The sequence below is a fragment of the Bradyrhizobium sp. Ce-3 genome (assembly GCF_022835695.1).
Classification (GTDB): Bacteria; Pseudomonadota; Alphaproteobacteria; order Rhizobiales; family Xanthobacteraceae; genus Bradyrhizobium.
In genome coordinates, this window is sequence record NZ_BQUV01000002.1 from 665971 (window position 1) to 721598 (window position 55628).

55 protein-coding genes and 1 tRNA gene (2 of these 56 only partly in view) are annotated in these 55628 nt (G+C 65.6%); 25 read left to right on the forward strand and 31 right to left on the reverse strand.

The genetic code is table 11. The features are described 5' to 3' along the window. A protein-coding gene (locus BRSPCE3_RS09540) for a UbiH/UbiF family hydroxylase (protein WP_244065534.1) crosses the window boundary here: on the forward strand, positions 1-135 show its 3' end. 1050 nt of this gene lie to the left of the window's left edge; the window shows 135 of its 1185 coding nt (coding positions 1051-1185); its start codon lies off the left edge, out of view; the stop codon is at positions 133-135. A 66-nt stretch (positions 136-201) separates the two neighbouring features. On the opposite strand, the gene BRSPCE3_RS09545 is transcribed toward BRSPCE3_RS09540, so the two are convergent. After that, positions 202-1155, reverse strand: a complete 954-nt coding sequence (locus BRSPCE3_RS09545) for an AEC family transporter (RefSeq protein ID WP_244065535.1) — start codon at positions 1153-1155, stop codon at positions 202-204. Between the two features lie 121 nt (positions 1156-1276). On the opposite strand from BRSPCE3_RS09545, the gene hspQ reads away from it, so the two are divergent. After that, a complete protein-coding gene (gene hspQ, locus BRSPCE3_RS09550; protein ID WP_021081543.1) occupies positions 1277-1609 on the forward strand; it encodes a heat shock protein HspQ in 333 nt (110 codons plus the stop codon). A 55-nt stretch (positions 1610-1664) separates the two neighbouring features. Here hspQ and BRSPCE3_RS09555 read toward each other — a convergent pair whose 3' ends face one another. Continuing rightward, on the reverse strand, positions 1665-2945 hold the full coding sequence (locus tag BRSPCE3_RS09555; protein WP_244065536.1) for an MFS transporter: 1281 nt from the start codon (positions 2943-2945) through the stop codon (positions 1665-1667). 354 nt (positions 2946-3299) lie between these two features. Next, on the reverse strand, positions 3300-4136 hold the full coding sequence (locus BRSPCE3_RS09560; RefSeq protein ID WP_244065537.1) for an invasion associated locus B family protein: 837 nt from the start codon (positions 4134-4136) through the stop codon (positions 3300-3302). 384 nt (positions 4137-4520) lie between these two features. Between BRSPCE3_RS09560 and BRSPCE3_RS09565 the strand changes: the two genes are divergently transcribed. From BRSPCE3_RS09565 to BRSPCE3_RS09575, 3 genes are all read left to right on the forward strand, one after another. Next, positions 4521-6257, forward strand: a complete 1737-nt coding sequence (locus BRSPCE3_RS09565) for an extracellular solute-binding protein (RefSeq protein WP_244065538.1) — start codon at positions 4521-4523, stop codon at positions 6255-6257. Between the two features lie 82 nt (positions 6258-6339). Next, the gene (locus BRSPCE3_RS09570) at positions 6340-7851 is read left to right on the forward strand and encodes a class I adenylate-forming enzyme family protein (RefSeq protein WP_244065539.1); all 1512 of its coding nucleotides are present in this window, start codon (positions 6340-6342) and stop codon (positions 7849-7851) included. 107 nt (positions 7852-7958) lie between these two features. Next, positions 7959-9182: a GGDEF domain-containing protein gene (locus BRSPCE3_RS09575; RefSeq protein ID WP_244065540.1), complete on the forward strand. Its 1224-nt coding sequence runs from the start codon at positions 7959-7961 to the stop codon at positions 9180-9182. Between the two features lie 19 nt (positions 9183-9201). Here the strand turns inward: BRSPCE3_RS09575 and BRSPCE3_RS09580 are convergent, their stop codons facing one another. The 3 genes from BRSPCE3_RS09580 to BRSPCE3_RS09590 all read right to left on the reverse strand — a co-directional run bounded on the left by BRSPCE3_RS09580 (position 9202) and on the right by BRSPCE3_RS09590 (position 14957). Continuing rightward, the gene (locus BRSPCE3_RS09580) at positions 9202-10836 is read right to left on the reverse strand and encodes a caspase family protein (protein WP_244065541.1); all 1635 of its coding nucleotides are present in this window, start codon (positions 10834-10836) and stop codon (positions 9202-9204) included. Between the two features lie 315 nt (positions 10837-11151). Continuing rightward, entirely contained in the window at positions 11152-14670 is a 3519-nt protein-coding gene (gene mfd, locus BRSPCE3_RS09585) for a transcription-repair coupling factor (RefSeq protein ID WP_244065542.1), read from the reverse strand. After that, complete coding sequence (locus tag BRSPCE3_RS09590; RefSeq protein WP_244065543.1) at positions 14667-14957, reverse strand: succinate dehydrogenase assembly factor 2; 291 nt, start codon at positions 14955-14957, stop codon at positions 14667-14669. The genes mfd and BRSPCE3_RS09590 overlap by 4 nt, the downstream gene beginning before the upstream one ends. Before the next feature lie 142 nt (positions 14958-15099). Here BRSPCE3_RS09590 and recG point away from each other — a divergent pair, with 142 nt between their 5' ends. Then, complete coding sequence (recG, locus tag BRSPCE3_RS09595) at positions 15100-17208, forward strand: ATP-dependent DNA helicase RecG (protein WP_244065544.1); 2109 nt, start codon at positions 15100-15102, stop codon at positions 17206-17208. Between the two features lie 114 nt (positions 17209-17322). On the opposite strand, the gene BRSPCE3_RS09600 is transcribed toward recG, so the two are convergent. Further along, entirely contained in the window at positions 17323-18042 is a 720-nt protein-coding gene (locus tag BRSPCE3_RS09600) for a DUF502 domain-containing protein (RefSeq protein ID WP_375709882.1), read from the reverse strand. Positions 18043-18212: 170 nt separating this feature from the next. Continuing rightward, positions 18213-20039: a glutamine--fructose-6-phosphate transaminase (isomerizing) gene (gene glmS / locus BRSPCE3_RS09605; protein ID WP_244065546.1), complete on the reverse strand. Its 1827-nt coding sequence runs from the start codon at positions 20037-20039 to the stop codon at positions 18213-18215. 416 nt (positions 20040-20455) lie between these two features. Here glmS and BRSPCE3_RS09610 point away from each other — a divergent pair, with 416 nt between their 5' ends. Next, on the forward strand, positions 20456-21673 hold the full coding sequence (locus BRSPCE3_RS09610; RefSeq protein WP_244065547.1) for a sensor domain-containing diguanylate cyclase: 1218 nt from the start codon (positions 20456-20458) through the stop codon (positions 21671-21673). A 183-nt stretch (positions 21674-21856) separates the two neighbouring features. Here the strand turns inward: BRSPCE3_RS09610 and BRSPCE3_RS09615 are convergent, their stop codons facing one another. Both BRSPCE3_RS09615 and BRSPCE3_RS09620 read right to left on the reverse strand, forming a co-directional pair. Next, positions 21857-22651: an adenylate/guanylate cyclase domain-containing protein gene (locus tag BRSPCE3_RS09615; RefSeq protein ID WP_244065548.1), complete on the reverse strand. Its 795-nt coding sequence runs from the start codon at positions 22649-22651 to the stop codon at positions 21857-21859. Between the two features lie 101 nt (positions 22652-22752). After that, positions 22753-23793 carry a carbon-nitrogen hydrolase family protein gene (locus BRSPCE3_RS09620; RefSeq protein WP_244065549.1) on the reverse strand — a complete coding sequence of 347 codons (1041 nt, stop codon included), beginning with the start codon at positions 23791-23793 and terminating at the stop codon, positions 22753-22755. Positions 23794-24054: 261 nt separating this feature from the next. On the opposite strand from BRSPCE3_RS09620, the gene BRSPCE3_RS09625 reads away from it, so the two are divergent. The 3 genes from BRSPCE3_RS09625 (at position 24055) to BRSPCE3_RS09635 (ending at position 26989) form a co-directional block, all read left to right on the forward strand. Continuing rightward, a complete protein-coding gene (locus tag BRSPCE3_RS09625; RefSeq protein WP_244065550.1) occupies positions 24055-25005 on the forward strand; it encodes a LysR family transcriptional regulator in 951 nt (316 codons plus the stop codon). Between the two features lie 77 nt (positions 25006-25082). Next, a complete protein-coding gene (locus BRSPCE3_RS09630) occupies positions 25083-25391 on the forward strand; it encodes a DUF485 domain-containing protein (protein WP_244065551.1) in 309 nt (102 codons plus the stop codon). A gap of 14 nt (positions 25392-25405) precedes the next feature. Continuing rightward, positions 25406-26989 carry a cation acetate symporter gene (locus BRSPCE3_RS09635; RefSeq protein WP_244065552.1) on the forward strand — a complete coding sequence of 528 codons (1584 nt, stop codon included), beginning with the start codon at positions 25406-25408 and terminating at the stop codon, positions 26987-26989. Positions 26990-27190: 201 nt separating this feature from the next. Here BRSPCE3_RS09635 and glmU read toward each other — a convergent pair whose 3' ends face one another. Next, a complete protein-coding gene (glmU, locus tag BRSPCE3_RS09640; protein ID WP_244065553.1) occupies positions 27191-28549 on the reverse strand; it encodes a bifunctional UDP-N-acetylglucosamine diphosphorylase/glucosamine-1-phosphate N-acetyltransferase GlmU in 1359 nt (452 codons plus the stop codon). Between the two features lie 183 nt (positions 28550-28732). On the opposite strand from glmU, the gene BRSPCE3_RS09645 reads away from it, so the two are divergent. After that, the gene (locus BRSPCE3_RS09645; protein WP_244065554.1) at positions 28733-30115 is read left to right on the forward strand and encodes a hypothetical protein; all 1383 of its coding nucleotides are present in this window, start codon (positions 28733-28735) and stop codon (positions 30113-30115) included. A gap of 95 nt (positions 30116-30210) precedes the next feature. Further along, entirely contained in the window at positions 30211-30591 is a 381-nt protein-coding gene (locus BRSPCE3_RS09650; protein ID WP_244065555.1) for a hypothetical protein, read from the forward strand. Here BRSPCE3_RS09650 and BRSPCE3_RS09655 read toward each other — a convergent pair. Then, positions 30551-32179, reverse strand: a complete 1629-nt coding sequence (locus tag BRSPCE3_RS09655; RefSeq protein ID WP_244065556.1) for a beta-(1-6) glucans synthase — start codon at positions 32177-32179, stop codon at positions 30551-30553. The genes BRSPCE3_RS09650 and BRSPCE3_RS09655 overlap by 41 nt on opposite strands. A gap of 244 nt (positions 32180-32423) precedes the next feature. Here BRSPCE3_RS09655 and BRSPCE3_RS09660 point away from each other — a divergent pair, with 244 nt between their 5' ends. The 4 genes from BRSPCE3_RS09660 to BRSPCE3_RS09675 all read left to right on the forward strand — a co-directional run bounded on the left by BRSPCE3_RS09660 (position 32424) and on the right by BRSPCE3_RS09675 (position 38257). Then, positions 32424-33032, forward strand: coding sequence for a beta-1-3, beta-1-6-glucan biosynthesis protein (locus BRSPCE3_RS09660; protein WP_244065837.1), 609 nt, complete (start codon positions 32424-32426; stop codon positions 33030-33032). Between the two features lie 193 nt (positions 33033-33225). Further along, entirely contained in the window at positions 33226-36099 is a 2874-nt protein-coding gene (locus tag BRSPCE3_RS09665) for a glycosyltransferase (RefSeq protein WP_244065557.1), read from the forward strand. A gap of 233 nt (positions 36100-36332) precedes the next feature. Beyond that, positions 36333-36408: transfer RNA gene (locus tag BRSPCE3_RS09670), tRNA-Lys, on the forward strand. Positions 36409-38023: 1615 nt separating this feature from the next. Then, positions 38024-38257: a hypothetical protein gene (locus BRSPCE3_RS09675; protein ID WP_244065558.1), complete on the forward strand. Its 234-nt coding sequence runs from the start codon at positions 38024-38026 to the stop codon at positions 38255-38257. A gap of 270 nt (positions 38258-38527) precedes the next feature. Here the strand turns inward: BRSPCE3_RS09675 and BRSPCE3_RS09680 are convergent, their stop codons facing one another. Next, entirely contained in the window at positions 38528-38710 is a 183-nt protein-coding gene (locus BRSPCE3_RS09680) for a hypothetical protein (protein WP_244065559.1), read from the reverse strand. Between the two features lie 181 nt (positions 38711-38891). Between BRSPCE3_RS09680 and BRSPCE3_RS09685 the strand changes: the two genes are divergently transcribed. Continuing rightward, positions 38892-39365 (forward strand): hypothetical protein, encoded by a 474-nt coding sequence (locus BRSPCE3_RS09685; RefSeq protein WP_244065560.1) that lies wholly within the window; start codon positions 38892-38894, stop codon positions 39363-39365. 166 nt (positions 39366-39531) lie between these two features. Here BRSPCE3_RS09685 and BRSPCE3_RS09690 read toward each other — a convergent pair whose 3' ends face one another. From BRSPCE3_RS09690 to BRSPCE3_RS09730, 9 genes are all read right to left on the reverse strand, one after another. After that, the gene (locus BRSPCE3_RS09690; RefSeq protein WP_244065561.1) at positions 39532-39777 is read right to left on the reverse strand and encodes a hypothetical protein; all 246 of its coding nucleotides are present in this window, start codon (positions 39775-39777) and stop codon (positions 39532-39534) included. Between the two features lie 204 nt (positions 39778-39981). After that, on the reverse strand, positions 39982-41067 hold the full coding sequence (locus BRSPCE3_RS09695) for a YihY/virulence factor BrkB family protein (protein WP_244065562.1): 1086 nt from the start codon (positions 41065-41067) through the stop codon (positions 39982-39984). A gap of 2 nt (positions 41068-41069) precedes the next feature. Beyond that, complete coding sequence (locus BRSPCE3_RS09700) at positions 41070-41573, reverse strand: hypothetical protein (RefSeq protein WP_244065563.1); 504 nt, start codon at positions 41571-41573, stop codon at positions 41070-41072. A gap of 97 nt (positions 41574-41670) precedes the next feature. Next, complete coding sequence (locus BRSPCE3_RS09705; protein ID WP_375709883.1) at positions 41671-42114, reverse strand: hypothetical protein; 444 nt, start codon at positions 42112-42114, stop codon at positions 41671-41673. A gap of 4 nt (positions 42115-42118) precedes the next feature. Continuing rightward, positions 42119-42340 carry a hypothetical protein gene (locus BRSPCE3_RS09710; RefSeq protein ID WP_244065564.1) on the reverse strand — a complete coding sequence of 74 codons (222 nt, stop codon included), beginning with the start codon at positions 42338-42340 and terminating at the stop codon, positions 42119-42121. 33 nt (positions 42341-42373) lie between these two features. After that, positions 42374-43222 (reverse strand): hypothetical protein, encoded by an 849-nt coding sequence (locus BRSPCE3_RS09715; RefSeq protein ID WP_244065565.1) that lies wholly within the window; start codon positions 43220-43222, stop codon positions 42374-42376. Between the two features lie 232 nt (positions 43223-43454). Next, the gene (locus BRSPCE3_RS09720) at positions 43455-43703 is read right to left on the reverse strand and encodes a hypothetical protein (protein ID WP_244065566.1); all 249 of its coding nucleotides are present in this window, start codon (positions 43701-43703) and stop codon (positions 43455-43457) included. Between the two features lie 179 nt (positions 43704-43882). After that, positions 43883-44788, reverse strand: coding sequence for a ribonuclease Z (locus tag BRSPCE3_RS09725; protein ID WP_244065567.1), 906 nt, complete (start codon positions 44786-44788; stop codon positions 43883-43885). A 162-nt stretch (positions 44789-44950) separates the two neighbouring features. Then, positions 44951-45145 carry a hypothetical protein gene (locus BRSPCE3_RS09730; protein ID WP_244065568.1) on the reverse strand — a complete coding sequence of 65 codons (195 nt, stop codon included), beginning with the start codon at positions 45143-45145 and terminating at the stop codon, positions 44951-44953. Positions 45146-45408: 263 nt separating this feature from the next. Between BRSPCE3_RS09730 and BRSPCE3_RS09735 the strand changes: the two genes are divergently transcribed. Beyond that, entirely contained in the window at positions 45409-45588 is a 180-nt protein-coding gene (locus tag BRSPCE3_RS09735) for a hypothetical protein (RefSeq protein ID WP_244065569.1), read from the forward strand. On the opposite strand, the gene BRSPCE3_RS09740 is transcribed toward BRSPCE3_RS09735, so the two are convergent. The 5 genes from BRSPCE3_RS09740 to BRSPCE3_RS09760 all read right to left on the reverse strand — a co-directional run bounded on the left by BRSPCE3_RS09740 (position 45585) and on the right by BRSPCE3_RS09760 (position 48106). Then, positions 45585-46067, reverse strand: a complete 483-nt coding sequence (locus BRSPCE3_RS09740) for a hypothetical protein (RefSeq protein WP_244065839.1) — start codon at positions 46065-46067, stop codon at positions 45585-45587. The two genes, BRSPCE3_RS09735 and BRSPCE3_RS09740, sit on opposite strands and share 4 nt — an antisense overlap. A gap of 37 nt (positions 46068-46104) precedes the next feature. After that, positions 46105-46266 (reverse strand): hypothetical protein, encoded by a 162-nt coding sequence (locus BRSPCE3_RS09745; RefSeq protein ID WP_244065570.1) that lies wholly within the window; start codon positions 46264-46266, stop codon positions 46105-46107. An 89-nt stretch (positions 46267-46355) separates the two neighbouring features. Beyond that, the gene (locus BRSPCE3_RS09750; protein ID WP_244065571.1) at positions 46356-46616 is read right to left on the reverse strand and encodes a DUF3551 domain-containing protein; all 261 of its coding nucleotides are present in this window, start codon (positions 46614-46616) and stop codon (positions 46356-46358) included. A 311-nt stretch (positions 46617-46927) separates the two neighbouring features. After that, complete coding sequence (locus BRSPCE3_RS09755) at positions 46928-47818, reverse strand: 3-hydroxybutyryl-CoA dehydrogenase (protein WP_375709894.1); 891 nt, start codon at positions 47816-47818, stop codon at positions 46928-46930. 96 nt (positions 47819-47914) lie between these two features. Next, entirely contained in the window at positions 47915-48106 is a 192-nt protein-coding gene (locus BRSPCE3_RS09760) for a hypothetical protein (RefSeq protein WP_244065573.1), read from the reverse strand. Between the two features lie 521 nt (positions 48107-48627). Here BRSPCE3_RS09760 and BRSPCE3_RS09765 point away from each other — a divergent pair. The 6 genes from BRSPCE3_RS09765 to BRSPCE3_RS09790 all read left to right on the forward strand — a co-directional run bounded on the left by BRSPCE3_RS09765 (position 48628) and on the right by BRSPCE3_RS09790 (position 52560). Further along, positions 48628-48843, forward strand: coding sequence for a hypothetical protein (locus tag BRSPCE3_RS09765; protein ID WP_244065574.1), 216 nt, complete (start codon positions 48628-48630; stop codon positions 48841-48843). A 128-nt stretch (positions 48844-48971) separates the two neighbouring features. Continuing rightward, a complete protein-coding gene (locus BRSPCE3_RS09770) occupies positions 48972-49244 on the forward strand; it encodes a hypothetical protein (RefSeq protein WP_244065575.1) in 273 nt (90 codons plus the stop codon). A gap of 261 nt (positions 49245-49505) precedes the next feature. Beyond that, a complete protein-coding gene (locus tag BRSPCE3_RS09775) occupies positions 49506-50792 on the forward strand; it encodes a hemolysin family protein (protein WP_244065576.1) in 1287 nt (428 codons plus the stop codon). A 117-nt stretch (positions 50793-50909) separates the two neighbouring features. Continuing rightward, on the forward strand, positions 50910-51509 hold the full coding sequence (locus BRSPCE3_RS09780; RefSeq protein WP_244065577.1) for a formyltransferase family protein: 600 nt from the start codon (positions 50910-50912) through the stop codon (positions 51507-51509). Positions 51510-51701: 192 nt separating this feature from the next. Further along, positions 51702-52061, forward strand: a complete 360-nt coding sequence (locus BRSPCE3_RS09785; RefSeq protein WP_244065578.1) for a hypothetical protein — start codon at positions 51702-51704, stop codon at positions 52059-52061. Then, positions 52006-52560 (forward strand): hypothetical protein, encoded by a 555-nt coding sequence (locus BRSPCE3_RS09790; RefSeq protein ID WP_244065579.1) that lies wholly within the window; start codon positions 52006-52008, stop codon positions 52558-52560. Before BRSPCE3_RS09785 ends, BRSPCE3_RS09790 begins: the two co-directional genes overlap by 56 nt. Positions 52561-52628: 68 nt before the next feature. On the opposite strand, the gene BRSPCE3_RS09795 is transcribed toward BRSPCE3_RS09790, so the two are convergent. Then, on the reverse strand, positions 52629-52835 hold the full coding sequence (locus tag BRSPCE3_RS09795) for a hypothetical protein (RefSeq protein WP_244065580.1): 207 nt from the start codon (positions 52833-52835) through the stop codon (positions 52629-52631). Positions 52836-52846: 11 nt separating this feature from the next. Next, positions 52847-53245: a RidA family protein gene (locus tag BRSPCE3_RS09800; RefSeq protein WP_244065581.1), complete on the reverse strand. Its 399-nt coding sequence runs from the start codon at positions 53243-53245 to the stop codon at positions 52847-52849. A gap of 143 nt (positions 53246-53388) precedes the next feature. Here BRSPCE3_RS09800 and BRSPCE3_RS09805 point away from each other — a divergent pair, with 143 nt between their 5' ends. Beyond that, a complete protein-coding gene (locus tag BRSPCE3_RS09805; protein ID WP_244065582.1) occupies positions 53389-54264 on the forward strand; it encodes a DMT family transporter in 876 nt (291 codons plus the stop codon). A gap of 43 nt (positions 54265-54307) precedes the next feature. On the opposite strand, the gene BRSPCE3_RS09810 is transcribed toward BRSPCE3_RS09805, so the two are convergent. Next, entirely contained in the window at positions 54308-55300 is a 993-nt protein-coding gene (locus BRSPCE3_RS09810) for a dienelactone hydrolase (RefSeq protein WP_244065583.1), read from the reverse strand. Between the two features lie 45 nt (positions 55301-55345). After that, positions 55346-55628, reverse strand: partial view of a GIN domain-containing protein gene (locus BRSPCE3_RS09815; RefSeq protein ID WP_244065584.1) — the 3' portion only. It continues 635 nt past the right edge of the window; only the last 283 of its 918 coding nucleotides appear in the window; its start codon lies beyond the right edge, outside the window; the stop codon is at positions 55346-55348.

The window sequence follows — 55628 nt, forward strand, 5'->3', positions numbered from 1 at the left end:
GCCAACCGGTCGCTGCTCAGCGATTTCCTCGGCGTGCAGACCGCGCGCGCCGCGGGCCTGCATCTGCTCGGTGCATTCGGCCCGCTACGGCGGTTGGCAATGCGCGAGGGCCTCGCGCCGTCCTGGCGGCGATAAAGCGTTTTCGAGCGAAGTGGCCACCGGTTCGCGTTAAGAAAACGCGTCAAATAAGAACCACTCGTCTCAGGGGAACACCAGCCGTCCGCTCTGGATGAACCACATCACGCTGGTCAGCGTGACAACAGAGGCGAAGGTGCCGATCAGGACTGCGACCGACGCCGGCTCGATCCAGGTGTCGTTCTGCCGCGCGATCACGAACACGTTGAGCGCCGGCGGCAGCGAGGCCATCAGCACCGCGGTCGCGGCCCAGGGCTGCGCGAACGGGCCGAACAGCAGCATCAGGCCGAACGCCAGCAGCGGATGGATCAGCAGCTTGATCGCCACCACACCCGGCACCTCCCACGGCACCCGCTCGAACGGCCGCAGCGCCACGGTGATGCCGAGCACGAACAATGCCGTCGGTGCGGCGGCGTTCTCCAGGAACTGGATGGTACGGTCGAGTGCCACCGGGATCGGGATGTGAAACGCGGCGACCAGCGCCCCGAACACCGCCGACATGATCAGCGGGTTCTGCACGATCTGCCGCAGCACCACGCCGAGCGCGTGCAGCAGCGAGGGATGGTCGCGGTCGGTGAGCTCGATCAGGAGCGGCACGATCGAGAACAGGAAGATGCTGTCGCAGCAGAAGATCAGCGCGGTCGGCGCCGCCGCCTTGCTGCCGAGCACGGCGAGCGCCAACCCAGGGCCCATGTAGCCGATATTGCCGTAGGCGCCGGACAGGCCGGCCAGCGTCGCCTCGCGCAGCGTGAGGCGGCCGATCAGCTTGCCCGCGACCATCGCGAGGAAGAACGCGGTCACGGTGCCGAGCGTGGTGGCGATCAGGAACGGCGGGTTGTTCAGCTCGGCGAACGGCGTCTTGGACATGATCCCGAACAGCAGCGCCGGCAACGAAACGTAAAGCAGGAAGAAATTCATCCAGGCCAGCCCGCTCTCGGGCAAACCCTTGGCTTTTCCGCACGCGTAGCCAATGAAGATCAAGCCGAAATACGGCAACGCCAGATTGAGGATATCGATCATTCTGAAAGTAGTTTCTCGGCCGGATTTCGGGGCGTTTTTGCAGGGCTGGAATCGGTAAACCGGAGGTTAATTCGCAGCTTAGCCCCTAGCATCGGCCACAATGTTGGTCTATCGACGAACCATGATCAAAGCGCGTACCGCCAAATTCCAGATCGGGCAGATCGTCCGTCACCGGGTGTTCTCCTTCCGGGGCGTGATTTTTGATATCGACCCCGAGTTCAACAACACCGAGGAATGGTGGCTGTCGATCCCCGAGGACATGCGGCCGCACAAGGACCAGCCGTTCTACCATCTGCTCGCGGAAAACTCGGAGACCGAGTACGTCGCCTATGTCTCGGAGCAGAACCTGCTGCCCGACGAATCCGGCGAGCCGATCCGGCATTCCCAGGTGGCGGAAATCTTCATCAAGGACAAGTCGGGCGGCTACCGTCCGCGCAATCCGTCGCTGAACTGACGCGCGGCTCCGGCCTGCAGGTGCCACGGCGTTCGCGCCGGCGCGTCCCATCCGTTCACACGCCATCACGCCTGGCCAACGCAACCGCGATCGCCCAGACCACAAAACCCGCCAGCGCCAGCCCCGCGCCGACGAGGCCGGTCGACGTCCAGCCATAGCCGGCCGCAACCGCCATGCCGCCGAGCCATGGGCCGAGCGCATTGGCGACGTTGAAGGCGGAGTGGTTGAGCGCCGCGGCGAGGCTCTGCGCCTCGCCTGCGACATCCATCAGCCGGGTCTGCAGCACGGTGGCGAGCGCGCCGCCGAGCCCGATCAGGAACACGTCGGCGCTCAGCGTCCAGACATTCATCGCCGCCAGCGGATACAGCGCCAGCGTCGCCGCCGACCACAGCAGCAGCCCGCCGGCGGTTGCCATCAGCGCGCGGTCGGCGAAGCGCGGCACGATGATGTTGCCAGCGGTAAGGCCGGCGCCGAAGATACATAGCGTCACCGGCACCAGAGCGGGCGATGTCTGCGTCACCGCCAGCATGGTCGAGGCGAGATAGGTGTAGACCGAGAACAACCCGCCGAAGCCGATGGCACCGATCGCCAGCGTCAGCCAGACATGCTTGCGCCCGAGCGCCGACAATTCGCGCAGCGGGCTCGCATTGCTGTTGGCGACATCGCGCGGGGCGAAGATCAGCACCAGGATCGCGGTCAGCAGCGCGAGACCGGCCACGATCGCGAAGGCCCAGCGCCAGCCGATCGCCTGCCCCACCCCGTTGGCGAGCGGCACGCCGATCGTCGTCGCGATGGTGAGGCCGAGCAGCACGCGGCCGACCGCCGCCGTGCGCTTGTCGACCGGCACCAGCGAGGCCGCGACCAGCATGGCGATGCCGAAATAGGCGCCATGCGGCAGCCCGGCGAGGAAGCGCAGCGCCAGCATGGTGTGATAGTCGGGCGCGAGCCCCGAGAGGCCGTTCATCAGCGCGAAGAAACCCATCAGCGCGATCAAGAGCGTCCGCCGCGTCATGCGCGCCGACAGCACCGCGATCACCGGCGCGCCGACCACGACGCCGAGCGCGTAGGCGGAGATGGCGTGGCCGGCCTGCGGCTCGCTGATGTGCAAATCGTGGGCGAAGAACGGCAGCAGGCTCATGGTGGCGAATTCGGCGATGCCGATCGCGAAGCCGCCCATCGCCAGCGCCAGATGAACGATGCCGGGATGAAAGCTGGCCGGGACGTTGTCCTGGTTGACGCGGAGACCCGCATCGACCGCAGCAGCGCCGCTCACCGGTTCCGAAGGCCGGGAGCGGGACAGCTGTTCCCGCCGCTGCGTGCTGACTTGCTGGGACATTGCGCGACTTTCAACGACTGCGAACGGCGGCCAGAGTTCGGAGAACCACGCGCGCACCCGCGCATCGAAGGCGCGCGCTGCGCGCTTTCGTCTGGCCTCCCGTGACGGATTTATGATTGTGCCTCGGCGCCGGACTTGTCCGGACAAAGCAACGACGATGCGGCTTGGCGCGATCGATTTGCCCTCAGCGACCATCGCACACGATGCGGTCGATCACCAGCGCGGCAGGCTGCCATCAGCCAGTCGGTTTCGCATGACAAAAAAGGCGCCCTTGCGGGCGCCTTTTGATTTGCGATTGATTTGCGACGATCTCGCGTTCTCGTGAACGCTTGATCGAAAGCCTACATCGAAGCTTTACTTGGCCGCCGGGTTGGCCGGAGCCGCTGGAGCTGCACCACCACCGGCGCCTTCCAGCTTCTTGCGCTGCTCTTCGGCGCGCTTCTGCAACTCTTCCTGCAGCTTCTTCGAGTTCTCCTCGAACACCTTCGGATCGGTCGGCGGGCCGTCATAGGCCTTGGCGAATTCGGTGTTGAGCGGCAGCGGCAAGGTCAGCGGCGCGCCGTTGGAATTGATCGCCTGGACCACGAGGTTCTGGCCCTTCTTCATGTTGGCGATCAGCTCGGGGGTTGCTTCATAGTCGGACATGCAGCCGTTCTGGAAGCAGATCACATAGGGCGCCTGCTGCGGCGGGTTGCCGTCGACGATGATGCGGGTGCCGTGAACGAGCTGCATGCCGAGCGGCAGCGTGACACGCAGGATCTTCTTCGGCTCGCCTTCCGGCTCGATGATCACGGCGGCGATGACGGGCTGGCCCGATTCGATGCGGCCGTCCTTGCCGGTGAAGCAAACCTGCTTGGCGTTGGCTTCCTGACCCTTCAGGCAGAACTTGGTCCAGGGCGCGTAGATGAGCTGGATCTGCTGATCCTGGGGCGGCTGCTGGCCGGCCGCGGCGGCTGGCGCCTGGCCTGCGGCGGCCGGGGCCTGGGCGGCGGGCGCCTGGGCTGCCGGAGCCTTCGGAGCTGCCTTGGGTGCCGCCTTGGGCGCAGCCTTCGGTGCCGCGGGCGCCGGCGCTGCCGGCTGCTGGGCCTGCGCGGCAGGAACCAGGAGCGCTGCAGAGAATGCCGTCGCCGCCATCAGGGCAACAATTCGCCCATGCGGCCGGACCGGGGCGGCCAAGATACGGAAATTCATTGCGGAAAACCCTTTCTGAACGGCAGCGCCCGAAACCGCTGCAGGCGCCGACACATAGCCGTTTGGGCGGCTGTCTCCTTGTCAATTAAGGCGGATACGTGACAGGCGTTCCCCGCCTCAAATCGCACGCCTTCAATACAGCGGCGCGCGGAAAGATCAATGCCGACAAGCGCATTTGCGCCCATGTGACGACGAGTTTCAGCAGCCTGTGATAAACCTCCCGATGTGACGTTTCGCGAATCAAATCCGGCGCCTCACAGACGTGTTCCCGGGCGCGTTTGGCGCGCCGCATCGGCCGCTATCGGCCTTGCTCTGGCATTCGTTCTGGCGTGGCCGGCGTGCGGACCTGACCGTGCGGCCGCCGCCGAGAGCCACGCGCTGGCGATGCACGGCAGGCCGGCGCTGCCGGCCGGCTTTACCCACCTGCCCTATGCCAATCCCGACGCCCCCAAGGGCGGCCGTCTGGTGCTGAGCCCGCGGGAGGGCACCTTCGACAGCCTCAATCCGCTGATCGTCAGGGGTCTCGCCGTGCAGCAGCTCCGCGGCTACGCCTACGAGCGCGGCTATGTCTACGAAAGCCTGATGGCGCGGAACAACGATGAGCCCTTCACGCTCTATGGCCTGCTTGCCCGCAGCGTCGAGACCGACGATGCCAGAAGTTATGTGACATTCCACGTCGATCCGCGCGCGCGCTTCTCCGACGGGCACGCGGTCACCGCCGACGACGTGGTGTTCTCGCTCGAACTGCTCCGCGACCACGGCCGTCCGCTGCATCACCAATATTATTCGAAAGTCGCAAAGGTCGAGGTTCTCGATCCGCTCACGGTCCGATTCGATTTCGGCGGCGTTGCGGACCGCGAATTGCCGCTGATCCTCGGCCTGATGCCGATCCTGCCGCGCCATGCCACCGACGTCGCCAAATTCGAGGAGACCACATTGGCGCCGCCGATCGGCTCCGGTCCGTACCGCGTGACCGCGGTCAAGCCGGGCGCCAGCGTGACCTTCACCCGCAATCCGGATTACTGGGGACGCGACCTGCCGGTGAACCGCGGCATGTGGAATTTCGACGAGATCCGGCTCGACTACTACCGCGACGCCAACGGCCAGTTCGAGGCGTTCAAGCGCGGCCTCTATGACTTCAGGACCGAGCCCGAACCGCTGCGCTGGCACGACGGCTACGACTTCCCCGCGGCGAACAGCGGCAACGTGCTGCGCGAAACCATCAAGATCGGTACGCCGCAACCGTCCGAATTCCTGGTGTTCAACACCAGGCGGCCGAAATTCGCCGACGCCCGCGTGCGCCAGGCGTTGCTGATGCTGTTCGATTTCGAATGGATCAACCGCAATTACTATTTTGAACTCTATTCGCGCTCCGGCGGCTATTTCGCGGGCTCGGAGTTGTCCGCCTATGGCCGCCCCGCCGATGCGCACGAGCGCGAGCTCCTCAAGCCGTATCTGTCGCATATCGCGCCCGACATTCTCGAGGGCCGCTATCGCCTCCCCGTCACCGACGGCTCCGGGCGCGACCGCACCATCCTGCGCGACGCGCTCAAGCTGCTGTCGGACGCCGGCTATGCGCTCGACGGCACTGTCTTGAAGCAGCGCGTGACCGGGACGCCGCTCCGCATCGAGATTCTGGTCACCACCCGCGAGCATGAGCGGATCGCCCTCGCCTACCAGCGCGATCTCAAGCGCGCCGGCATCGAGGCCGCGGTCCGGGTGGTCGACGCGGTGCAGTTCGAGCAGCGCAGGGTTGCCTATGATTACGACATGATCCCCATTCGCTGGGATCAGTCGCTGTCGCCGGGCAACGAGCAGTGGTTCTACTGGGGCAGCCAGGCCGCCGACGTGCCGGGCACAAGGAATTACATGGGCGCCAAGGATCCGGCGATCGACGCCATGATCGCGGCGCTGCTGGCGGCGCGGGAGCAGCCGGCGTTCGTCTCGGCGGTGCGGGCGCTGGATCGGGCCCTGATGTCGGGCTTCTACGCTATCCCCCTATTTAACATGGGAGAGCAATGGATCGCGCGCTGGAATCGGATAGAACGGCCTTCGACCAATGCGTTGACGGGCTACCTGCCGGAGACGTGGTGGCAGAAGCCCGGCGCGCAATCCAACTGAACTGCCAAATGATCTGCCAGCCGATGCGCCCCGAGGCGGCATCAGCCGGTCCGATCGAAGCGATGCAACCGACGTTGAACCTGTGAACCAGTCGATCACCTCGCCAACGCTCGATACCCTGTTCAAGCGCACCTTGGCGCGGCAGCCCGAGGCGCTGGCGCTGGTCGATCCGCTCAACAAGCAGCGCATCACCGGACAGACCCGCAAGCGCCTGACCTATGCCCAGGCCGACCGCGCGATCTCGGCGATCGCGGCCCACTTCGTCGAAATCGGATTGCCGGCCAACACGGTGATCGCGGTCCAGCTTCCCTCGACGATCGAATTCGCGCTGACCGTCCTCGCCGCGCATCGGGTCGGCCTGGTGGTGGTGCCGCTGCCGCTGCTGTGGCGCCAGGCCGAGCTGACGTCCGTGCTCAACCGCACCGCGGCGCGGGCGATCGTCACCTGCAGCAAGATCGACGGCGTCTCCTACGCCGACATCGCGATGAACGCGGCGGCGGAAGCGTTCTCGATCCGCCATGTCTGCGGGTTCGGGACCGATCTGCCCGAAGGCATGTCGTCACTCGACGAGGCGATCCAGCAGGACTCCCGGACCACGCGCCGCATGATCGAGGACGGCCGCAAGCCCGCGCTGATTTCCTTCGACGTCACCAGCGACGGCTTCCGTCCGGTGCCCCGCGCGCATTTCGGCCTGATCGCCGGCGGGCTCGCAATGTCGCTGGAGAGCGACCTCGCGCAGGGCGCGACCATCATGGCGGCGTTCGCGCCGATGTCGTTTGCCGGTATCTGCTCGACGCTGGTGACCTGGCTGCTGTCGGGCGGCACGCTCGTGATGCATCACCCGTTCGACGAGGAAACCTTCGAAACCCAATTCAACGACCACGGCTGCGACACGCTGATCGCGCCGGCGCAGCTCGCGCTGCGGCTCGACGAGCGCGGCCTGTCGGAGCGCCTGCCCAGCCTGCGCAATGTGGTCGGCCTCTGGCGCACGCCGGAGCAGGTCGCCTCCAGCGCGCACTGGAGCTCGCGGCGGGTGACGCTGACCGATGTCTATTTGTTCGGCGAGGCCGGGCTGTTCGGCGCCCGCCGCAGCCTCGAGGACGGAACGCCGGCCCCGATCAAGCCCGGTCCGCACAGCGCGCCGCGCGAAGCGCCCGGTGCCTCGATCGCCGGCGAGATCCTGCTGACGCCGAAGGGCACGCTCGGCCTGCGCGGCCCGATGGTGCCGGTCGCCGCCTACGCGCCGCCGCCGCCCCCCGGCGACAGCCTGATTGCGCCGCCGCCGCGCGATTACGTCGACACCGAATACGCCGCGCGGGTCGATCGCGCGACCGGCGCCGTCAACATCACCGCACCGCCGTCGGGGGTGATGACCATCGGCGGCTACCGATTCCTGGCGCAGGAGCTGCAGGAGTGGTCGCGCCGCCTCGGCCAGGGCGCGCTGTTGACGGCATTGCCGGACCGGCTCAGCGGCCATCGGCTGGCCGGACGCGCCCAGGACAATGCGCGGGCCCGCGACGCGCTCACAGAACTTGGGCTTAACCCGTTGATGGTCGAGGCATTTCGCGACCGCAGCGGCCCCGGGATGAGTTAAAATCTTATCATTGCGTTAGTCTTAGCATTGTGTTGACGCCGCATTAAGCCATGCCAACTAGCATCGCAGCCGTTTGCTGAACTTAAGCATTGGTTTCGAGCGTTCGAATGTCTCAACAAGGTCCGGTCCTCATCGTGTCGGCGTCGGCCAAGCCGTCGTTCGCCGCCGTCCTCGATGAGACCCAGCTGTTCCCGATCGTGGTCACCGACTGGAATGAGGTTGGACGGGCCATCGAGCAGGTCAAGCCGGCGGCGATCATCGCGGCCGCCGAGGGCGTCGACTTCGTCACTTTGTCGGGGCTCGCCAAGCGCGCCGCCGCCCGCGCGCCCTATCTGCCCCTAATCGCGGTCGATCCCGCGACCACCCTGCCCGACACCGTGATCGCCTTCTACCAGAAGAAGGGCCTGCCGGATCGCCTGGTTGCCCGGCTCAATGCCTGCCTGCGGGTTCGCGCGCTACATGCGACCGTGATGCGCCGCCTGGTGCCGCCGACGCCGATCGCGATGTCCGATATCGATCCCATCGGCGAGGCCACGGCGTTGTTGATCGGCCGCGGCGGGGCCTACCCGACGCTGTCGGTCGCGCTCGGCGAACGCGCCGGCGTGGTCGGCGCGCTCAGCATCGAGGCGGCCGCCAAGCATCTGTCCAGCCGCGACATCGACGGCATCGTGCTCGCCGAAGGCTTCACGCCGCGGGTGATGGACGCCTTCCTGACCGTGCTGACCGAGGATGTCCGCTTCCGCCCATTGCCTGTCATCGTCGCTTCGGGCGAGCTGACGCCGCGTTACGAGCTGCCCAATCTCGAGATCGTCACGGCCGGTCCGACCCGCGTCGCCGACATGGCGTTGCCGATGATCCGCCAGCACGCCTTTGAAGCGCGGCTCGGCCGCATGCTCAAGGCGATCGATGCCAAGGGCCTGATCGATGCCCGCACCGGGCTGCTGACCAAGGCCGCGTTCGAGCGCGACTTCGCGACCGCCGTGTACCAGACCTCCGAGCGCGGCGGCGCGCTCTCGGTGGCACGCTTCACCTTCGACCACACCCAGCCGCGCGCGCAGTTCGACGGCGCGCGGATCATCAGCCGGCTGATGCGGCAGGCCGATTTCGGCGCGGTGCATGACGACCGCTCGCTCGTCGTGGCGTTCGCCGGCACCGATTTGCGCAACGCGCAGGCGATCACGCGGCGATTGGCGAGCGTGATGCGCCACACCCAGAACGGCCGCCGCGACAAAGCCGAGCCGGCCGTCAGCGTCGCAACGCTGATGCCGGGCGATTCCGCGCTGTCGCTGCTGGGCCGGTTGTTCGGCACGCCGGAGCGCGCGGCGTCGTAGCGGCAGACCGTTTCGCCTCTCAGCACCAGGCCCATCTGCAGCCGACGAAGCGGTAGTAGTAGATTCTGCGCACGTGATGGACGCCGGCCGCGCGGCGCGGCGCGCCTGCATTGAGGTCCTTTGGCACGTTCGGGTCCTGGCTTCCCGGATCGACCTGGACCGCGCGGCGCCGCAGCTCCGCCGCCTTGGCTGCATCGGGCGGCCCGAGCAATCCCCGCTCCTGCATGACGGCAAGGTATTTCAGAGAATACCCGTCGTTGAGATCGGCCGCCTGCTGAAAATATTGCGCGGCCATGCCGTAGTCGCGCGGCGTCCCCTTGCCGTAGAAATACATGAAGCCGGTCTGGGCCAGGGCGAAGGGATTACCGGCCTCGATTGCCTTCTGGTAAAGCTCGAGTGCGCGCGCCTCGTCCTTCCTGACGAAATTGCCGTTGGAATACATCGCGCCGAGATTGCTGATCGCGCCCGGCTCTCCCGCCGCGGCCGCCTTGCTGAACAGCTCGAACGCCCGCGGCATGTCTTTGACGACGCCACGCCCGGTCGCAAAATAGACCCCGAGCTTGCCTTGCGCCGGCGCGTAACCGGCATCCGCAGCCTTGGTCAGATAGCGTTGCGCCGCCATGTAATTCTTCGTTCCGCCATAGGCGAGGCCGAGCAGAAATTCCAGGCGTGGCTGATCGGGATTGGCACGCACTGCCGCCTCGCAGATCGGGACCGCGGCCGCAAAATCATGCGTATTCTCGATCTTCAACTGTTCGGGGCTGGCGAATGGCGGCGCTGGCGCGGCCGCACGCTCGCATTCGCTGTCGGAGCTCCCGGCAGCACTCTGCGGCGTCGGAGATGCGACGCGCTGCGCCTCGGCTGATGGCGTTGCCAGCGGCGCAGCCGGTTGTGCCGATGTCGCGGGCGGTGATCCGCTGACGACTGCGGACGGCGCGGCCGCAAGATAGACGTCGCCGACCAGCGAGGAGCTGTCCCAGGGCGTCTGCTTCCGATCGGTCGCCGCGAGTACGTCGCCGCGAACCCTGGACAGCATCTGGCGCACTTCGATGCCGGGTGTCGCGATGTGCTTCAGCAGCGCGGCGGTAAACGGCGAATTGCGCCCGGCACCGTCGAGCGCGACATTGTTCGGTTGCGTCGAATAGACGATCAGCGAGCCCTGCCCGGCCGCATCGACGCGGCCGAGCCCGCGCGTCGGCGCAGCGCGGCTGCCACGCGCGAGCTTGTCGAGAAACGGATTGTTGCGGCAGGCGTCGAGAATGATGATGTTGGCGCGCCCCGTCCCCTCCATCTCCTGCTGGATGTCGGTCAGGTTCACTGTGTTGAAGCGCACGTCGGCGGGCGTTTCGATTTTCGCGTCGACCGGGACCAGATAGTTTTCGCCGTTCATCTGCAGGCCGTGACCGGCGTAGAAGAACAATGCGACATCGGCGCCGCTCAGGCGCCTGGAGAAATCGCGCACCGCGTTGGCGATGGCCTCGCGCGTCCCATCGCGCTGCTCGATCACGTCGAAGCCCATACCGCGCAAGGCCGTGGCAAGATCGGCTGCGTCATTGGCGGGATTGTCGAGGGCGGGAACGGCTTGATAGTGGCTGTTGCCGAGCACCAGCGCCAGGCGCGTGCCGGCGACAGCCTCGATCGGCAGAATGGTCAACGCAAGGCAAAACGCGACGAGAAGCAACCGGCAATGGAGGTGATGCATCGTGCTTGCTTGCGACTTTCAATACCGGCTGGGATCGAGATGAAAATCATACCGGCAGCGCCGATGCCAGTCAAAACCCCGATCGAATACGATCGCGGTCCCGAAGCCGAACGGCGGTCGAACAGCACCAGACAATCGCGCCGCTGTCTGCACGGAACCGCACACAGCATCGTGCGGCTCACTCACCCGTCACACAAGGCCCAGCTCTGTGTGATCTCCGCACATCCGTGAGAGCGCGTGCGCCGATCGGAAGCGGTGTGAGCGATCTCACGCCGCTTTCTTGCTCTCCGCGAGATTGGCGAGCTGGCGCAAGATCTCGGTCGTGCCGGCGAGCCGCTCTTCCGGCGTGTCCCACTCCTGGAAGAACACGACCTTCATGTCGGGCCGCACCTTGGCGGCCTGGCCGTGCTGGCGGATGAAGCTCACCAGCCGCTCCGGATGCGCAAAACTGTTGTCGCGGAACGCGATCACGGCGCCCTTCGGCCCGGCGTCGACCTTGCCGACATTGGCCCGGCGGCAATAGGCCTTGATCGCGGCGACCCTGAACAGATAGCGGACCTCGTCCGGCAGCACGCCGAAGCGGTCGCGCATCTCGGCGGCGAAGGCGTCGATGTCCTCGTCGGTGTCGAGATCGGCGAGACGACGATAGAGCGACAGCCGCACGCTGAGGTCGTTGACGTAGTCCTCGGGGATCAGCACCGGCATGCCGATCGTGATCTGCGGCGACCAGCGGTCGGCGGCGGGCTCGGCGACGCCGGCCTTGAGGTTGATGATCGCCTCCTCCAGCATCGACTGATACAGCTCGAAGCCGACTTCCTTGATGTGGCCGGACTGCTCCTCGCCGAGCAGATTGCCGGCGCCGCGGATGTCGAGGTCGTGCGAGGCAAGCTGGAAGCCGGCGCCGAGCGTCTCCAGCGATTGCAGCACCTTGAGCCGGCGCTCTGCCTGCGCGGTGATCTTCTGCTGCGCCGGCAGCGTGAACAGCGCATAGGCGCGGAGCTTGGAGCGGCCGACGCGGCCACGCAGCTGGTAGAGCTGGGCGAGGCCGAACATGTCGGCGCGGTGCACGATCAGCGTGTTGGCGTTCGGAATGTCGAGACCGGACTCCACGATCGTGGTCGAGAGCAGGATGTCGTATTTGCCGTCGTAGAACGCCGACATGATGTCCTCGATCGCGGTCGGCGGCATCTGGCCGTGGGCGACCGCGACCTTCATCTCCGGCACGTTCTTGTCGAGGAAATCCTTGACGCCGGCGAGATCCTCGATCCGCGGCACGACGTAGAAGGCCTGGCCGCCGCGGTAGCGTTCGCGCAGCAGCGCCTCGCGGATCATCAGGGGGTCGTGCGGCGCGACGAAGGTGCGGACCGCAAGCCGATCGACCGGCGGCGAGGCAATGATCGAGAGCTCGCGGACGCCGGTCAGCGCCAGTTGCAGCGTGCGCGGGATCGGCGTTGCCGACAGCGTCAGCACATGGACCTGGGCACGCAGCTGCTTCAGCCGCTCCTTGTGGCTGACGCCGAAATGCTGCTCCTCGTCGACGATCAACAGGCCAAGGTCCTTGAACTTGATGGCCTTGCCGAGCAGCGCATGGGTGCCGACGACGATGTCGACGCTGCCGTCGGCGAGCCCCTTCTTGGTCTGGTTCAAATCCTTGGTCGACACCAGCCGCGACGCCTGCGCGACATTGACCGGGAAGCCCTTGAAGCGCTCGGTGAAGGTCCGCGAGTGCTGCCGCGCCAGCAGCGTGGTCGGCACCACGACGGCGACCTGCCGGCCTTCGAGCGCCACCGCGAACGCCGCGCGCAGCGCCACCTCGGTCTTGCCGAAGCCGACGTCGCCGCAGATCAGCCGGTCCATTGGACGGCCGATCTCAAGGTCATTCAAGGTCGAGGTGATGGCGCCGAGCTGGTCCTCGGTCTCCTCATAAGGGAAGCGCGCGCAGAACTCGTCATAGACGTGCGGCTGAAGCGGGAATTTCGGCGCCTCGTGCAGCTGCCGCTCGGCCGCGATCTTGATCAACTCGCCCGCGATCTGGCGGATGCGGTTCTTGAGCTTGGCCTTGCGCGCCTGCCAGCCGCCACCGCCCAGACGGTCGAGCTCGACATTGGCGCTGTCGGAGCCGTAGCGCGACAGCAGCTCGATGTTCTCGACCGGCAGGAACAGTTTCGTCTCGGCCGCATAATGCAGCTCGAGGCAGTCATGCGGCGCGCCGGAGACTTCCAGCGTCTGCAGGCCGACGAAGCGGCCGATGCCGTGCTCGACGTGAACCACGAGATCGCCGGTCGCAAGGCTCGTCACCTCGGAGATGAAATTGTCGAGCTTGCGGCTCGCCTTGCGCGGCCGCACCAGGCGGTCGCCGAGGATGTCCTGCTCGCTGATGACGGCGAACTCGTCGGTCTCGAACCCGGATTCCATGCCGAGCACGGCCAGCATGGTCTCGTTGCGCGGCGTCGCCTGCACGATCCGCCAGGTGTTGACGCTGGTGGTGTTGAGCAGCTTGTGGTCGCGCAACATCGCGCCCATGCGGTCGCGCGAGCCCTCGCTCCACAGCGCGACGATCACCTTCTTGCGCTGCGACTGCAGCGCGCCGATATGGCCGACGACGGCCTCGAATACGTTGACATTGCCGTCGGCGCGCTCCGGCGCGAAATTGCGGCCCTGCCGCGCGCCGGCGTCGAACACCTCGCTCGACCCCTCGGGCACCGCGAACGGCGTCAGCCGTGCCAGCGGCCCATCGCCCAGCAACTTGGTCCATTCGGCTTCGGTCAAATAGAGCTTGTCCGGCGGCAGCGGCTTGTAGATCGCGCCGCTGCTCGGATGCTCCAGCGCTTCGCGCCGCGCTTCATAGTAATCCGATATCTGCGAGAAGCGTTCGCGCGCGGCGTCCTCGCCCTGCGGCTCGATCGCAACCGTTGCGCCGTCGAGATAGTCGAACAGGGTGTCCATCCGCTCCTGGAACAGCGGCAGCCAGTGCTCCATGCCGGGATGGCGCCGTCCCTCGGACACCGCTTCATAGAGTTGGTCGTCGCGTCCGGGCGCGCCGAACGCTGCGACATAGCCCATGCGGAAACGCCGGATGGTTTCGGTCGTCAGTTGGAATTCCGAGACCGGCACGAGATCGAGCCCGCGCATGTCGAGCAGCGTGCGCTGGGTCTCGGCATCGAAGGTGCGGATCGACTCGAGAGAGTCGCCGAAGAAGTCGAAACGCACCGGCTGGTCGAGGCCGGCCGGGAACAGATCGAGGATGCCGCCGCGCACCGCATATTCGCCGGGCTCGCGCACGGTCGAGGACCGCGTGTAGCCATTGTGCTCGAGCCAGGCGACGACCGAATCCATCGGCACCACGTTGCCGGGCGCGACCGACAGCGCCTGCGCCGCGACCTGATCGCGCGCCGGCACCCGCTGCACGGCAGCGTTCACCGTGGTCAGCACGATCAGCGGCTTGTCGCTGCCGACCAGCCGCGACAGTTTTGCCAGCGCTGTCAGGCGTTGCGCCAAAACGCCGGAATGCGGCGAGACGCGGTCATAGGGCTGGCAGTCCCAGGCCGGAACCTGCATCACGGCGATATCGGGCGCGAAGAACTCCAGCGCGCGGGCGAGCTGCTGCATCCGCGCGCCGTCGCGGCACACAACGGCAAGGCTGACCGCGGGGCGCTTCGGCTGCGCGGCAATGGCGCGGGCCAGATCGGAGATGACGAGCCCTTCGGCACCCTCGGCGACGTTGGCGATGGTCAGCACCCGGCCGGGCGCGAGCATCGCGGCCGGCGATTTCATCGGCTGCTTCATGCGCTGGGATCCGCGACCCGGAACGCCTTGATGCGGACAAACAGCGCGGTGGCGTATTCGGCCGGTAGCACCCTGTCGCCGGTCAGCGCGGCATAAAGGTCGGGGTCCGGCACCTCGATCAGATGCTCGAGCTCGCCGAGCTCCTGTTCGGACAGATCGGCAATGGTCGCATCGGCAAACCGGCCGAGGATCAGGTCCATCTCCCGGGTGCCGCGATGCCAGCAGCGAAACAAAAGCCGCTTGCGGCGGTCATCGAGCCCTTGGCTCGATCGTGTCGATCCCGTCATGTCCCAAAATCCATCGAACGCCAAAAGCCCGGACGTGCCGGGCGCGCTTGATATAGCGATGGCAATGGCCGATGTCAGCCCTCATTCGGCGCGTTTTGGGGTTTCCTTGCGCGCATGCCGTGAGTCGTGTGTAAAGGCACCGATGCGCCCAGCCCTGCTCAATCCGTTGTTTGCCCAGGTCACGACGCTTTCGGGCGTGGGCCCGAAGCAGGACAAGCTGCTGCGCTATCTGCTCGACCGCAGCGAGACGCCGCGGCTGGTCGACCTGCTGCTGCACCTGCCGGCGAGCGTGATCGACCGCCGCGCCCGGCCGAAGATCCGCGACGCCGCGGTCGGAACCATGGTGACGCTGGAGGTCACTGTCGATCGCCATCGTCCGCCGCCGCCGCGCAATTCGCGCGCGCCCTACCTCGTCTATGCCAGCGACGACACCGGCGATGTGGTGCTGACCTTCTTCCGCGCCCAGCCCGGCTATGTCGAAAAGCTGCTGCCGGTCGGCGAGAAGCGTTACGTCTCCGGCACGCTTGCGATGTATGACGGCATCCCGCAGATCGTGCATCCCGACCGCGTCATCGATGAAGCCGGCTTCGCAAAACTGTCCGGCATCGATCCGGTCTATCCGCTGACCGAGGGGCTGGCGATCGGCTCGCTGCGCCGCGCGATTGCGCAGGCGCTGACCAAGCTGCCGGATCTGCCGGAGTGGATCAGCCCCGAGGTGCTGCGCCGCTGCAACTTTCCGCCGATCCGGGAGGCGCTGACCCGCGTCCACGTTCCGGTGGAGCTCACCGACATCCTGCCCGACGGCCCGTTCTGGTCGCGGCTGGCGTTCGACGAACTGCTCGCCGGCCAGCTCGCGCTGGCGCTGATCCGCGCCACGCTGCGCCGTCCCGCCGGCGTCCGCAATGCCGGCGACGGCCATCTGCGGCGAAAGATCATCGATGCCCTGCCCTATGCGCTCACCAAATCCCAGCAGGAGGCGGTTGCGTCCATCATCGCGGACCTGCAACAGCCGGTGCGGATGCTGCGCCTCGTGCAGGGCGATGTCGGTTCCGGCAAAACCGTGGTGGCGCTGCTGGCGGCCGCCGCCGTCGCCGAGGCCGGCAAGCAGGCCGCGCTGATGGCGCCGACCGAAATTTTGGCGCGCCAGCACATCAAGACCATCGCGCCGCTGGCCGAGAGCGCCGGCATGCGCGTCGCGATCCTCACCGGCCGCGAGAAGGGCAAGGAGCGCCGCGAGCTGCTGGCGCGGCTGGAGGCCGGCGAGATCGATCTGCTGGTCGGCACCCACGCGCTGATCCAGGACGACGTGATCTACAAGGCGCTGGCGCTCGCCGTGGTCGACGAGCAGCATCGCTTCGGCGTACGAGAACGGCTCGCGCTGACCTCGAAGGGCGAGGCCGTCGACGTGCTGGTGCTGAGCGCCACGCCGATCCCACGCACGCTGGTGCTGACATATTTTGGCGACATGGACGTCTCCGAGCTGCGCGAAAAGCCCGCCGGCCGCCAGCCGATCGACACCCGCGCGGTGCCGATGAGCCGGATCGAGGACGTCATGGACGGCGTCGGCCGCGCGCTCGGCGCCGGCAAGCTGGTGTACTGGATCTGCCCGCTGGTCGACGAGTCCGAGGCCGAAGGCACCGAGCATCTCACCAACGCGACCGAACGTTTCGAGAGCCTGCAGCAGCGGTTCGGCGATCGCGTCGGCCTCGTGCACGGCCAGATGAAAGGCACCGAGAAGGATCGCGTGATGGCGCAATTCGCCGCGCACGAGATCGGGCTCCTGGTCGCAACGACGGTGGTCGAGGTCGGCGTCGACGTGCCGGCGGCAACCATCATGGTGATCGAGAACGCCGAGCGCTTCGGGCTGGCGCAGCTGCATCAGCTGCGCGGCCGCATCGGCCGCGGCTCGGAGGCCTCGACCTGCCTGCTGCTCTACAAGGAGCCGCTCGGCGAGATGTCGAAGGCGCGGCTGAAAGTGATCCGCGAGACCACGGATGGCTTCCGGATCGCCGAGGAAGACCTCAAGCTGCGCGGCGAAGGCGACGTGCTCGGCATCCGCCAGAGCGGCCTGCCCGGCTATCGCATCGCGCGCTCCGAGGTGCACGGCCAGCTGATCACCCAGGCCCGCGACGAGGCGCTGCGGATCATGAAGGACGATCCGAAGCTGAAGGGCGAACGCGGCGAAGCGCTGCGCGTCCTGCTCTACCTCTACGAACGCGACGAGGCGGTGCCGCTGATCGGGGCGGGCTAGCCACCAGCCCCGTCATTGCGAGCGAAGCGAAGCAGTCCATCCCTCCGCATACGTGGGGCTATGGATTGCTTCTTCGCTTCGCTCCTCGCAATGACGGGGATAGAGCGGAGGCCCCTACTCCACCTTCGCCGGCGCGGGCTGTGTGGCCGGCTGCAGCGAAGCCTGGTTGGCGATCCGCGCGGCATTGGCCATGCCGGCGAGCGCCGCGGCGCGCTTCTGATCGGCGGTGCCGCCGGGCTGCACCACGCCGGCCGACATGATCAGCGTCGCCGCATCCTCGGTGCTCATCTCGATCTCGATGATCTTGCTCTTCGGCACGTAGAAGAAGAAGCCGGTGGTCGGGTTCGGCGCACACGGCAGGAACACCGAGATGTGCTCCTCCTCGCCGGGCAGGCTGGCGGCGAGCTCGGCGCTCGGCGCCTGCGAGATCAGCACGATCGACCACATGCCGGGCGACGGAAACTCGACGAGGCCGACGCGGCGGAAGCTCGAGCCGTTGCCGGAGAACAGCGTCTCGAACACCTGCTTCAGGCCGCGATAGATCGCACGCACCGCAGGAATCCGGCCGAGCAGCCGTTCGCCGAGATCGACCAGGGTCCGCCCGATCAGGTTGGCCGTGAGGAAGCCGAGCAGCGTCAGCGCGATGACCGCGACGATCAGGCCGGAACCGGGCAGCCCGAACGGCAGATAGGTTTCCGGCCGGTAGGCCGTGGGCACGAACGGGCGGACCAGATTGTCGACCCAGTTCACGAACCACCAGGTCAGATACAGGGTGATCGCAACCGGCCCGGCCACCACCAGGCCGGTCAGGAAATAATTGCGAAAACGCGCCATCAGCCCGCGGGGGGCATCCGGGGGCAAATCACCCGTGACGGGAGGCACTTGATTGGAGGTCATTGCGGTTCCAAGGTCGTCGATGCGGCGTCGAAGCGGCCGTTGTCCACCACCCAGCTAAGCCATTCTGACGCATTTTTGAAGGGCCCGTGTGACGGGCCCCCTTGCGACTATTCGACCGTGACCGATTTGGCCAGATTCCGGGGCTGGTCGACGTCGGTGCCCATCACCACGGCGGTATGATAGGCGAGCAGCTGCACCGGAACGGCGTAGACGATCGGCGCGAACGTCGCCCCCATGTCCGGCATCACGATCGTCACCAGCGACTGGATGGTCGCCTCGGCGGCGCCCTTGGCGTCGGTCATCAGGATGATCTTGCCACCGCGGGCGGCGACCTCCTGCATGTTGGAGACGGTCTTCTCGAACACCTTGTCATAGGGCGCGATCACGACGACCGGCATGTGCTCGTCGATCAGCGCGATCGGGCCGTGCTTGAGCTCGCCGGCGGCGTAGCCCTCGGCATGGATGTAGGAGATTTCCTTCAGCTTCAGCGCACCCTCCAGCGCCAGCGGATAGCTGGTGCCGCGGCCGAGATAGAGCACGTCGCGCGACTTCGAGATCTCGCGCGCCAGCTTCTCGATCTGCAACTCGGTGGTCAGCGCTTCCGACATCAGACGCGGGATCTCGACCAGGCCGTGCACCAGCTTGCTCTCGTCGGCATCGGACAGCTCGCCGCGCGCCTTGCCGGCGGCAACCGCCAGCGAAGCCAGCACCATCAGCTGGCAGGTGAACGCCTTGGTCGAGGCGACGCCGATCTCGGGACCGGCCAGCGTCTGCAGCACGGTCTCGCTCTCGCGCGCGATCGTCGAGGTCGGTACGTTGACGACCGACAGCGTGTGCGCGCCCTGCGACTTGGCGTAGCGCAGCGCCGCGAGCGTGTCGGCGGTCTCGCCCGACTGCGAGATGAAGATCGCAAGGTCGCCCTTGCGCAAGGGCGCCTCGCGGTAGCGGAATTCCGAGGCGACATCGAGCTCGACCGGCAGCCGGGCCAGCTTTTCCAGCCAGTATTTGGCGACGAAGCCGGCATAGCTCGCCGTGCCGCAGGCCGTGATCGAGACGCGCTGGATATCCTTGAAGTCGAACGGCAGCTTGACCGGCATGGTGACGCGCTCGGTCGCCATGTCGACATAACGGGCGAGCGTGTGCCCGACCACTTCGGGCTGCTCGTGGATTTCCTTCGCCATGAAGTGGCGGTAGTTGGCCTTGTCGACCAGCGCGGTCGCCGTGGTGTGCTTGATCGCCTCGCGATGGACGATGGCGTTGTCCTTGTCGAAGATGGTGGCGCCCTTGCGGTTCAGCACCACCCAGTCGCCGTCTTCGAGATAGCTGATCGTGTCGGTGAACGGCCCAAGCGCGATCGCATCCGAGCCGAGATACATCTCGCCCTCGCCATGGCCGACCGCGAGCGGCGGGCCGTTGCGGGCACCGATCATCAGATCGTCCTCGCCGGCGAAGATGAAGCCGAGCGCGAAGGCGCCGCGCAGCTGCGACAGCACCGCCCTCACCGCCTCGACCGGAGCGACGCCGCCCTTGAGCAGATTGTCGACCAGATGCACCACGACCTCGGTGTCGGTCTCGGTCGAGAACACCGCGCCCTTGTGCTCGAGATGCTCGCGCAGCTCGCGGAAATTCTCGATGATGCCGTTATGCACCACGGCGACGCGTTCGGTGGCGTGCGGATGGGCGTTGTTCTCGGTCGGCCGGCCGTGGGTGGCCCAGCGGGTGTGGCCGATGCCGGTGTGGCCGCCGAGCGGCTTGGCCTGCAGCCGCGTCTCGAGGTTCTTCAGCTTGCCCTCGGCGCGGCGCCGCGCCAGGACGCCGTTCTCCAGCGTCGCGACTCCCGCGGAATCATAGCCGCGATATTCGAGCCGCTTCAGCGAATCCACCAATTGCTCCGCGACCGGAGCGCGTCCAAGAATGCCGACGATGCCGCACATGCGGTTCAATGTCCCCAAAAATCGCCGAAAATTTGCCAAAGCGGCGACACGGTCCCTTAACGGGAATCGCCGGCCGCAAGATACTCAATAATTATTGCCGATTGCGACAGTCTTAAGCGGCAAGGTAGATGCGAAAGGCTGGTTAATCGGGGCTAACTAATTTGGCAAGGGCGTGTCGGAGGGACTGGCCGGCACGGGCCAAGGTTTCGCCTGCCAGACCAAAGTCCATTGTTGACCCGCGCCGCACGCAGGCGCGCTGACCTCGACACGAACCACAATGAAGCTTTCGCGATCGGTCACACCGAGCCGACAGGTGTTGCCACGGACGTGCACTGGGACACTCGTCCGTTGAGTTCGGCCGGCATCAACGCAGCATTAACGCCTTTCGGCGAGGGTGCCGCCGCGGAGGTAGCCCGATGCAAACTGCGCATGATCGCGAGGCACGTCGCCTCGATACGCTCGCGGAACTCGACATCCTCGACACGCCGCGTGAACTGGCCTTTGACCGCCTGACATCGCTGTGCCGCAAGATGTTCCGCGTCCCGATGTCGACGATGACCTTCATCGACGGCCATCGGCAATGGTTCAAGGCCTCCGACGGGCTGGACCTGCGCGAAACCGACCGGCGGCCGGCGCCGTGCAATTTGACCATTGCGCTGGATGAGCCCCTGGTCGTCCCCGACATGCTGCGCGATGCGCGCTTCGCAGACAACATCTTCGTCCGCGGGGCGCCGTTCGTCCGCTTCTATGCCGGTGCACAGCTCAAATTGTCCGGCGTCGTGATCGGAAGCCTGTGCGCCATCGACACACGCCCGCGCGATGACTTTGACGCCGAAGCGACCGGCATGCTGGTCGATCTCGCCGCGATCGCGGTCGACGAATTGAAGTTGCGGAACCTGTCGATGCAGGACGGCCTCACCGGCTGCTCCTCACGGCGCGCCTTCCGCGGTGAAGGCGAGCGGCTGACCGCGCTGGCGACACGCCATGTGAGCCCGCTCTCCTGTGCGGTGCTCGATGTCGATCACTTCAAGCAGGTCAACGATACCTATGGGCACGCCGTCGGCGACATGGTGCTGGCGGCGGTCGCGGATGCCGCGCGCTGTGCGCTGCGCGGCTCCGACGTGATCGGCCGGCTCGGCGGCGAGGAGTTCGGCATCCTGCTGCCGCACACCCGGCTCGACCAGGCGATGGGCGTGCTCGAGAAGGTGCGCGCGGCCGTCGCGGCGACCCGGATCGAGACTCCGGCCGGCACGATCGCTGTCACCTGCAGCCTTGGCGGCGCGGTGCTGTCGCCGGGCAACGGCTTCGACGACATGCTGCGTAACGCCGACCTTGCGATGTACGGCGCCAAGCAAGGCGGCCGCAATCAGGCGCTGGCCTGGGTCGAGCGGGCGCCGTCGATTGCGCCGACCGCGCGGCGGGTGTTCAAGGCCGGCACGATCAGCTTCAACGCCGGCCATTCCACGATCGACTGCACGGTGCGCGGGCTGTCGCGCGACGCCGCTACGATCGAGGTGCTGTCGACCTCGGGCATCCCCGAACAGTTCAAGCTCGCGATCGCCGCCGACGCGCTGTCGCGGGCCTGCCGGATCACCGCGAAGGCCGACAACCGGATCGAGGTTGCCTTCACTTGAGCGGCGGCGCGGGATTATCTCCAGTCGTCATTCCGGGGCTCGCGAAGCGAGAGCCCGGAATCCATTTCACCACTCGTTACGGGGCCTGACGGATTCCGGGCTCGCGCCAAGAGGCGCGCCCCGGAATGACGAGAGAATGGCGGTCTGCGTTTGATAGCAACCCAGGCGTCCGTTCACGACGCCCTAATGTTCCACCCGGTAGAGCCGCCAGCGCTCCGGCACACCCTTGAGCTGATGCGCGCCGCGATCCTTGAAACGGATTTCCGACTCCAGCATCAGGTCCTTGACCGCGCTCGAGACCAGCACCTCGCCGGCACGTGCCTTGGCGGCGACGCGGGCGCCGATGTGAAACGCGAGACCGATCACCTCCGCGCCGCTGACCTTGTATTCGCCGGCGTGTAATCCCACCCTGATCTCGAGCCCGAGCGTGCGCACGGCCTTGACGATCGCGGTCGCGCAATTGATTCCGGCGGCGGGCGCGCGGAACGTCGCCAGCACGCCGTCTCCCGTCGTCACGACCTCCTTGCCGCGCAAGGCCTTCAGCTCGCGGCGAACGGCGGCGTAGTAGTGATTCATCACCGTTGCCCAGCGCGAGTCACCCAGCCGCGCGGCTTTTTCGGTGGATCGGACGATGTCGACAAAGAGGATCGTGGCGAGCGCCTGTTTGAGCTCCGGGCCTCGGTCGGAGGTCCGACGCCGGTTCGCAATATTTCCAGTCAGCGGTTCATAGCTATGGCTGCGTCGCCGCGCGATGGCTGCCTTGGTGTAGTCCTGGGCGCGCGGCACCGTGCGGCAGCGAATGGTTTTTTCCTGCGGTGGAAAAGTCCAGTAGACCTTTCGCCCGGTTCCGGCGCCCTGAACCTCCACGGCGCCCCATTTCAGGAAGACCGTCGAGCCGGTCCGTCGAATGCACCATGCCTTCGACGTGTATCCGGACACGTTCGACTGATGGACTCCGATGCGGAGGAATTTGGGCATGAGCGTCCGGCCGATCGAACGAGCTCTTTAGAGGCTTACCTAGGGTAAACCGTAGCCAGACATTCCCGCGTTGGCAACAGGACTGGTGAGCAGCGATCCAATCACCGGTCTGCGATGTCGGCAGCGACGGACGGAATCATCTCGTCCTGTGCTTTCGCAATTCGCAATTCCTCATCGCGAAAGCGTGCCGGGGTCAGCCGGCTGCGGTCGACCGTCAGGCCAAAGATGTCGAAGCGGTTGTAGTAGCCGACCACGTCGTGAAACTGCTTCGGCTCGACGCAGCGGTTGAGATCGATCTCCGCATAGGCGATCCCTTCCTGGTCCTGCAATTCGTCGCCGAAGACGCTGCCCGTCGGATCGACGAAGAAGCTCGCCGCCCGTGGCGTCCGGTCGATCACGTCCGCGATGGTTCTGTCGCGGTCAATGAGGAAGGCCCGCATCTCCTGGTCCATATAGCCGGCGGTGACGATCCCGAAGACCTTGGCTTCGAAGCAGTGCGCGCTGGCGCGGATGCGGTTGGCGGCGACATTGTCGAAATTGCCGCCGCCTGCCGGGCGGCGGGTTGGCCACATCGGCGGCCAGCTCGAGATGTGGACCTGCTCGCCCTGCGCCATCAGCGTGAAGCGGGCCAATGGATTGGTGTTCTCGCCGCAGATCAACCCACCGATCCGGCCCTGCCGGGTCTCCGCCACCTTGAGGCCGGCACCGTCGCCCGACGACCACACCAGCTTCTCGTAGAAGGTCGGCACCAGCTTGCGGTGATGGACCAGGATTTCGCCGGTCTCGCCGATCAACAGGTTCGAGTTCCACAATCCGCCGACGCTGACGGCCGAGCGTTCGCTGATGCCGATCGAGACGGTCACGCCGAGGGCGCGCGCCTCGGCGCAAAGCCGCGCCACTTCCGGCCCGTCCACCAGCACCGACTGCTCCGCCATGCGCACGAACAGATCGTGGTTGTCGATCGGAGGCCACAGCGCGGCCCACACCGGAAAGGCGGGAATGTAGGTTTCGGGAAATGCGATCAGCTCGGCGCCGGCCCTGGCCGCCTCGCGCATGATGACGATCGCCTTTTCGGTGGTCGCCCGGCTGTCGAGGAAGACGGGTGCGGCGTGCACGGCGGCAGCCTTGAAACGAGGGAGCATGGCGAAGATTCCGGCTGGAGCGTTTTCCCGCGAAGTGGATACCGGTTCGCGCGAAGAAAACGCGTCAAAACAAGATCTAGAGTTCCGTTCCGATCCTATCGGAACGGAAAAGCTCTAGGACTGGAGAGGCGAAGCGGTATCATCCCGGCCTTCCCGGCATGCATCGGAATTGTCGCAAGGTCGGTTGCGAAGGATCGGAACCGCCGGGCGTTGGAACGGGAATTGCTTTACTGACAGGGAGCCGCAATCCGGAGGCAGGTCATGTTCGATACGATCAACTGGGACGATCTGCGGGTGTTTCTCTGCGCCGCCCGCGCCGGGAATCTCAGCCAGACCGCGAAGCGGCTGCGGCTGGACCATTCCACAGTGAGCCGGCGGATCGCCCAGATGGAGGCGTCCCTCGGGGTTGCGGTATTCGAACGCCACCGCACCGGGCTCAAGCTCAACGAAGTCGGCGAACGGCTGTTGCGCCATGCCGAGCGGGTCGAGAGCGCGGTGATCGCCATTCGCGAGGAGGCCAGCGCCAGCGACACCCAGGAACTGGTCGGCACCGTGCGGCTCGCCACCATGGAGGGGATCGCCTCGCTCTATCTGGCGCAGCGCTTCGCCAAGCTACGGCGGACCGCGCCGCAACTCACCGTCGAACTCGTCACATCGGCGCAGACGGTCTACGTGCACAAGCGCGAAGCCGACCTGTTCGTGTCGTTCTTCCGGCCGCCCGGTCCGGGCCTGATCTCCGAGCGCATCGGCAAGTTTCGGCTTGGGCTGTTCGCAAGCCAGAGCTATCTCGACCATCACGGCATGCCGGCAAGCCTGCGCGACCTCGGAGATCATTGGTTCGTCTCCTATATCGAGGACCTGATCCAGGTCGATTCCGTGCGCTGGCTCGCCGACGTCATCGAGGAGCCGAAGGTCGCCTTCCACTCGAACAGCATGATCGCGCAGATGAACGCGGCGGCGGGCGGCCTCGGCATCGTGATGCTGCCGAGCTTTGCCACCAACGACCGGCCCGACCTCATCCCCGTGTTGCCCGCCCTCGCCAGCACTGTTCGCGAGGTCTGGCTCAACGTCCATAGCGACCTGCAATTCGCCCCGCGGATCCGCGCCGTTCGCGCGTTTCTGAAGAATACCCTGAAGCAGGACCCCGACATGCAGGTCTCGCTGGCCGACGGCGTGCCGCAGGCGCGCACGGCAGATTGCAAAAATCCATAATTCCCTTCCCTCGGAGCCCGGCTGAAGCTCGTCCGATTGGCGCATGGTGGGGGCGCAAAAGCTTGAGGGGGCCGAACATGAATGTGGGAATTTCCGGCAATGCCGATCCGGCGCCGAACGTGGGCGCCAAGAAACTGGCCAAGAAACTCGCCAAGCGGCGGCTAACAGTCGCACTCGTGCTCAGTGCCGCGATGATCGCGATCTATTTCGGCTTCATGGGGCTGTTCGCGTTCGACAAGCCGCTGTTGGGCACCATCCTGATGCCCGGCCTGTCGCTCTGCATCGTGCTCGGCCCGCTCGTCATCATCTCGTCCTTCGTGCTCTGCCTGATCTACGTGCTGTGGGCGAACCGGGTGTTCGACGCCGGCATCCGCGACCTTCGCTAAAGGGGCAGAGCAAGATGGGCAGCAGCACGCTTTCGATCGGGTTCTTCTTCGCCTTTATGGCATTGACGCTGGCGATCACCTATTGGGCCGCGCGGCGCACGCGCACCACCGAGCACTTCTTTGCCGCCGGCGGCCAGGTCACGCCGTGGCAGAATGGCTGGGCGCTCGCCGGTGACTTCCTGAGCGCCGCCGCCCTGCTCGGCATTGCCGGCATCGTCACCTCGAACGGCTTCGACGGCATGATCTATTCGATCGGGTGGCTGGTCGGCTGGCCGATCATCCTGTTCCTGATCGTCGAGCCGCTGCGCAACGTCGGCCGCTTCACCTTCGCCGACGTCGTGGCCTATCGGCTGCGCCAGCGCCCGGTACGGCTCGCCGGCGCAGTCGGAACGCTGGCCGTCATCCTGTTCTACCTGATCGCGCAGATGGTCGCGACGGGATCGCTGATCAAGCTGCTGTTCGGCCTGCCCTACACCTGGTCGGTCGTGGTGGTCGGCAGCGTCATGCTGGTCTATGTGCTGTTCGGCGGCATGTTGGCGACGACCTGGGTGCAGGTGGTGAAGGCCGCGCTGCTGATGGGCGGCGGCATCCTGCTCGCCTTCCTGGTGCTGACCCATTTCGACATGAACCCGCTCAAGCTGTTCGCCGCGGCGTCCGAGAAATACGGCACCAAGGTGCTGCAGCCGGGATCGAAGGTGGTCTCGGGCCAATGGGACGCGATCTCACTCGGGCTCGGCCTGATGTTCGGGACCGCCGCGATGCCGCATGTGCTGATGCGGGCCTATACGGTGAAGGATGCCAAGGCCGCGCGGCTGTCGATCCTCTATGCCACCGGCCTGATCGGCGTGTTTCATCTCATGGTGTTCATCATCGGCTTCGGCGCCATGGTGCTGGTCGGCGCCGACGCGGTCGCAAAGGCCGGCGGCGGCGGCAACATGGCAGCGCCGCTGCTCGCACTCACCGTCGGCGGCAATGCCTTCTTCGGCTTCATCTGTGCGGTCGCGTTCGCGACCATGCTCGCCGTCGTCGCCGGGCTGACGCTGTCGGGCGTCGCCACGCTCTGCCACGATGTCTGGACCAATGTGATCCGCGACGGCACCGCTTCCGAGGCCGAGCAGCTCAAGGTCGCACGGGTCGCGACCGTGATGATTTCGATCTTCGCCATCATTCTCGGCATCGCGTTCGAGGGCCAGAATGTCGCCTTCATGGCGGGCCTTGCGTTCTCGATCGCCTGTGCCGCCAATTTCCCCTCGCTGGTGCTCGCCATCACCTGGCGCCGCTTCACGACGCCCGCAGCCGTGGCGAGCATCCTCGTCGGCACGTTGAGCTCGCTGGTGCTGATCTATCTGTCGCCGACCATCCAGGTCGACATCCTCGGCAAGCCGCTGGCGGCGGTCGAGCATCAATGGTGGTTCGTGTCGCTGCGCAATCCCGCGATCATCAGCATGCCGCTGTCCTTTGCGGTTGCCATCCTGCTGTCGCTGGCGACGCGGGAGAAGAACGCCGATCTCGCCTTTGACGAGATGCAGCAGCGCATCCTGTTCGGACCGGTCCAGCACGACACCGATGAGCCCGCCCCGGCGAAGAGCGCGGCGTGAACCGCGGCGCACTCACCGACCGCGCAAAATATTCAGTGTCGTCCCGGCGAAGGCCTGGACCCTTAACCACCGATGGTCATTGCTTCACGGAGTTGGGACGACGAGTCGCGCCTCCAACTTCGGCTGCGGAGTATGGGTCCCGGCCTTCGCCGGGACGACGTCTTATCGTGGAGGCAGACCCGGAATAACGTCCGGCGAAGATCACTTCCCCTTCGCGGCTTTCGCCTTCATTTTCGCCGCGCGGTAACGCGCGGCGCCGCCTTCGCGGATCGACTGCTCGCTGCGCTCGAGCGCCATGGCATCGTCGGGGACGTCCTTGGTGATGACCGAGCCTGAGCCGATATAGGCGCCCTTGCCGATCGTGACCGGCGCGACCAGCGACGAATTGGTGCCGACGAAGGCGCCCTCGCCGATCAGCGTCTTGTGCTTGAGGAAGCCGTCATAATTGCAGGTGATGGTGCCGGCGCCGAGGTTGGAATTGGCGCCGACGTGGGCGTCGCCGACATAGGAGAGATGGTTGACCTTGACGCCGGCTTCGAGCACAGCCGCCTTGGTCTCGACGAAATTGCCAATCCGCGCGCCGTCGCCGAGCGAAGTGCCGGGCCGCAGCCGGGCGTACGGACCGACCGACACCTGCTTGCCGATGCTGGCCTCGACGATATGCGAGAAGGCATGGATCACGGCGCCGTCGTCGATCGACACGCCCGGGCCGATCACCACGAACGGCTCGATCACAACGTCCTTGCCGAACCTGGTGTCGGCGGCGAGATAGACGGTCTCCGGCGCGATCAGGGTCACGCCGGCCTCGAGCGCCTGCCTGCGCAGCCGCGCCTGCATCACGGCCTCGGCCTCGGCGAGCTGCGCCTTGGTGTTGATGCCGCGCACTTCGTCTTCGCTGGTCTCGATCACGACGGCCTCCAGTCCCAATTCCCTGACAATGGTGACGGCGTCAGTCAGATAAAACTCGCCCTTGCTGTTGGCGTTGCCGATCTTCTCGATGATCGCGAGCGCCGTCTTGCCGTCGAACGCCATCACGCCGGCATTGCACAGCGTGATCTTGCGCTCCTCGGCGCTGGCGTCGGCCTGCTCGCGAATCGCAACCAGTCTGCCGTTCTCGACCACCAGCCGGCCGTAGCCGGTCGGGTCGGCGGCATGGAAGCCGAGCACCGCCAGCGCGGCGCCGTCGCGGAGCGGCGCGCGCATGCGCGCGAAGGTCTCGGCCGAGATCAGCGGCGTGTCGCCGAACGCGATCAGGAGGTCGTCGGCGCCGCCGGCGATCGCCTCGCGCGCCGCCAGCACGGCATGCGCGGTGCCGAGCCGCTCGCGCTGCACGAAGGTCTTTGCATCCGGCCGCACCCGGCGCGCCTCGGCGGCGACCGCCTCGTGGTCGGGACCGATCACGACCGCGAGCTGCGACCCCGCGCCGGAAGCGGCGGCATTGAGCACATGCGACAGCAGCGATTGCCCGGCCACCGGGTGCAGCACCTTCGGCAGCGACGAGCGCATCCGCGTGCCCTCACCGGCCGCAAGCACCACTGTCAGGCTCGATCGCGCAGTCATTCGGCATCCTCGGTATCTCGCGCATCGCACTGCGCCAAGCTGTCATTGGGGCCGTCTTTAATTGTTTTCCCCGGCAGAAGAAACCGTTTCGCCTCCGCGGTCCCTCAGATTCAAGTTCCCGGTCCATTTCCTGTTAATCTTTGCCTCGTGATTCGGCGGGCCTTGAGGAGGGCCAAGCGGGCTTTGGCCAAAGATCGCGACAATCTGGCGGCGGAATTCGACACCGAGAGCAGCTCCGGCTTTTTGGCCGAGGAGGATGCTTTCGATCGCCGCATGCTGTGGCGGCTCGGGTCGTGGGGCGTTGCCGCGGTCGGCGCCGTCGCCATTGCCGTGATGGCCAACCAGTCGGCGCTGACGCTGCGGCGCGACCAGGTCGCGGCGTCCGACATCGCACGCCAGGGCCAGCAGTTGCAGACGCTGGCGAAGGAAAGCCACAACGAGACGCGCCGGCTGGCATCGGCGATCGATACGCTCAACGGCGACCGCGACCGGCTGTATTCGCGCGTCACGACGCTGGAGCAAGGGCTCGATTCCGTGACCGGCGCGATCGCGAAACAGCCGGCCGCATCGGCCCCTGCCTCGACCTCCGCACCCGCAGCCAGTTCGGCGCCAGCCGCACCGGCCGTCGCCGCTGTCGCAACGATGCCGCCCGCCGCATTGGACAAGCCGGCAGCGACCGACAAGGGTCCCGCAACGGCCGAGAGCAAGGCGCCCGCTCCGGTCGAGAAGCCGGCTACTGCGGCCGAAAGGCCCGTGGCGACCGAGAAGAAGCCTGTGGCCATCGCGAGCAAGCCGCAGCTTGCCGCCGAGAAGCCGTCAGTCACCGACAATCCGCCGGTCCCTGCTCCCGCCCCATCGGCCGCCAGCCCGATGAGCGCCGCAGCCGCTGCGGCCAGCGCCGAAGATTCGAAGGCGGCTGTGCCGGCGCCCGCGGTGGTCGCCGACAGGCCGCCGACTGACAAGCCACCCACCGACAAGCCGCTGGTGGCATCGCTCGATCCACCGGCGACCAAGGCCGCCGAACCGGTCAGGCCGCCGACCGCCAACGACATCAGTGCAGCGCCGATCCCGCCGCTGGTCATCACACCGGATCCCGATTCCGAAGCTGATGACGATGCGCCGAAGGCACAGATCCAGCGCACCGAGTTCGGCATCGACCTCGGCACGGCAAATTCGGTCAATGGACTCCGCGCACTGTGGCGCGGCCTCTTGAAGTCCAAGGGCAACGCGCCGCTGGCTGCGCTGCGGCCGATCATCGTGATCAAGGAGAACAGCAACGGGCTCGGCATGCAGCTGCGCCTGGTCGCCGGACCGCTCAACGACGCCGGGACCGCGGCCAGGATCTGCGCCGGCCTCAGCCTGATCCAGCGGACCTGCGAGACGGCGATCTATGACGGTCAGCGGCTCGCCCTGAACGAGCCGGCCGCAGGCAGCAAGCCGGCGGCGCACCGGCGTGCCCTGCCGAAGCGTGCCGTCGCCCCACCGCCACCGCCGCAGCCTATCGCCGAAGAAAAGAAGCCGGAGCCAGCGACGATCTCCTCGATATTCCGGCGGAACAACCAATAATCATGCCAGCCAAGGGATTGCAGCCACATCCTCAACCGATTTCGCTGCTTTGACCGAGCCTTGTCCCAGCTCCCGTTCCCGACCATAGTGCCGCGATGACAAAACCTCCGTTCCGCCTCTCCCCGTATCAGGTCCAGTTCCTGATGGTCGTGGGCTTCGTTACCGTCGGTTACGCGCTGTACGTGCGCTATCTCGCCATCGAATTCTCGCCCGTTGCACTGGCCTGCGACGCCGGTGCGCAGACCATGCTGTGCAAGGCCCGCGCGCTCTCGACCGTGCTGTTCAAGAATTCGGTGTTCGGCATCACCGCGCTGGTGATTGCGCTATTGAACCTGACGCGGCCCTCGATCGTGCTGCTGACCGTCGGCCTGATCGCTGCGGGGCTCGGGATCGTGCTCTACAACGTCGTGCTGTCGGGGCTTGCGATCGGGCTGTTCATCCTGGGTTTTGCGCGGCCCGCGCCCGCCACAGCGTAGCGGCGAGCAACAGGTACATCACGCAGGTCCAGTCCGACTGCCAGTTGATCGTGCCCTCGTTGTAGATCGTATAGGCCGCGGCGATCACCAGAAGCCCCGCGAACACGGATTCGGCGAGCGGCCGGGTGCCTTCCTTCGGGCGGTTGAGCATGGTCAGCAGCGCGAACGGCACCACGGCCATGGTCAGCGAGGCATAAGGGAAGTCGCGGTAGCGCGGATCGAAGACGAAGCCGAGCGCGCTCTCGGCTGTTATCACGGTGGTCACCGCCAGCACGATCGCCAGCAACGCGCCGAACATGCCCTTGCCGCGGTAGTCGCGCGGCCCAATGAGCTCCAGGAAGGTCGGCAGCGAGCGCCCGGCGATCAGCGCGTGCGCGGTCAGCAAGGGTGCGACGATCGCGGCCGCGAGCAGCACGCCCCAATGCAGCCAGCCGCCGACGCCGTAGCTTTCATAATACATCTTGTCGCCGGCGATCCCGAGCAGCGCCCCCGCCGTCGTCGCCGAAACGGCGACCGCGATCCAGGCCGACGGCCGCGGCGTCCAGGGCCGGCGACGCAGCGTCAGCCACGCCACCACGAAGGTCGCGACCGACAGCGCCATGCCGCCCGCCATCTGCAGCTTCCAGGCGGGATAGTTGCTGATCGCGACGCCCGGCGGATACTTCACCTGCCGCTTGATCGAATCGAACAGGCCCCAATAGCCGCCGACGGTGCCCTCGAGCTTGCGCTTCCAGGGCTGGTCATAGGCCTCGATCAGGTTGACCCGAAACCCCTCGCGCTTGGCGAGGTCGAGAATTTCGGAGACCACCCGCGCCTGGTTGGTGCGCGACGGCAAGGCGCCCTCCCGCATCCGTCCCGCGCTCGGCCAGCCGGTCTCGCCGATCAGGATCTCCTTGCCCGGGAACGTCACCGCCATCCGCTTGCGGATATCGTCGACATGCGCCGCGGCGTATTTGGCCTTGATCGGGATGTCCTCCCAATACGGCAGGATGTGAATGGTGACGAAATCGACCGCGTCATAGATCTCGCGGTTCTTCACCCAGTATTCCCAGACGTCGGCATAGGTGACGGGCACATTGCCGGCCTGCGCCTTGACGGCGCGGATGTTGGCGGCGAGGTCGGCGGCGGTCATCTCGCCGCGCAGCAGCACCTCGTTGCCGACGATCAGCGAGGTGACGACGCCGGGATATTCCTTGGCGAGCCGCACCGCGATCGCGATCTGCTGCAAATTCTTGAAGCGGTTGCTGCCGAGCCAGATGCCCTGCATCACCTTGAGCCCGACCTTGGCGGCGACGCCGGGGACCTGGTCGAGGCCGTTCTCGATCGAATAGGTCCGTACGCAATCGGTGACCTTCACGAGATCGGTGAGGTCCTGTTCGATCTGCTCGACCGGAATCTGCGTGGTGGGATCAAGCGGCGTCTGGGCGCCGCGGAACGGCGTGTAGGACACGCATTGCAGTTTCGCGGCAGGATCGATCGGTGCACGCGCAAGCGTGATCGGCGTGGCGAGCCACCACCACACGGATGCAATCACGGCGAGCGAGATCAGGAGAAGCGCCAGCGGCGTACGAAGCGAAATCGGTTCCATCCTCCGGGGGACCGTCGAATTAGCCGGTCACAGCCCGTCTGCCAAGAGCGGGAATCGGTCAATACCATGGTTGTCCTGCGACAGTTTTGCGCTGGTTCGATAAAGTTGTGAGTTTGCTGGACAAAATACCAAATTCCAGTCATCAGATTTCACCAGAGTCTCCGCCGCACTGGAGACCTATTTGGACGGCATCACGCGAGCCGTTAGGATGATCCCGCAGGGGCCGGAACATATCGGGGAATGCATGCGTCGACGGCTGCTTGAGTTGAAGAACACTGCTTTGCGCCATCTTGCCGTAACGGGCCTCGTCATTGCGCTCGCGCTCCTGAACGGAGCCGGCGGCGCGTTCGCCCAGAGCGGTACGCCGAATCCGCCTGATCAGGCCAAACAGCAGCCTGGACAGCCCGACGCCAATGCCAACGCCGTGCGGGAGGCCAACCAGCGCAAGGTCGAGGAGTTCGTCGAGGCCCAGCAGGCCATCAACGGCCCGGCCGGCAACCCGGAATGCGTCTGGCTCGGCCGCCGCGTGGTCCGCCTGATGTGGAACGACGACCTCGACACCGCGTTCCGCCACCTCGACCTCTACGACCGGTTCGGCTGCCCCGGCGGCCACGTGCAGGCCGCCTTCCGCTGCCTGACCCGGTTCGGCGCCCAGATCGACGACAAGGTCCGCGGCAGCCTGGATGGCCGCATCCACGCCTGCTGGATCAACCCGGGCGCCCAGCCGCAGGCCGCGGCAGCCGCCGCACCCAGCCCGGCGCCGTCGACGGCCGGCAATGCCGCGCCCGCTCCGGCCGCCTCGCCCTCGCCTGCGCCGACCCCGTCGGCGACACCGGCGCCGGCATCGAAATAGCCGCGTCGCGCGATCGGGCCCCGGCCGCGATTTTTTCGCGGCTGGAACGGCTTGCGCCCTTAAAACGCCATCGCGGCACACCAGTTGTTAAATCGGATGGCGGAGATATCTTTCCCTCCGCCGCCATGTTGGTCGAACCCAGGGGACGGGTTCGCTTAGTCCTCAATCTCAGGCCCCGTATGGTTTAACCGCGATGCGCGCCGTCGTCGCCGTCCTGTTGCTTGTCACCGCCGCCCACGCTGCATTGTGGGGTCTCTTCCAGGAGAAGCAGGCAGCGCCCGATTTCCGTGGCACGCTGCCGAGCCTGTCCTACGCTCCGTTCGAGTCGGGCCACACCGTCGCGGACGTTGCCGCCGACACCGAGAAGGTGCGCACCGACCTCAGGAAGCTGTCCACGCTCACCAAGGCGGTCCGGCTCTATTCGTCGACCGAAGGCAATGAGCTGGTGCCGCCGGTGGCCGCCGAGTTCGGCATGAAGGTCACGGTGGGCGCCTGGATCGACAAGGACGCCAACCGCAACAGCCGCGAGCTGTTCAGCGCGATCAATCTCGCCAAGCGCAACAGCAACGTCATCGGCATCGTGGTCGGCAACGAAACCGTATTCCGCGGCGAGCAGGTTCCGATCGAGAATCTCGGACCGTTGCCCAAGGACGATCCCAGCCCTGACGAAGCCGAGCGCTTCCGCGAGGACTTTGCCCGCTTCCTTCGCGACGAGGCCCCGCGCATTCAGCGCGAGGAGGACACGCGGCTTCACGATGCCGAAGCGCAGCCCGAGGACAAGCGGGCCGAGGCGATCAAGTGGGCGATTGCCGAGAACAACGTGCATCGCCTGATCAAGGTGATCCAGACGGTCAAGAAGTCGGTGAACGTTCCCGTCACGACCGGCGAAATCTGGAACATCTGGCGCGACCATCCGCAGCTCGCCAATTCGTCCGACTTCGTCGCCGCGCACGTGCTGCCGTACTGGGAAAACTTCACCGACAAGCAGGCGGTGGACCAGGCGGTCGACCGCTACAATCTGTTGCGGGACTCCTTCCCGGGCAAGCGCATCCTGATCGCGGAGTTCGGCTGGCCGAGCCAGGGCTACAATCTGCGAAGCGCGGAGCCCGGCCCGTTCCAGCAGGCCACGGTGCTGCGCAACTTCGTCGCGCGCGCCGAAGCCATCGGCATGGACTACAACATCGTCGAGGCGATCGATCAGCCCTGGAAGTTCTTCGAAGGCGGCGTCGGTCCGTACTGGGGCATCCTCAATGCCGACCGCGAGGCGAAGTTCGCCTGGACCGGGCCGGTCACCGACCTGAACTACTGGAAGATCGCGCTGGTCGCCGTGCTGGTCGGGCTGTTCATGTCGCTGCCGATCCTGCGGCTGGACCAGCCGACCGTGATGCAGGCGCTGCTGCTGTCGGCAGCGGCCAACGGCGTCGGCGCATGGGTCGCGACCGTGTTCTCGTACTGGACCACGCACTATTTCGTCTGGGGCTCGGCCTTCGCGCTCAGCCTCGGCCTCGTGCTGCTGGTTCCGCTGGTCCTGATCGCGATGGCGCGGATCGAGGAGATCGCGGCAGTGGCGTTCGGCCGCGGCCCGCGCCGGCTGATCGGCAAGAGCGAGCCGCTCGCGCCCGCCACGATGGGCGAGGACGTCAAGTTTCCGAAGGTCTCGATCCACATCCCGGCCTATTTCGAGCCGGTCGAGATGCTGAAGCAGACGCTCGATGCGGTGGCGCGGCTCGACTATCCGAACTTCGAGTGCGTCTGCATCATCAACAACACCCCCGATCCCGACTTCTGGCGGCCGATCCAGGATCACTGCCGGCTGCTCGGCGAACGCTTCAAGTTCATCAATGCCGAGAAGGTGCAGGGCTTCAAGGCCGGCGCGCTGCGGATCGCGATGGAGCGGACCGCGGCGGACGCCGAGATCATCGGCATCATCGACGCCGACTATGTCGTGCATCCGGACTGGCTCAAGGATCTGGTGCCGGCGTTCGCCGATCCGCGCGTCGGCCTCGTGCAGGCGCCGCAGGAGCATCGCGACGGCGACCGCTCGCTGATGCACTACATCATGAACGGCGAATATGCCGGGTTCTTCGACATCGGCATGGTCCAGCGCAACGAGTTCAACGCCATCATCGTGCACGGCACGATGTGCCTGATCCGCCGCGCGGCGATGGACAAGGTCGGCGGCTGGTCAAGCGACACGATCTGCGAGGACACCGATCTCGGCCTCTCGATCCAGCAGGCGGGCTGGCTCACGCACTACACCAATGTGCGCTACGGCGAAGGCCTGCTGCCCGACACCTATGAGGCGTTCAAGAAGCAGCGCCACCGCTGGGCCTATGGCGGCTTCCAGATCGTCAAGAAGCACTGGCGGCGCTTCCTGCCCGGCGCCAGCCGGCTGACGCCCGACCAGCGCCGCGAATTCTCGCTGGGCTGGCTCAACTGGCTCGGGGCCGAAAGCCTCGGCGTCGTGGTCGCGATCCTCAACCTGATCTGGGTCCCGATCGTCGCCTTCGCCGACATCGCGATTCCCGACAAGATCCTCACCCTGCCGATCATTGCCTCCTTCATCGTCTCGCTGGTGCATTTCGTCGCGCTCTACCGGCTGCGGGTGAACATCAAGGCCGGGCAGATGCTGGGCGCCATGATCGCGGCGATGAGCGTGCAGTGGACGGTGTCGCGCGCGGTTGCGCAGGGCCTGATCACCGAGCATCTCGCCTTTGCCCGCACCTCCAAGGGCGGCCTGTCGCGGATGTCGATCGAGTTTCAGGCGTTCTGGGAAGCCGTGATCGGCGTGCTGCTCCTGATCGGCGCCACCGTGCTTGTCGTCACCAACGGCTACAAGCAGGTGCGGGAGATCTACATCTTCGCCGGCGTACTGGTGCTGCAAAGCCTGCCGTTCCTGGCCGCGGTGTCGATCGCGATCCTGGAGAATTCGCGGATCAACGAGTTCGCGTTCTGGCGCAACAGCGCGATCCGCACCGCGGAACTGATCGGGCTCCGCCCGGTCAGCCTGCCCTCGGTCGCCGCCCCGTCGCAACCGGTCGGCTCGGACATCGGCCACGACAGCTAGCGCATGATCCGGAAAACTGCGCCGCGGTTTTCCGGAAAGATCATGCGCAAACGAAGTCAACTTCAAGAAACCGCCCTAACCACAGGCGCCGGAACGGCAAATCCGTCGCAACGGTGCACAATTGACCGCCCCTCGGCTATTGACCCGATGGGCCCTGCCCCCTACACAGCGCGGGCTGGAGCATGATCCGGGCGGGTGCAAAACCTGCGTCCGGATCCGATGTTCAGGTGAGTGAGCGCGTAGCTCAGGCGGTAGAGCACGTGACTTTTAATCATGGGGTCGAGGGTTCGAGTCCCTCCGCGCTCACCAAACGTCTTGCCGAAGCTCGCCAGCAAGTACTGGAAGAACAAACGCAGCCGGCCGCCGCGTTGCCTCCTCAGACATCCAAATGCGGATTCCGGAGATGCGATGGAGCGTGGGTCATGCCCCCTGCAATTGAAACGCGAACTGTCCGCCAGTTGGCTGTCTGTGTTTCGCAATTCAATTCGGGGAGCCGCTCGCAGCCGGCACGAAACGGCCCCAGCATTGGGGTTGCTGAGGCCGTCATTCCGTCCTGCTGGGGGCACGGGCGCCAGTGAGCAGGCCGCCTCGATTCAGCAGAGCGCCGGTACATCCGCGGCAGTCTGTATTGTACTCGCTGCTTCGGCGAGTTTGCCGAGGTCTCGCGGAGTACCCCCACCGCTCCTGGCATAGGGTCTGCAATTCTCCCGATGCTGGGGATTTCAGCGTCCCAGTTCAGGAAGAAAACGCCGCCGGGCGTGTATTTGTGAGACCGGCGGCGTCTTTTCTTGAGACAGATATTGATTACGGGACTCGATCATCGGTGGTGTCGACGTCGCGCTTTCCGCTGAACACTGGATGCGCTGCCGCTGGCATGACGTCAGTCCCCCGCACCTAGGCTGACGAATGAGAGACGACCCCGACGCCGCGCGCCGAGGCCGCCATTCGCAACTCCCGGCCAGGGTTGGGGGTATTTGAGCCGGAAGCCGAAAAACACTACTTCCTGCGCCGCCGCCCGTTCCCGCCAAATACGGGGCCATTAGGGATTACTCCCGGCCTCAGCTTGCCGGAAAACGATACCTATTCCCTGTCGGCTAAAGAGGCCTGTTAGCAAATCAGCAAGCAGGCCAGCGCACGCTTTCCTGAGGGACGGGACCGATTGGGAAACAGTTGAGTACGGTCGCGTTTCGGGAGGAGCTGGCGCACAGGCCCTGGCGTCGGCTCTTCTTCCCTGAGTTTTGTGCGAGCGCCGCAACAGTTTGCTGGGCCGATTTTTGTTAAGCTGCCGGCAGTGGGAATTCAGAGCCCCGCGCTGGAAGAGCAATGACGCCGCCGGGACAAACCATTTCGGGCCCGGCGGCGTAGTTTTGCGATCGATTGCGGGCGCCCTGCTACGAAAGCTTCGGGGTGTTGGTCATCGCGACGAGATCAAACACCAGGCCTTGAGCTATCTCGCCGCCGTCATCGTTATCGCGAGACGGCCGGATTTGAGCCAAGCAGCCGGCCTCCAAACCATTTTCGAAAATTCGGCGCGCGACCGGTTGCCTGCTCTTCTTCGCAATTTGTGTGAACCAGGCAACAGTCGTTCGGCCTGATCTTTGGTAGGTTTCCCGGCGCTGGGGATTTCAGGGCCCAGGCTGGAAGAACAGGGCGCCGCCGGGACAAATCATTTCGGGCCTGGCGGCGCAATTTTTAGGGTCGGTCAGAACCGCGCAATCCCGACACTCGAATCCGACGCGTGCGGAACACCGACGGCTCGTTGCTCCCCTGTCACAGCCATCCCGTTCGGCGTCGCCGACACCAGCAGGCCTGCAGTCGTCCGGATCGATCGGCGGGCAGGTTGCGGCACGAGCCTTGCTTTTCAAGAGGCACTGGGAATTTCAGTGTCCCGGTTCAGGAATAAGCTGTCGCCTGGTGTGTATTTTTGAGCAGGCAGCTGCAGCAATTGGAAGGTATCGCTGAGATGCACAGCGCCCCCGCACAGACCAGGTTTGTCGTTCGGCGCGGAAGCACCGACTGGATGGTTTATGATCGAGAACTCAAGGGGCCGGCGCAGTTGAAAAAAGACGGCCGCTTCGCCGAGAAGCTGAGCAAAGAACAGGCCGAACAGGTCAAGCAGCTGTTGACGGAGGCCCTGAAGCCCAAGCCCGTAACCTAGGTCTGACGCGTCCGACTGTTCCGATCGCGGCCAGTACAGACCGCGAACAGATGACGTTTGTGTTACCTCGCAAGGTCTATGAACAGAATTGGGCAAGGCGAACGAGCCGCGGCATAACCGAGGCGCTTCAGTGGAGCAAATTGGGCCGTTGCCGAAATTCAAGTTTGACTGCTGGCCCTTAGGTCGAGCCGCCCGCCCGTCGCTGTGGGGGAACGATCGGTGAACAGCTCAGGGGCATCGCGGAAGCAGTCCGCCTGGCCGCTGACCCGATCAACGAACCGGCGGGTTGTAGCGATCCCAGATCACCGTTCTCGGGCCACTCTGCGCCGATCGCGAGATGGCATCGTCGAACTTGTGATAACGGTCGAACTGCTGCTGCTCATCGCGCAGCTGCGGCGCTTCGGCAGACGAGTAAAGTCGATTTGCACCGTTCCAGTGATCAGATCCCGACACGACACAACCCCGTCTTTTTCAGATGCAGGTTGGTTAGCACCGTTGCGCAGGTATCTCTGTATCGTCGCGGCAACAGCGCCGGCAATCCGCGCAACCATAAGCACACGGATTGTTTCCGTGGTTCTCCGTGCGTGAACAGTGTGCCAACCTTTGATTTCGGTGCGATGCGGGGAGCCAGCACATGAAACTTGCCAGGGCCATCGCAGTTTGGCTCGGGCTTTGCCTGCTTGCCGCAACGGCCGCCAATGCACAGAGCTGCCTCACAGGCCCCACCAAGACCAAGGACGGCACTTTGCAGACGTGGACCGTCGTCAATCGCTGCGGCGCGCCGGTCACACTGCGCTATTCGCTGAACGGTCCGCTCGGCAAAGAAACAAAGACCGCAATCGTCTCCGCCTGCAGCAGGCAGCGGATTGTGCAGACGTTCGAGACCGATCAGATCAACTTTCTGGACACGGCCTATGGTCCAGGCTGGGAGAGGATTTGCCCGGCATTGGACGGCGAGATTCGCCCGACGACACGACCGCAGAAATCAATCAACGAAACGGATCAGATCCCTTTCCCATCCATAAGCCTTCCACCCTTGAGCCCTCCACTCTTGACCGGTCCCAAGCCAATAGGCCCTGCGGGAGGGAAACCCATTCCCAAGGGATAGCCTGAGCGTTGGTTTTTCAGTGGCCGCCACGACCCGCAGTAACAGTCCGGATGCTCCTGCGGCTATGGCTGGATCAGCGTCGACCGGAGTTCACGCTGTTCAGGATGACCGAGCCAAAGTTGCAACCGTGCTCGTGCCGCCCGTCGTGAGTCCCGTCGCTTCACCCTCACGGGTCCACCCCCAGCGGCAGTTCGCCCTGGCCACCGGTCCAGTCGATGATGTCGACCTGGAGGCCGCGCTTCAGCATCTCCGCCTCGAGACTGCCGGCATGGCGTTTCCATTCGGGCGTCGCGCGGACCCGGAATTTCGGTTCTTCGCCATCGGCCTCGAAATCATCGTCGGCCTTGAGCGCACCGCGGACGGCTTCGTACATCATCTTCAAGCTGGCGTCGGTGAAGGCGCCGTAGTCCATGGGACGTCTCCCTCAGTGCGTCGCGAATCAAAAGGCCGCCACGAAGCGCGTCGTGACGGCCTTCCGCAAGCGGCCATCCAGACGGCCCAGAGCAAGCGTGGGCGAGTCGGGTTAATGAAACGTTGTCCGTGCGGCGGCGGCATCGGTCTGGGCCATGGGCGCCGTTGGCAACACCGAAGCGGCTCTCGCCTGCGATCGGTGTGGCTACGACGCCTTGCCGACCGTATCGGCCATCGTTGCGCCACGTGTTCCGAGCGGCTTGCGGCGGCCCTCGGTCGAATCGATTGCGGTCTGATGCTCGATTTCCGAATTCAGTTCCGCCCCGCACAGCACGATGATGGCAGACATCCACATCCAGGTCATCAGGCCAATGGCCGCCCCCAGCGAGCCATAGGTCGCATTGTAGTCGCCGAAATTCGCGAGGTACCAGGACAGCAGCGCCGACCCGATCAGCCACAGCACGGCCGCCGTGACCGCGCCGACGCTCAGCCATTGCCAGCGCGGCTTGGTTCGGCTGGGGCCATAGCGGTAAAGCACGGCGAGTGCGACGAGCAGCAGCAGCACCAGAACGGGCCACCGTCCGAACCGGATGACCAGCTCGGCCCGTGCGCCCAGTCCAACCTGCTGCAGCAGAAGCGGGACCACGACCACCGCTCCTACCATCAGCATGATCGAGATGAGCGCGGCGACCGTGAATGAAAGAGACATCAGGTTGAGTTTGACGAAGCCGCGCTTTTCCTTCTCGTCATGGACGACGTTGAGCGCATCGAAGATCGCCTTCATTCCGGCATTGGCGCTCCAGATCGCGATGAGCAGTCCGACGGCAAAGGTAAGGCCGAGCGTCGAAGAGCCCTTCGCGAGCACGCGGGCGATCTGGTCCTGGACGATCGCGAATGAGCCCTCCGGCAGCATCAAGGCGAGCCTTCGCAGATTCGATGCGATCGTGGATGGATCGGCAAACAGCCCGTAGCTCGAAACCAGCGCGGTGATGGCCGGAAAGATCGCCAGCAGGCCGTAGAACACGACGCCGGCGGCGGTCGCCAGCAACCGGTCCTCGTCGATCTGCTGATAGGTCCGCAGCAGGATGTCCTTCCAGCCGGCAGCCGGAATTTGGACCGGCGTGTCAGCCAGTCGTCCGCGATCCTGCGTTTCGGCCAACGCAGGTTCGACGCCCTGCGCTCGAACGGACGGCCTCTCCGTGCGGGACACATGGCGATAGATCGCCAAGGTCGCCAGCGCCGTTGCCCCGGCGAGCATCAGGTCGTTCGGCCAATTCGAGCGCTGAGCCATTGCTAGTCCTGGACGGCGTCGTGCCGACGCCCGAGCCGCGATCCGGCGAACCAGCCGACCAGCATCACGGCAGCCCCGGCGGCCAGTGCCCGGGTCGTGACGTCGGCTCTCGCCGTTGCTCCCGTTCGGGAGATGGCGATCAGTCGCGCCGCGACGGGCACGGCGATCGATCGCTTGAGCATATCGGCCTGTCGGCTCGGGCGAGGCACGGCGGGCGGCGGGCGTGCGAGCAGCATGCGGCCCGCCACCAGCCCCGCGAGCCCGAGGAGAAGAAATGCGCCCCCGACCACGGCATAGCCGATCCAGATGCCGTACCGCACCTCAAGGGCGTGGAAGCCGGCGGCCACGGCGACGCCGGTCGCAATCAGGAGCGAGACCGCACCAACCAGCATCAGGCCGCATGCCAGCGCGTAGCCGGTTGCCAGGTGCCCGATCCATTGCCGCAAATCGGCGAGATAGGAGCGCAAGATCAGGCTCAACGAAGACGGTCGGGTGTGGGCGCCCATGGCGATATCCAGTGCACGTCGGCATTCGACAATCCGGCAGGATGATCGGCGTTCCTAACCGGCCACGCCCGCACCGCCCCACACCGGGCCGGGATGCTCAATGGGTCGAAGGGAAATTCGCGCGTGGCGGCGGCGAGCTCGGAAATGGTCTCGCCACCATGAGCGTGGCGCGCTCGTCGGTTTCCAGCGCGATCTTTTGGGCAAGCATCACATCGCCCGCCACGAGCGGGCCGACAGGCCGGAAGCACCAGCCGAGCACAACGCGGTCCCGGCCGTCCAACTCATAGACATTGGTCGAAATCCCGTAGCAAATCCGGTAGCGCTTGCCGGACTCCGAGCCGATGACGTCGAAGCGCCTGTGCTTTTCGAACTGCGCCCGCTGTTCGGGCGACAGCCACGCCGACAACAGCGCAAGGCCGCGGGACTCCCTTTGTTCATAGGCCTGCCAGCGATCCCAGATCGCGGCCAACGTCGCACGCAACATGCCGGCGGCGCGCCGGAGCCCGGCCCGCAGAGACACCTCGCGCAGACGAGCGATCATGGCCTCAGCCGCCGACCAGCCTGGGGTAAAACAGGGTTTCCCCGGCGGTCGGATCCAGCGCGCGGACGAGCGCGACCTCACCAGAAGTTCTCCGCACCGCGGCGGTGTAGCCGTCCGACGTCAGCTCGGCGAAACGCCGATGCGCCCAGGTCAGTTGCTCGCTGTCCTCGGGATTGAAATGCTGCCGCGTGTCGCCGCTGTGATCCATCACCAAGATCGTCGCCATCGTTGTCTCCCTTGAAAGGCATTCACAACTGCATCAAACCACCGGCACGGGCGTCGTCGGTCGGCCGCCCATCCATTCCGGCAGCGCGGCGCCGTCGCGATGCCGGCCGCCCGCGCAGGCGGCGGCCCACGCGGCGACCGCACCGAACAGCAGCGCGGCTGCAATGGAGAACGCCAGCATCACCGCGCTGCGCCGCGATCGCTGGATCGCGGTCCTGGCATCGCCGATCACGCTATCGACGCGCTTCTCGGCCTCGCCGGCGGCCAGACCGGTCGCGGCCGCGACCTGCTGGATCAGATAGCTGCGATCCTCACTGCTGACGCCGCTATGGCCGGAACTGGTCAGCAGGATGCGGCCCGCCTCTGCCCGCTCATAGCCGATATCGATATTGGCCGGACGCCGCAGCGACCGGTACAGGCGGTCGAGCTCGGCGCTCAACAGCGGCTCCGCCGCCGTCGCAGACGGCCGGTTCTGCACCACCGGGCGCGCGGTCGACAGGCCGACCAGTGCGACGATTGCAGCCCCCACGATGACAGCGAGCGCCCAAGCGGTCAGACCATGAAGTCCGTCGCTGCCTTCGATCACGTCGGACGCTGTCGCGCCGATCACACGTTGCGAACGGCCGGCGATGTAGCCTCCGACGCCAAAGCTGACCAGCGCCTGCAGGATCAGAAACAGCCCGGATAGCAGCGCGAGCGCCGCCGACGCGTCACGCCATGACGGCGAGCTCGAGCTGACGCCCAGCCCGACTGCCGCACCGAAGCCGATCAGGATTATCGACAGCGCCGCCGCAGCCAGCGCGCCGGCAAACACCGGACTCCATTGCAGCCGAAAGCCGATCCTGTTGTCGGCGGACACGGCAAGCCCTCGCTCATTCTCCATGGCGCGCCTACCGCAGTCCGAAGAACGATAATATCGCCAGAATGACCACGATCAGTCCCACCAGATAAATCAGCTGGTTCATCCGAGCCTCCTTGCTCAATTCGTCCTGACAATCTGTCCGAGAAGCCAAAGTTCCTACGCGTCGAACCGACGCGATGCGTCGCCTGCAACGAAAAGGGCCCCGCCGAAGCGAGGCCCTTCTGATGACGCAGCGGGATGTGCTCAGGACTTGCTAGTCATCCCAATCGTGACCACGGATCACGACGCCACGGTCGCGGTAGTAGTCGCGATGCTGATACCAGCCGCGGTGCCAGCCGCGATCGTGCTCGCGGTACACACCGATGCGCGGACCGTCATATCGATCGCCGTAGTAGCCGTGGCCGCCGCCGACGTAGACGCCCACACCCTGCGCGCTGGCAATGGTCGGTGCCGCTATCGAAAGTGCCGCGATCGCGGCAAGAGCGTAAGTAAGCTTCGTCATGGCATCCTCCTTTTCAGTCCCACGTGACAACGACCGGCGTCCGCGCATGTTGCAGGAACAACTTCGGAACTTTCCTGAACGCCTGTTCAACATCGTGGCGGGTTCGGTGCGATCGGCATTGCGATCGTCGGGAACCTCGACTGCGTTCCAGTTCGCCGGACCGTGGAGGCTCCCTGCACTCAGATCGTGATGCGGTCGAAGTCGATGGCGACGCGGCTGTTCGTGAAGATCTCCGTTGCCTCCGCCAGAATGTCCTCGTCCGGATAGCGGCCCGAGATGTGCGTGAGGACAAGCTGCTTGACCCCGCTCCGCGCCGCAAGCGCAGCAGCTTCGGCCGCCGTCAAATGCCCGTACTCGCGCGCGGTGGCTGCGTCACGCGCCAGAAACGTCGCTTCGATCACCAGCACGTCGGCGTCCCTGACGTGGTCGTCCAGACCCTCGGTGGTTTCGGTGTCGCCGACGATGACGAGCTTCTGTCGTCCTTCGGCGGGGCCGAGCACCTGCTCGGGATCGATGGTCCGGCCGTCGTCCAACCGTACCTGCCGTCCCTCCGCGAGCTCCCTTCGAACCGGCCCATCCGGCACGCGCAGCGCCGTGAGCCGGTCCGGCAGGAGATGCCGGCGGATCGCGCTCTGGAACGAGAAGGCGAAGCTGTCGGTCTCGCGGTGGCGGACCGGAAAGCAATCGACGGTGAAGTCGCCGGCGTCGAGCACACGCCCCTCGATCAATGGCACGAGATCGAGCGGGATCGGCGCCCGGCCCTCGCCCCAGAGCCCCGCCAGCATGCGGACCACGACATCGAGCGTGCCGGCCCCGCCATGGATCGTCATCGCATCGGAGCTTTGCCGCAACCGGAGCGTCGAAAACAGCCCGGGAATGCCGAGCACATGATCGAAATGCCCGTGGGTCAGCAGCAGGCGATCGAGCCGGCGAAAGCCGGCGCCACTGCGCAGCAGCTGGCGCTGCGTTCCCTCGCCGCAATCGATCAGGATACGATGGCCGGCCGCCTCGACCAGAATGCCCGGGTGGTTGCGCTCGGGCGACGGCACGCTTGCCGACGTTCCCAGAAAAGTCAGCGCGAACATCGCAACACCTCTCGGACAGCCGACGGCTTCATGCCCCGGTTGGAGGAGCCTCTGATGGCAGCCTCGCCCCGCATGTTCAAGCGCTGCGACGTCCGTGGTGTTGGCGGGGCCGGGCTTCGCCTGCGCGGTCGGCGCCGCGGCCTTCTCAGCCTTTCAATCGGATCACAGCCGCAGGCATCGGAACAGTTGCGCCAACGCGGTGTTGGCGGATTGGGCACGGCGCTCGAGGACCTCGGCAGCGGTGGCGTAGTTGCGTGCCAGGATCTGAAGCGCGCGGCGGGCATCCGGCAGCGTGGACTGCTCCGCCATCTCCAGGCACTGATGCTCGAAGTATCTGAGCTCCTCAAGTTCGGTCATTTCGATTCGTCCGGTTGGTTCTGCATCTTCGAACCCAGTGCGCTGGCGAGCCAGTGAAAGTTTGGCAAGATTGTTGCGAAGCCCCGACGATCTGTTCGGAGTGTTTCTGGACGCATGATTTGATAATCACCGCTCCGTGACTGCGGCGGATACAGGAGGCGCGAATCGACAAGCACGCTCGATCGCTCCAGAATGCCTGAGTCTCGCTTCAGAGGCATTTCACTTGAGCCGGCCACCGCCGGCACGGCATCGAGTTGGCCTTGTTGAACCAGATGAAGAAACGCGATTGGGCCTTCGTGGTGGCCTGTGTGGCAGGCGCCGTGCTGTTCGGCGTCTGGAGCGTCCAGATGGGTCTCGCGTTTCATCGATCCCAGCAGGCCGCGACCGACCTCTCCAGCTCGCGCCGGCAGAGCCCGGATGGTTCTTCCGCGCATCGCGACTAGGCCCAAGCCAGACCCGCGGCGACGGGGGCGTCCTCGTCGTCCGTCCTCGCAGGCGTGAGCCTCCGGCGGCGCGTGCTGTCCTTGGCGCGACGGTGCCGAATGCCAAATCGGTGCAACGCCATCGGCACCTGCCGCAGCAGGCCGCGAGCAAACGCCATGGCCTGCCTGACCAGCACCATGGCGGTGGCCACGCGCGTGAACAGGCCGATCAGGAAGATCATCGAGAGGATGTCGATATAGGCCAGCGCGTCGCCGACCAGCATCAATTCGGGAGGCAGCGGAATCCGGTGCCAATAGGCACCGATCACGATGACCACCGGGATCAGCGCAATCAGCTTGCGCAATGTCAGCCGGTCGAGCAACGCCGCGAGATCGACGACCAGGACCTGCCAGAGCCAGTCGCCAAGCGCCGCCGGCTTGTCGATCGTCCAACTCTTCCACAACGGCTGCCATAGCCGCAGCCACACCCGTTTCCACATCGCGCGGTCCACCTTGTCCTGGGGCGATAATGGCGGGCTACGGCTTGGACGCCTCGCTGCCGTCGCCCTCGGCGGCGGCGCCTTGCGCATCGGCGGAATCGGCCGATGGGAAAATGCGCTCGTAGTTCGCGCGGGCCTCGCGAATCAGACGCGCGCGCTCCCGTTCGGACTTCGAGATGAACCTGATGATCTCACCCATGTGCTCTCCAATGCAAAGGGGACAATTATCCAACCCCGGCAATGCAACCATCGTGCCTGACGGCCGCGTGGCCGGCGTCCATGCTCCGCTCAGCGGATCGCCCGCGGCGGCACCCTCTGCTGGCTGAACGCAACGCGCGGATTGATGCCGCAGCTGGCAGCGCGGCCTGACGCCGACGCCTGGCACTGCTGGTAGGTCTGGTAGCCGCAATAGCCGGGATATCCCTCCTCCTTGCCCTGGATGCACCAGGGATAGTCGTAGGGGTCGGCCGTCGCCGGCTGCGCGGCGCCGACAATCCAGCTCGTCCCGAGCGCCGCGAACGCCAGAATTGCCCATTTCGACCTGCGCATGATGCTGCTTCCTTCCTCGATCGGCACCCAGCCGTTGATCTAGGTACGCCGGCCGGATCTGCGAGGTTTCTGGGTCGCCGCCTCAAGAAGCTGTGACCCGGGCGTCAGGCCATATGTGAGGCGCGTTTCAGGCGGGCGGCCGCCCGAATGCGCAAGGGACCGCACAAAAAAATACGAGGCCCGGTGTGCCTAGGAGCCCGGGCCTCGTATCTGATGTCCCCCGCCTCAGTGGCGGATCAGGAGCTGTGGTTACGCGAGCTTGTCCGCGCGATCTATCCCGGATGACTACGGGGTCGGACGCGCGTAAGGCCTCACTTGCTGTAGCTGTAGAATCCCTGCCCTGTCTTGCGGCCGAGATGACCGGCATCGACCATCTCCTTCAGCAGCGGCGCCGGCCGGTATTTGGGATCGTTGAAGCCGGTGTAAAACACCTCCATCACCGACAGCATCGTGTCGAGCCCGATCAAATCGGCGAGCGCGAGCGGGCCGATCGGATGGTTGCAGCCGAGCTTCATGCCGGCGTCGATCTCCTCCGCGGTCGCGATGCCTTCCTGCAGCGCGAAGATCGCCTCGTTGATCATCGGGCACAGGATGCGGTTCACCGCAAAGCCCGGGCTGTTCTTGGCGGTGATCGCGACCTTGCCGACGCGCTTGGCGAAGGCTTCGGCCTTGGCGACCGTGTCGTCCGAGGTCTGCAAGCCGCGGATCAATTCGAGCAGCGCCATCACCGGCACCGGATTGAAGAAGTGCATGCCGATGAAGCGGTCGGGACGATCGGTCGAGGCCGCAAGGCGGGTGATCGAGATCGACGAAGTGTTGGTCGCGACCAGCGTGCTCGGCTTCAGCCCGGCACACAGATCCTTCAGGATCTTGATCTTCAACTCCTCGTTCTCAGTCGCGGCTTCGATCACGAGATCGCAGGCGGCGAGCTTCGACTTGTCGGTGGTTGCATCGATGCGCCCGAGCGTCGCGTCGCGATCGGCCGCAGTCATCTTCTCCTTGGCGACCAGGCGATCGAGGCTGGTCCCGACGGTCTTCAGGCCGCGTTGCACCGCCGCGTCGGAGATATCCACCATGGTGACACCGAGCCCCGCTGCCGCGCAGATCTGCGCGATGCCGTTGCCCATGGTCCCGGCGCCGATAATGCCTACCGTCTCGATCATTGTTTCAGTCCCTCGTCGCTTGCGCGGCCGCGCGGCCACGTCGTCAAACACGGCGGACCATGGGTCCGCGGCTGGCGCATGAATAGCAGTCCGGCCGCACGGCCGATACAGCATCCGACGGTATTCTGGTGAGGTCTATTCGGGGCGCGGCGGCAACGGCCGCCGCGGCGGAACCGCGGTACGTGACGGCACGTCCGTCCGGGATGGCTCCGCCCTGCGCGACGGCTCGAGCGCGCGGTTGAGCCGCACGATCCACCAGGCCAGCCGCCCGTAGCTGCGGCGCAGCGCCGGTACGAGCCCTTCATCGATGTCCTGGTCACGATCCATACCCCTATCGTTAACGTGCATCCTTGAAGGAACGGTGAGCATCATCACGTACAGCGCGGGCAACCGTTAGGAAGTTGGCAACTATTTCGCGCAAGCCTCCCCGGGTTGACGGCGCAGGCATCGGTAATCTCCCGGATTGCGGGCGGAAGGCCTTGCGCCGCAGCATCGCCTTGCCGGTGCGACTCGCATTTAGTTGATCGAATTTTCCGCGGCGCGCCGCGACATAAGGAAATTAGACGACGAGGGCTACGCCCATGCTTGCTGAAAAATTCATTTTGCTGCTCGAGACGTTGCTTAACGGCCAGACCCATTCAGACGGAAGCCCGCGCGTGGTGAGCACCTCGCCCCACGTCCCGGTCAAGCTCCCGAGTGGAAACCGACAGGACGGCAACCGCCCTCGCTAGCTTCCTGCCGAGGCAGGTCGGTCGTGACATGCCGGCGCGAGCCCCTCGCCCGTGATCCAGCTCATAGTTGGCGACGGTGAGCCACGCTACATCACACCCGCAACGAAGCGGTGCGGCATGGACGACGAGACCGACAGCAAGACCGATTTCGGCGGCATCGCGGTCGCAATCTGCGTCGCGGCCTACACCGCGATCATGCTTGCCTATCTTGCCCAAAACGATCTCGGCCTGAGCGCGACGCAGACACGTCATCTCTCGATGGCGGCCGCGCTGTTCCTCGCGCTGCCGATCGCGCTGGATCTGCTGCGCGCCGGACCCGGCAACGCGCGCTGACGCCGGCGGCGCCGCGCCAGCCGGGCCCGATCTCCCCCACCGCAAGCGCGCCTGCGCAACATAGCGCTAGGTGAAGCGACGCGAATCAGCGTTAGTTTGCAACTGATCGCTTCGTGGGATTTGGCGGCATGACCCAGCCCGACGTGTTTGATCACAAAGTTCTGGATCAGAAGGTTCTGGACCAGAACATTCGCGAACTGCAGGAGTGGCTCCGCAAAGCCTGGCAGCAACTCGCGGACCCTTCGCTCACCGCCTTCTCGCGCCGCGAATTGCGCAACCAGATGAAGCAGTGCAACGCCGATTTGCGCGTGCAGCTGCAGGCCGCTTCGAAGCAAATGCTCGGGCAGCCCGCCTCGTCCGGCAAGAAATTCGCGAGGCCCGAGCTGCGGATCCTCGCCTGACGCGTTTCCCGAGCGAACCGGAATCCCGGTTGGCGTGAAGAAAAGCCGTCAAAACAAAACGCTGGAGGTTGCCGGCAGGCGTACACACATGCTGCTGTCATCCGCGCCAGCGCGCCAAAATGCCGCGATTTCCTGCTGCATGCGCGCCATACGCACCCTCTGCTTGTGCAGGGGCCCACGACGAGGCAGAGCAAAACGGCTCCACTATGCCTATATTGGGCGCCGTACAGCGGCCGATGCCGCCAACGCTTAGGGACTCCCGTGTTATATCTGGAACTTGCGATCGTGGCGGTCTTGATCGTCGTCAACGGTCTGTTGTCGATGTCGGAACTCGCGATCGTCTCCTCCCGTCCGGCGCGACTGGCGGCGCTGGTCGAACGCGGCGTCAGCGGTTCGCGCCGCGCGCTTGCGCTGGCCTCCGATCCCGGAAAATTCCTGTCCACGGTGCAGATCGGCATCACCCTGATCGGCGTGCTGTCGGGCGCCTTTTCGGGCGCAACGCTCGGCCAGCGGCTCTCGCAATGGCTGTTCGAGCTTGGTGTGCCGGCAAACGTCGCCGACGCCGCCGGTGTCGGCATCGTCGTCGGCGTCATCACCTATGCCTCGCTGATTGTCGGCGAGCTGGTGCCGAAGCAGATCGCGCTACGCGATCCGGAGGCGATCGCGGTCAAGGCTGCGCCGGCGATGACGGTGATGGCCAAACTGTCGCTGCCGGTGGTGTGGCTGCTCGACCGCTCCGGCAAATCGTTGCTGTGGCTGCTCGGCCATCGCGAGGATGCGCAGGACCGCGTCAGCGAGGACGAGATCAAGACGCTGGTGGTGGAAGCCGAGAACGCCGGCGTACTGGAGCCCGGCGAAAAGGAGATGATCGCCGGCGTGATGCGGCTCGGCGATCTGCCGGTCGGTGCCGTGATGACGCCGCGCCACGAGGTCAGCCTGATCGACCTCGCCGCGCCCGCGCCGGAAATCCTGTCGACGCTGCAGAAGAGCAATCACTCGCGCTGCGTGGTGTTCGACGGCAACCGCGACCATGCGCTCGGCATCGTGCAGGCCAAGGACGTGCTCGACGTCTATCTCGCGGGCCAGGCGCCCGACATCCGCGCGCTGACGCGCGATGCGCCGATCATCCCGGAGACCGTCGACGCCCGCGACGTGGTCGCGATCCTGCGCGACTCCGCGGTGCATATCGGCCTCGTCCACGACGAATACGGCACCTTCCAGGGCGTCGTCACCAGCGCCGACATCCTCGAGGCCATCGTCGGCGCCTTCCACACCGAGGAAGGGCCGGCCGAGCCCGCTTACGTCAGGCGTGCCGACGGCTCCTATCTGATCTCGGGCTGGATGCCGGCGCTGGAGTTCAGCGAGTTGCTCGGTATCGCACTGCCCTCGCCGCGGCCCTACCAGACCGCGGCCGGCTTTCTGCTGCATGCATTCGGCGCGATCCCGGATGTCGGCGCGAAAACCATCGCGCAGGGCTGGGACTTCGAGATCGTCGATCTCGACGGCAGGCGCATCGACAAGGTGCTGGCGAGCAAGCAGCCGGCCTGACATTGCCAGCCGGCCGGCCTGTTGATAACGGGCAGGACAGCGAAACAGGCGGCCGCCGTGTGCTATCGGCATGACGGCTGCCGAAATCCCTCCGAGTAACCCTACGGATTTGATCCCATGCGCATTACCCTTGTCGGTTCCCGCCATTTCGGCGTGACGACCCTGAACATGCTGCGCGAGCACCACGTCACGCTGGTCAGGGTGGTCGTCCATGACGGCGAGGACCGGTTGGCGGCCGCGGCCAGGGCGGCCGGCATCGAGGTCGTCGTCCAGGCCGATCCCAAGGTGGTCACGGCCGCCGAGATCGCGCCGGGCACCGAATTGATCGTGACCGCCCATAGCCATGCCCGTGTCAGCAAGGAGGCGCTCGCCGTCGCCAAGCTCGGCGGCATCGGCTACCACCCGTCGCTGCTGCCGCGTCACCGCGGCATCGCCGCGGTGGAATGGACCATCAAGGAAGGCGATCCGATCGCCGGCGGCAGCATCTATCACCTCGCTGACCGTATGGACGCCGGCGCGATCGCCGCCCAGGACTGGGTGTTCGTCAAGAAGGGCGAGACCGCCCGCGAGCTGTGGGAGCGCGCGCTGGCGCCGCTCGGGCTGCGTCTGCTCGGCGAGGTCATCGACTATGGCAAGGTCAACGGCTCGCTGCCGGCCAAGGCCCAGGACGAGCAGTTCGCGACCAAGGCGCCCAATCTGAGCCCCGGCAAGCACTGATCGATACCCCGGTATTAAAATACCGGGATACTTCGGCGCCGGTTCAGATTCTTCGTTCCCGATCCGGAACCGAATTCACCATGATGTGTTTGAGTTCACAGGAACATCTGTGACTCCCGCGACGCAGCAAATTTTGAACACATTGTGACAGGATAAGCCGCGTCATCACACGAAATTACAGGGATTTGATTCATGCGTTCGATCCGCATTCGCGACCTGCTTTTGCTCATTTCGGTCGCTTCAACTGCCGCCCTCACCGCCGCTCCCGCATCCGCTCAGCAGCCTTATGACGGCCTCTGGAACGTCACAGTCGTCACCAAGACCGGAAGCTGCGAGCCGTCGCAGAGCTCGACCGTGACCGTGGCAGAAGGAAAGATCTCGGCGCAGGGCGCGGCGATCTCCGGCACCGTCGGCAGCGGGGGACTTGTGCGAGTCTCGATCAATGGTGCATATGCGAACGGACAACTCAGTGGCAACTCCGGATCGGGGAAGTGGAATGGGGCATCAGCTGGCGTACCGTGCAGCGGCCGATGGGAAGCATCCCGTCAGTAAGATTTCCAGCGCATCAAGTTTCTTCGCCATCGCGCGGCGGCCAGCAATTGCAGCCGCCGCGTTTTTCGTGACCGCACTCGCAAGCAGCGCGTGCCATGCCCAGTCCGGCCCGTTCGCCGGCATGGCGGGCACCTGGTCGGGCGCCGGCTCAGTCACCCTGGACGACGGATCCAGCGAGCGGATCCGCTGCCGCGCGACCTATCGCGTCGGCGGACCCAAGATGACCATGAGCCTCACCTGCGCCAGCGACGCCTACAAGTTCAACCTGGCAGCCGACGTGGAGGCTGAAGGCAGCGCGGTCAGCGGGTCCTGGAGCGAGTCCAGCCGCAATGTCAGCGGCGACCTGCGCGGTCGCGGCGGTGGCGGCAACTTCCAGGTCGTTGCGAGCGCGCCCGGCTTCAACGCCGACATCTCGATGCGCACCGCCGGCAACAAGCAGTCCGTCACCATTCGGGCCGACAGCCAGTTCCGCGGCGCCAACATCACGCTGACGAAGTAACCGGCCTTCAGACAACAACGCCCCCGGGACCCAAATCCTGCGGGCGTTTTTCATTGGCCATGCGCTCGCTACGCCGTGCGTGGCTTGCCAAGATTCTCGGCGGTCTGCTGGATGGTGCGGGCGATCAACAGCGCCTGATCCTTGGTGACCGCAAAATCGTGCACGCCTTTGTCCGTCGTCATGGAGATCACCATGATATCCGGTTGTTGCTCCGGCCAGCCGGTCGCGAACCCCGTGAGGAGCTCGGGCGCCTTTCGCATGTTGCTCGTGTTCATCGCTGAAGGTCCTATGCTGTGGGAATGAACGCCGTCACCTCGATCTCGACCTTGGCGCGCTGATCGACCAAGCCGTCGATATAGAGCAGCGTGGATGGCGGGAAATTGCGCCCGAGCGTCTCCTTCCACGCGGCGCCGATACCGGCGCCCGCGGCCTCGTATTCGCTGCGGCTGGTCAGGTACCAGGTCAGCCGGACGATGTGCTCGGGCCCGGCGCCGGCCTCGTTCAACAGCTTGATGATCCGCTTCAGCGCGGTGCCGACCTGGGCGGCCATCTCGGGCGCGTAGTCGCCCTTCTCGTCGCCGCCGGTCTGCCCGGCCAGCACGATCCATTTGCCGGGCGCGTCGAACGCGACGCCGTGCGAGAAGCCCCGGGGTTTCGACCATTCGGCCGGTTGCAAGACACGCATGAGCAGATCCTCCTGATGTGATTATTCCCGACCTGCTTAGCAGAGATCACCTGGTCCGCGCATCACCGCGTCGGCAGAATTGCGCGTTGCAAATTCATGACAGCTCGCCGATACCCGGCATCCCTCCTCACCTCGTTTCGATCATGGATCGCACGCCCTCAAAGACACGCGCAGCGCTATGGATGTCCGGTTGGCTCGCGCTGATGCTGATCGTGGCGGTGGCCGGCCGCGAGGCGACGCGCGAGGTCAACGTATTCCAGCTGATGGCCGTGCGCGGCGTGCTCGGCTTCGCGATGCTGTATCCGCTGATCCATATCAATGGCGGCTTTGCGATCGTGAAGACGGCGCGGGTGCACGTCCACATCGCGCGCAACCTGATCCATTTCTGCGCCCAGCTCGGCTGGTTCTATGCGCTGACGTTGATTCCGCTCGGCCAGGTGGTCGCGATCGAGTTTACGATGCCGATCTGGACCGCGATCCTCGCGGCGAGTTTTCTCGGCGAACGCATGACGTCCCGGAAGGTCGTCGCGATCGTGCTGGGACTGGTCGGCGTGTTCGTGATCGTGCGGCCCGCGACCGGCGCGATCAATCCGGGCCAGCTGATCGCGCTCGCGGCTGCGGTCGGCTTCGGCATCTCGGTCACGGTCGTCAAGTCGCTGACGCGAACCGAGCAGACCCTGACGATCATGTTCTGGATGCTGATGGTGCAGTCGCTCGCGAGCATCGGGCCCGCGCTCTATGTCTGGACCTGGCCGCCGCTCTCGACCTGGGGCTGGCTCGCCGTGATCGCGTTCTGCGGCACCTTCTCGCACTATTGCATGGCGCGCGCCCTGCTCCACGCCGATGCGACCGTGGTGATCCCGATGGACTTCATCAGGGTGCCGCTGACGGCGATCGCCGGCTGGCTGATCTATGCCGAGCAGCTCGACGCCTACACGGTGCTCGGCGCGGCGATGATCCTGGCCGGCAACCTGCTGAACCTGAGGCCAGGCGGAAAGGTGACGGTGCGCACGAAGTGAAGTCGGGCGGCACCGCGTCGGCGCCGCCCCACCTGAGAGGATATCAGCGAACTTCGGCTGTCCGGGTCAACCATGTTCGGAAGAACGCGAGCGCGTCGGCGTCGAACTGCGTGTGGAACGCGACGCGGTCGAAGCCCGGCGCATCCACGCAGAGTTCGGGCCACGCCTTGAGCAGCGCCGCTGAACAGGGCGGCAGGAATGAGAAATGCCAGGAGTTCGGAACCACGCGATAGTCGTGCCTGGCCGGAAGGTTGGCGTCCACGGCGGCGACGTCGCGGGGATGCACGCCGTCGCCGCCATACGCCGAGGCCCACAACTGCACCGGCACCTTGACCGCCGAGAGGCTTTCCGCGCTGAACGCGACGGCGAGTGGATCGGCGATGACGGCGGCCTTGATCCGCGGATCATGCGTCAGAGGCTGCGCGGGATATTCCTTTCGTAGAATTTGCGCGCAGGCGCGGCTCGCCGAATGCTGGCAGGCGCCGGCGGCTTTGGCCCAATCCGGATTGGCGCCGACCGCCACCAGGCCGGTATAGCCGCCGCGTGAGAAGCCGAGCAATCCGATCCGTTCGCGATCGATGGCAGCACTCAGCGGTGATGCGAGCAGCATGAAGTCGATCAGGCGCTTGATGTCTTGCGGTCGCTCGACATAGACGGACATATCGTCCGAACGGCTTAGATCGAACGAGTTGTCGCCGGGATGGCTAATCGCGGCAACAATGAAGCCGGCGTCAGCGAGTGCTTCACTGGTGTCGTGATGCCCGGCAAAATTGCCGCCCCTGCCGTGCGAGACGACGACCAGCGGCAGCTTGCCGTCCGGCAGCGGACAATCCATCACGCCCGGCAAGGTGATCATGCCGAGAACTACCTGCCCCGGCGGTTCGGCGCAGGGAGACCAGATCGCGCCGTGAATGGCCGGGCCATCGGCATCGGCGGGAATATCGAACGATCGCAGGCCGGCGGCCTGTGCAAGTGTTGCCGTGACGCAGAAGCCAATGGCGGAAAGGAATCTGCAAAGATGGTTGGAAGCGTGCATCGAATTCTCCTCCCTGTGTATTCGTCTGCTTGGCTACAAAAGGCGCTACGGCACCTGCTTGATCGCGCCTGAACCCGACACGTGCGAATTGATCCGCGCCGCGGTGCCGTGCAGTTTCACGACAGCACTTCCGGAGACCGAGATGTCGGCATCCTGGCGCGGCGCGAGATCAACATCGGCGCTGCCGTGGATTTGCGCGCTGGCTTTGTCGGCGATCAGCCCGCCGAGATCGGCGCGGCCGGAGCCGGCTGACTCGAGCGACACCTCGCGCGCGGTTCCGCTGGCGGTGACGATGCTGCTGCCATGCATGACGATGCGCAGCACGTCC

Bases quoted from the DNA above. Each gene is read 5' to 3' on its own strand.
- BRSPCE3_RS09700 (WP_244065563.1), bottom strand. From the start codon at position 41,573: ATGGGCGCCCACACCCGACCGTCTTCGTTGAGCCTGATCTTGCGCTCC.
- BRSPCE3_RS09730 (WP_244065568.1), bottom strand. From the start codon at position 45,145: ATGACCGAACTTGAGGAGCTCAGATACTTCGAGCATCAGTGCCTGGAG.
- BRSPCE3_RS09690 (WP_244065561.1), bottom strand. From the start codon at position 39,777: ATGGACTACGGCGCCTTCACCGACGCCAGCTTGAAGATGATGTACGAA.
- BRSPCE3_RS09750 (WP_244065571.1), bottom strand. From the start codon at position 46,616: ATGCGCAGGTCGAAATGGGCAATTCTGGCGTTCGCGGCGCTCGGGACG.
- BRSPCE3_RS09795 (WP_244065580.1), bottom strand. From the start codon at position 52,835: ATGAACACGAGCAACATGCGAAAGGCGCCCGAGCTCCTCACGGGGTTC.
- BRSPCE3_RS09555 (WP_244065536.1), bottom strand. From the start codon at position 2,945: ATGTCCCAGCAAGTCAGCACGCAGCGGCGGGAACAGCTGTCCCGCTCC.
- BRSPCE3_RS09620 (WP_244065549.1), bottom strand. From the start codon at position 23,793: ATGCTCCCTCGTTTCAAGGCTGCCGCCGTGCACGCCGCACCCGTCTTC.
- BRSPCE3_RS09770 (WP_244065575.1), top strand. From the start codon at position 48,972: ATGACCCAGCCCGACGTGTTTGATCACAAAGTTCTGGATCAGAAGGTT.
- BRSPCE3_RS09710 (WP_244065564.1), bottom strand. From the start codon at position 42,340: ATGGCGACGATCTTGGTGATGGATCACAGCGGCGACACGCGGCAGCAT.
- BRSPCE3_RS09625 (WP_244065550.1), top strand. From the start codon at position 24,055: ATGTTCGATACGATCAACTGGGACGATCTGCGGGTGTTTCTCTGCGCC.
- BRSPCE3_RS09695 (WP_244065562.1), bottom strand. From the start codon at position 41,067: ATGGCTCAGCGCTCGAATTGGCCGAACGACCTGATGCTCGCCGGGGCA.
- BRSPCE3_RS09635 (WP_244065552.1), top strand. From the start codon at position 25,406: ATGGGCAGCAGCACGCTTTCGATCGGGTTCTTCTTCGCCTTTATGGCA.
- BRSPCE3_RS09560 (WP_244065537.1), bottom strand. From the start codon at position 4,136: ATGAATTTCCGTATCTTGGCCGCCCCGGTCCGGCCGCATGGGCGAATT.
- BRSPCE3_RS09545 (WP_244065535.1), bottom strand. From the start codon at position 1,155: ATGATCGATATCCTCAATCTGGCGTTGCCGTATTTCGGCTTGATCTTC.
- BRSPCE3_RS09805 (WP_244065582.1), top strand. From the start codon at position 53,389: ATGGATCGCACGCCCTCAAAGACACGCGCAGCGCTATGGATGTCCGGT.
- hspQ (WP_021081543.1), top strand. From the start codon at position 1,277: ATGATCAAAGCGCGTACCGCCAAATTCCAGATCGGGCAGATCGTCCGT.
- BRSPCE3_RS09740 (WP_244065839.1), bottom strand. From the start codon at position 46,067: ATGTGGAAACGGGTGTGGCTGCGGCTATGGCAGCCGTTGTGGAAGAGT.
- BRSPCE3_RS09630 (WP_244065551.1), top strand. From the start codon at position 25,083: ATGAATGTGGGAATTTCCGGCAATGCCGATCCGGCGCCGAACGTGGGC.
- BRSPCE3_RS09810 (WP_244065583.1), bottom strand. From the start codon at position 55,300: ATGCACGCTTCCAACCATCTTTGCAGATTCCTTTCCGCCATTGGCTTC.
- BRSPCE3_RS09785 (WP_244065578.1), top strand. From the start codon at position 51,702: ATGCGTTCGATCCGCATTCGCGACCTGCTTTTGCTCATTTCGGTCGCT.
- BRSPCE3_RS09705 (WP_375709883.1), bottom strand. From the start codon at position 42,114: ATGATCGCTCGTCTGCGCGAGGTGTCTCTGCGGGCCGGGCTCCGGCGC.
- BRSPCE3_RS09655 (WP_244065556.1), bottom strand. From the start codon at position 32,179: ATGGAACCGATTTCGCTTCGTACGCCGCTGGCGCTTCTCCTGATCTCG.
- BRSPCE3_RS09745 (WP_244065570.1), bottom strand. From the start codon at position 46,266: ATGGGTGAGATCATCAGGTTCATCTCGAAGTCCGAACGGGAGCGCGCG.
- BRSPCE3_RS09685 (WP_244065560.1), top strand. From the start codon at position 38,892: ATGAAACTTGCCAGGGCCATCGCAGTTTGGCTCGGGCTTTGCCTGCTT.
- BRSPCE3_RS09760 (WP_244065573.1), bottom strand. From the start codon at position 48,106: ATGGATCGTGACCAGGACATCGATGAAGGGCTCGTACCGGCGCTGCGC.
- BRSPCE3_RS09790 (WP_244065579.1), top strand. From the start codon at position 52,006: ATGGGGCATCAGCTGGCGTACCGTGCAGCGGCCGATGGGAAGCATCCC.
- BRSPCE3_RS09600 (WP_375709882.1), bottom strand. From the start codon at position 18,042: ATGGCGCGTTTTCGCAATTATTTCCTGACCGGCCTGGTGGTGGCCGGG.
- BRSPCE3_RS09610 (WP_244065547.1), top strand. From the start codon at position 20,456: ATGCAAACTGCGCATGATCGCGAGGCACGTCGCCTCGATACGCTCGCG.
- BRSPCE3_RS09725 (WP_244065567.1), bottom strand. From the start codon at position 44,788: ATGTTCGCGCTGACTTTTCTGGGAACGTCGGCAAGCGTGCCGTCGCCC.
- glmU (WP_244065553.1), bottom strand. From the start codon at position 28,549: ATGACTGCGCGATCGAGCCTGACAGTGGTGCTTGCGGCCGGTGAGGGC.
- BRSPCE3_RS09590 (WP_244065543.1), bottom strand. From the start codon at position 14,957: ATGACGGGATCGACACGATCGAGCCAAGGGCTCGATGACCGCCGCAAG.
- mfd (WP_244065542.1), bottom strand. From the start codon at position 14,670: ATGAAGCAGCCGATGAAATCGCCGGCCGCGATGCTCGCGCCCGGCCGG.
- BRSPCE3_RS09720 (WP_244065566.1), bottom strand. From the start codon at position 43,703: ATGACGAAGCTTACTTACGCTCTTGCCGCGATCGCGGCACTTTCGATA.
- BRSPCE3_RS09565 (WP_244065538.1), top strand. From the start codon at position 4,521: ATGCACGGCAGGCCGGCGCTGCCGGCCGGCTTTACCCACCTGCCCTAT.
- glmS (WP_244065546.1), bottom strand. From the start codon at position 20,039: ATGTGCGGCATCGTCGGCATTCTTGGACGCGCTCCGGTCGCGGAGCAA.
- BRSPCE3_RS09615 (WP_244065548.1), bottom strand. From the start codon at position 22,651: ATGCCCAAATTCCTCCGCATCGGAGTCCATCAGTCGAACGTGTCCGGA.
- BRSPCE3_RS09765 (WP_244065574.1), top strand. From the start codon at position 48,628: ATGGACGACGAGACCGACAGCAAGACCGATTTCGGCGGCATCGCGGTC.
- BRSPCE3_RS09665 (WP_244065557.1), top strand. From the start codon at position 33,226: ATGCGCGCCGTCGTCGCCGTCCTGTTGCTTGTCACCGCCGCCCACGCT.
- BRSPCE3_RS09800 (WP_244065581.1), bottom strand. From the start codon at position 53,245: ATGCGTGTCTTGCAACCGGCCGAATGGTCGAAACCCCGGGGCTTCTCG.
- BRSPCE3_RS09650 (WP_244065555.1), top strand. From the start codon at position 30,211: ATGACAAAACCTCCGTTCCGCCTCTCCCCGTATCAGGTCCAGTTCCTG.
- BRSPCE3_RS09780 (WP_244065577.1), top strand. From the start codon at position 50,910: ATGCGCATTACCCTTGTCGGTTCCCGCCATTTCGGCGTGACGACCCTG.
- recG (WP_244065544.1), top strand. From the start codon at position 15,100: ATGCGCCCAGCCCTGCTCAATCCGTTGTTTGCCCAGGTCACGACGCTT.
- BRSPCE3_RS09715 (WP_244065565.1), bottom strand. From the start codon at position 43,222: ATGGAGAATGAGCGAGGGCTTGCCGTGTCCGCCGACAACAGGATCGGC.
- BRSPCE3_RS09575 (WP_244065540.1), top strand. From the start codon at position 7,959: ATGTCTCAACAAGGTCCGGTCCTCATCGTGTCGGCGTCGGCCAAGCCG.
- BRSPCE3_RS09660 (WP_244065837.1), top strand. From the start codon at position 32,424: ATGCGTCGACGGCTGCTTGAGTTGAAGAACACTGCTTTGCGCCATCTT.